Genomic DNA, 54,242 nt, shown 5'->3' with positions numbered 1-54,242 from the left:
ACTAACAAACCCCTAACGTCCGCGAACATCCCTTTGTAATCAAAGCGGAATCCGGAAATGTCCACCGTGGACACCTCTCACCAGTGAGGCGGGCGGACGTTCGCTTCGGGGGCCTCCCCCCGCAGGGCCTCCTCCTCCGCGGCCCGCTCCATCAGCAGCCGGACACGCCGCTCCAGCCCCGCGATCTCGGTTGCCTGCCGGGCCACCACGTCCGACAGGTCTTCCACCGCCCGGATCAGGTGGGCCACCTTCTCTTCCAGATCGACCGAGCCCATCATACCCCCCGCTTGCCGCCTCTCCCCCCATCCGATACACGGACGGCGATCGAAAGCGAAGGTCCCGCCATGGCCGACAAGCCCCCCCGCCGCCCCCGCGCCGAGACCCCGAAGGGATTCCGCGACTACTTCGGGGCCGAGGTCACCGAACGGAAAGCCATGCTCGACCGCATCGCCGGGGTCTACCACCGCTACGGGTTCGACCCGCTGGAGACCTCTGCCGTGGAGACGGTCGAAGCCCTCGGCAAGTTCCTCCCCGACGTCGACCGCCCCAACGAGGGCGTCTTCGCCTGGCAGGACGAGGATCAGGACTGGCTGGCCCTGAGGTACGACCTCACCGCCCCCCTCGCGCGCGTCGCCGCCCAGTACCGCAACGACCTCCCCAGCCCCTACCGCAGGTACGCGATGGGCCCCGTCTGGCGGAACGAGAAACCCGGCCCGGGCCGCTTCCGTCAGTTCTACCAGTGCGACGCGGATACGGTGGGGTCAGCGTCGGTGGCGGCGGATGCCGAGATCTGCGCCATGCTGGCCGACGCGCTGGAGACGGTCGGCATCCCCCGCGGCGACTATGTGGTGAAGGTGAACAACCGGAAGGTCCTGAACGGGGTGATGGAGGTCGCGGGACTCGCGGGCGAGGACAAGCACGACGAACGCGGCATCGTGTTGCGGGCCATCGACAAGATTGACCGTCTGGGACCAGAGGGCGTGCGGGCGCTCCTGGGGGAGGGGCGGAAGGACGAGAGCGGGGACTTCACGAAGGGCGCCGGCCTGACTGCCGAACAGGCCGAGGTGGTGATGGGATTCACCACCGCCCGGCGCGACACGGGGCCGGAAACGCTGGCCCGGTTGCGAGAACTTGTTGGTGGCTCGGCGGTCGGGGCCGAGGGTGTGGCGGAGCTTGAGGCAATCGCTGCGCTCCTCGCAGCGCAGGGTTACGGTCCCGAGCGGATCGTGATCGATCCCGGTGTGGTGCGGGGGCTGGGCTACTACACCGGCCCGGTGTTCGAGGCCGAACTGACGTTCCAGATCACCGACGAGAAGGGCAGGCCACGCAACTTTGGCTCCGTAGCAGGCGGGGGAAGGTATGACGGGCTGGTAAGGCGGTTCACCGGGCAGGACGTGCCGGCGACGGGTGTGTCGATCGGGGTGGATCGCCTCCTCGCGGCGCTTCGCGCCAAGGGGCGCGTCGCTGGCTCCTCGGAGGGGCCGGTCGTCGTCACCGTGATGGATCGCGACCGGATGGCCGACTACATGGCCATGGTCGGCGAGCTGCGCCAGGCGGGCATCCGAGCCGAGGCCTATCTGGGCAATCCGAAGAACTTCGGCAACCAGTTGAAATACGCAGACAAGCGCGGCGCACCGGTGGCGGTGATCCAGGGCGGGGACGAGGCGGCGGCGGGCATGGTCATCCTCAAGGACCTGATCCTCGGCGCGAAGATCGCCCAGAGCGCAACGCTGGAGGAATGGAAGGACCGCCCCGCCCAGGTCGAGGTGCCGCGGGGAGAGCTGGTCGCCGCGGTCAAGCGGATGCTGGGCGCATGAGCCGCGGCTTTCCGCTTTGCGGGGCGACTGCGGTCCCCCCACCCCCATCCCCTCCCCACGGAGGGGGAGGGGAGGCGCGGTGCATCTGCCGTGGGCGCTGGGCGGAGGGTGGGGCATGACCCCCAAGGCTGCGATCCGGGCCGAGGGCAAACGGCTGCTGGCCGCCTTCCTGGAGGCCGGGGCCGTGGCGGTGGAGGCCGACATCCTGCAACCGGCGGGCACTCTGCTGGACCTTTACGGCGAGGACATCCGGGCGCGGGCCTATGTCACCGATGACCCGCTGCGCGGCGAGATGATGCTGCGCCCGGATTTCACCGTGCCGGTGGTGCAGGCGCACATGGCGCATGGGGCCGAGCCGGCGCGCTATGCCTATCTGGGCGAGGTCTTTCGCAAGCAGACGCGCGGGGCGCAGGAGGCGTGCGAGTATCTTCAGGTCGGCTATGAGGTCTTCGACCGTTCCGCGCCCGAGGCGGCGGATGCCGAGGTCTTTGCCCTGTTCGGCGACCTGCTGGGGGGCCTTGGCTTGCGCCCGGTGACCGGCGACATCGGCATCCTGATGGCGGCCGTCCGCGGGCTGGAGACGGCCGAGCGGCGCAAGGCGGCGCTGCTGCGCCACATCTGGCGGCCGGCGCGGTTCAAGGCGCTGCTCGACCGCTTTTCGGGCCGCGCGCCGGTGCCGGTGGGGCGGCTGCGGCTTCTGGAGCGGCTGCGGGCCGGCTCTCCGCTGGCGCTGATCGAGGAGGCCGGGACCTTCGTCGGGTTGCGCAGCGCCGAAGAGATCGTCGAGCGCGCCGAGGCCCTGCTGGCCGACGCAGAGACCCCGCCAATCCGGGCGACGGAGGCGGCGCTTCTTTACGACCTGCTGACGCTGGAGGCCCCGGCCGCCCATGCTTTGGCCCATCTGCGCGGCATCGCTCCGATGCTGCCGGCCATCGTCCCGGCGGTGGACCGCTTTGCCGCGCGGCTGGAGGCGCTGGCGGCGAAGGGCGTGGCGGTCGAGACGCTGGCCTTCGAGGCAAGTCACGGCCGGACCGCGCTGGAATATTACGACGGCTTCGTGTTCAGCTTTGTCGCCGAGGGGATGCCGCCGGTCGCCAGCGGCGGGCGCTATGACGCGCTGACGGCGGTGCTGGGGGCGGGCGCCTTCATCCCGGCGGTGGGCGGCGTGATCCAGCCCGGCCTGGTGGCGCGGCTGCGGGGGGCGCTGGCATGATCCGGCTTGGCGTTCCGTCCAAGGGGCGGCTGATGCAGGACTGTTTCGACTGGTTCGCCGCGCGCGGTGTGGTGCTGCGCCGCATGGGTTCGGACCGGGAATATGCCGGCGCGGTCGAGGGGGTTGAGGGCGTGACCCCGGTGCTCTTGTCGGCGGGGGAGATCCCGCGCGAGTTGGCGTCGGGGCGGATCCACCTGGGCGTCACCGGATCCGATCTGGTGCGCGAACAACTGGATGCGGACGAGGTGGCCGAGGTCGCCCGCCTGGGCTTTGGCCGGGCCGATCTGGTGATCGCGGTGCCGAATGTCTGGATCGATGTCGAGACGGTGGACGATCTGGACGCCGCCGCCGCCGCTTTCCGCAAGGTGCACGGCCACCGGCTGCGGATCGCGACCAAATATCACCGGCTGGTGCGCGATTTCCTGACTGCGCAGGGCGTGGCGGATTATCAGCTGGTGGACAGCCAGGGCGCGACCGAGGGCACGGTGAAGAACGGCACCGCCGAGGCGATCGCCGACATCACCAGTTCCGGCGAGACGCTGCGGGCCAACCACCTGCGGATCCTGCCGGACGGGCTGATCCATTCCAGCGAGGCGGTGCTTTGGGCCAGCCGGGCTGCGGCGTGGACGGCAGAGGACCGTGCGGCCCTGGCGCGGCTGTCGCAGATGCTGGGCGTGCCGGGCGTTTCCGTCTGAGGGCGGCACCTGGCCTTGCGGGCGCAGCGAGGGGTTTCACACCCCTCGCGCTCCCCGTGGAGTATTTGGAAAAGGGCAAGCAGCAGGTCAGTGCAGGCCGAGTTCGGCCAGGGCCTGCGCCAGTTTCGGGGGCAGGGGGTCATCCTTGGCACGGCCTTTGGGAAGGTCGCGTGGGCTGTCTTTCGGTTCGAGGTAGCGCCAGCCCTGGAAGGGGCGGCGCGGGGCGGCTTCGGTGCGGATGACCTCCTGGTCGAGGACGAGGGTGCAGCGCGGGATCCCGTCGCCGAGGTTCACCTCCTGCAGGTCGAGGATGCGCTGCCGGCACAGGATGACGCCCTTGATCACCCAGTAGAGCGAGCCGCCGTCCAGCACCTCGGCCTCGCGTTTCGGCCACATGCGGGTGACATGGATCGCCCGGCCCTCGGGCCAGTGCGGGCGCTGGCTGCGTTGCCAGTCAAGGAGGTCCTCGACCGAGTCGGCGCCGACGCAGAGTTTCAGGAGGTTGATCATGCGCCTGATCATAGGGCCTGCGGCGGGCGCTTCAAGTTGACCCCCGGGGGGCAGGGGCGTATCTTGGGCCTTCCGCCGGACTTATCCACAACAGACAGGAAGATTCGCCCGATGTCGCGATTCCATGCCCCCATCGCCGAAGCCATCTGGGACATGAAGTATCGCTTCAAGGAGGCGGATGGCACACCGATCGACCGCACGGTCGAGGACACTTGGCGGCGGATCGCGCGCGCTCTGGCTGAGGTGGAGGCCGAGCCTGCGATATGGGAGGCCGAATTCTATTCCGCGCTGGAGGACTTCCGCTTCCTGCCGGCCGGCCGCATCACCGCCGGGGCGGGGACGGGGCGGTCGGTGACCCTGTTCAACTGCTTTGTCATGGGCACGATCCCGGACACCATGGCCGGCATCTTCGACAGTCTGAAGGAGGCCGCGCTGACCATGCAGCAGGGCGGCGGGATCGGATACGATTTCTCGACCATCCGGCCGCGCGGGGCGCCGGTGGCGGGGGTGGCGGCGGATGCCTCGGGGCCCTTGTCGTTCATGGATGTCTGGGACGCGATGTGCCGGACGATCATGAGCGCCGGCAGCCGCCGGGGGGCGATGATGGCGACGATGCGCTGCGACCACCCGGACATCGAGGCCTTCATCGAGGCCAAGCGCGATCCCGCGCGGCTGCGGATGTTCAACCTTTCGGTGCTGGTGACCGATGCCTTTATGGCCGCGGTAAAGGCCGATGCGGCATGGGAGCTGGTCTTCGGCGGCAAGGTCTACAAGACGGTCGAGGCGCGCGATCTTTGGAACAAGATCATGCGGTCCACCTTCGACTATGCGGAACCGGGAGTGATCTTCATTGACCGGATCAACGCGATGAACAACCTGGGCTATTGCGAGACGATCGCGGCGACCAATCCCTGCGGTGAACAGCCCTTGCCGCCTTATGGCGCCTGCCTTCTGGGCAGTATCAACCTGCCGACGCTGGTGAAGGATGCCTTCGAGGCGCATGCCTCGCTGGACATGAAGGGGCTGGACCGCCTGGTGCGTGTCGCGGTGCGGGCTATGGACAATGTGGTCGATGCCTCGCGCTTTCCGCTGCCGGCGCAGCAGGCCGAGGCAAAGGCCAAGCGGCGCATCGGGCTGGGGGTCACGGGACTGGCGGATGCGCTGTTGATGGTCGGCCTGCGTTACGGGTCCGAGGAGGCGGCGCGCGTCATCGAGATCTGGATGCATGCCATCGCGCGGGCGGCCTATCTGGCCAGTGTCGATCTGGCGAAGGAGAAGGGGGCGTTTCCGCTGTTCGACGCAGAGGGCTTCCTTGCTTCGGGCAACATGCGGCAGATGGATGCCGACGTCCGCGAGGCAATTGCTAAGCACGGCATCCGCAATGCGCTGCTGACTTCGGTCGCGCCGACCGGGACGATCTCGCTTTATGCGGGCAACGTCAGTTCGGGGATCGAGCCGGTCTTTGCCTATGCCTACACCCGCAAGGTCTTGCAGAAGGACGGGTCGCGGACCGAGGAGGAGGTGGTCGATTACGCCGTCCGCCTCTGGCGCGAGAAGTTCGGCGACAAACCCTTGCCCGACCATTTCGTCAACGCCCAGACCCTGCCGCCCCTGGACCATGTCCGGATGCAGGCCGCGGCGCAGAAATGGGTGGATTCGTCGATCTCGAAAACGATCAACTGCCCCGAGGACATCAGCTTTGACGCTTTCAAGGAGGTCTACATGGCCGCCTGGGATCGGGGCTGCAAGGGCTGCACGACCTATCGACCGAACGACGTGACCGGGTCGGTCCTGACCGTCAGCGAGAAGGAAACCGCGCCAGTTGCCGCGCAGCCGGTGACGGGGGGCGAGGTGGTCTATCTGTCCGAACCCCTGGAGCGCCCCGCCGCGCTGGAAGGCCAGACCTACAAGGTGAAATGGCCGGGAACGGAACACGCCCTCTACATCACGATCAACGACATCGTGACGGCAGGCCACCGCCGACCGTTCGAGGTCTTCATCAACTCCAAGAACATGGAGCATTTCGCCTGGACCGTGGCGCTGACCCGGATGATCAGTGCAGTGTTCCGGCGCGGCGGGGATATCTCCTTTGTCGTGGAAGAGCTGAAAGCCGTCTTCGACCCCCGCGGCGGGGCCTGGATGGAGGGGCGCTACATCCCCTCGATTCTCGCCGCCATCGGCGGAGTGATCGAGCGCCACCTGATCGACATCGGCTTCATCGCGGGGGAGGGGCTGGGGCTGAAATCAGACCCGAAGGCCGAAATGATGCGGATCGGTGAGGCTCCGAGGCGGGCTTGCCCGGCCTGTGGCAGCTACGATCTGCGGATGGTGGAGGGCTGCCTGACCTGCGGGACCTGCGGGCATTCGAAGTGCGGGTGAGGGGCGTCTGTTGAAATGAGCGCCTTGCGGCGCGCGCCTTATGTCTCGCGTCCTTGCGTGAAGGACGCAAGGACACTCGGGCGTCGGGGGCACTTCGCCCCCCGAACCCCCAGAGGATATTTGCGGACAGGCGAAAGGCCGTGGGTCAGGTCGGTTTGACCCCGTTTGCCCGCGCAACGAAATCCACAAGGTGGGGCACATAGTCCTCTGGCCCCGATCCGCCCTGCGCCATCGCGGCGGCAAAGCTGTTCTTCGCCGCGCTGGCCATCGTGGTGGCGACGGTCGCGGCGTTGGCCATCGACTCGAGGTAGCGCAGGTCCTTGTAGGCGTTCGAGAGGGTAAAGCGGTGGGCCTCGCGGTTCCCTTCCAGCGCGTAGCCCATGAAGGTCTGGTAGAAGCCGCAGTCCATCCGGCCGCCGCGGATCACGCTGTCGAAGGTGGCGGTGGAGATGCCGACCTTGGCAGCCAGCGCCAGCGCCTCCGCATAGAGCGCCGCATAGCCGAGCGAGAGGAAGTTGTTCAGAAGCTTCATCCGGTGGCCATCTCCGACCCGGCCGATGTGGACGATCTTGCCGGCCCAGGTGGCGATGACGGGCCGGATTCGGGCAAAGACCTCGGGGTCCGCGCCCACCATGCAGTCGAGCGTGCCGGCCCAGGCCTCCTTCGGGGTGCGGCCCAGGGGCGCATCGGCAAAGTGGATGCCCTTGGCAAGCAGGTCGGCCGCGAGGCGTTCGGTCACGGTGGGGTCGGACGTGGAGCAGTCCACGATCACCGCGCCGGGTTTCAGGTGCGGGGTCATCCTTGCCACGGCCTCGGCCACCTGCGGCGAGCCGGGAAGGGTGAGGAAGACGATGGTCGCGCGGGCGGCGAGCTCCTCGATGCCGGCCTCGGTGGCACCCCGCCCGATCAGATCGTCCACCGGGGCGCGGTTGCGGTGGGCGGTGACGGTCAGGGGGTAGCCCTTCTCGACGATGTTCTTCGCCATGCCGTGGCCCATGAGGCCCGCGCCGATGAAGCCGATGTGTTCCTGGGTCATTTGGGAATCTCCTTTCGGCGGAGAGTGCGGCAGGGCGGCCGGGTTGACAATCCCGGCCGGGCAGGGCGGACTGCGGGCGGATCAAAGGGAGGATGCGATGTTCCGTGCGCTGGTGCTGGAGAAGGAAGGCGATGCCGCCGTGGCCCATGTCCGCGAGATGGAGGACAGCGCACTGCCTGCGGGCGATGTGACGGTCGCGGTGGAATATTCCACCCTGAACTACAAGGACGGCCTTGCGCTGTCGCCCAACGGGGGCGGTATCGTGCGGACTTGGCCGCATGTGGCGGGGATCGATTTCGCCGGGACGGTCGAGGTCTCGGAGGATGCGCGTTACAAGCCCGGAGACAAGGTGATCCTGACCGGCTGGCGGGTCGGTGAAACCCATTGGGGCGGCTATGCCCAGAAAGCGCGGGTCAAGGCGGATTGGCTGGTGCCGCTGCCCAAGGGCCTGACAACGAAGCAGGCCATGGCGGTGGGGACGGCCGGTTTCACGGCCATGCTGGCGGTGATGGCGCTGGAAGAGCACGGCCTGACGCCCGAGAAGGGCGAGGTGCTGGTCACCGGGGCCGCAGGCGGCGTGGGCTCGGTGGCGGTGGCGATCCTGGGGCGGCTGGGGTATCAGGTCGCCGCGGTGACTGGGCGGCCCGAGACGGAGGGCTATCTGCGCGACCTGGGCGCTGCGCGGATCGTGCCGCGGGCAGAGCTGGCCGAGACGGTGAAGCGTCCCCTGGAAAGCGAGACCTGGGCGGGCTGCATCGACGCCGTGGGGGGCGCGATGCTGGCGCGGGTGCTGGGGCAGATGAAGCATGGCGCCTCGGTCGCCGCCGTGGGACTAGCGGGAGGCGCGGCGCTGCCGGCCAGCGTGATCCCCTTCCTCTTGCGGGGTGTGAACCTGCTGGGTATCGACTCGGTGACGGTGCCCTACGACCGCCGGGTGCGGGCCTGGGGGCGGGTGGTTTCGGACCTGCCGATGGAGAAGCTGGAGGGAATGATCCGCCCTGCCCGGCTGGCCGATCTGCCCGAATTGGGGGCGGCGATTCTGAAGGGGGGCGTGCAGGGCCGGGTTGTGGTGGATGTGAACGCCTGAGACCTGTCCACGCAGGACAGGATTCTCAGGCCTTTGGTTTCAAGGGCTTGGACGTGGTCGTTAGGACTCTGGCAAGGTTTGCTCGCCCAGCCGGAGCGATGAACCTGACCGGAGAGGCGGGCTGAAGCGCGACCTGCGGGGGTGCGGCAGGGGCGGTCAGGCCGCCGCCATGCCGGAGCGGATCGTGGCGGCGGTGCGCAGGTAGTGGTCGCGCAGAAGCTGTTCGGCCAGCGCCGCGTCGCGGGCGAGTACGGCGTCGGCAATGGCCCCGTGCTCGGCGTCGATGTCGCGCTTCTGCGGGCCGGCGGCGGTCAGCGCCGGGATGCGGTAGCGTTCGGTCGCGGCATAGAGGCGCTCGAAGAAATCCATCAGCCAGTCCGACCCGCAGGCCGCCAGCAGCGCGCGGTGAAAGGCGTGGTGGCGGGTCTTCAGCTCGTCCACGTCGCCGTCCTCGCGCCGGGCCTGCCGGCGCAGCGCGTAAAGCGCGGCCACGACCGAGGCTTCCCAGGCATCGTCACCCCGGGCGATCGACAGGCGCAGCGCCTCGGTCTCGATCAGCAGGCGGGCGTTGAGGGCATCCTCGAACTCGGCCAGCGAGCGGGACGAGACGCGGAAGCCGCGCAGCGACTCGGCGGTGACCAGACGTTCGGCCTGCAGCCGGTTCAGGGCCTCGCGCAGGGGGGAAAAGCCCATGCCGTAGCGTTCCGACAGATCGGCCAGGCGCAGCGGGCTTTCGGGGGCGAAGCTGCCCTCGACGATGTCCTTGCGCAGGGAAACATAGGCTTTTTCGGCCAGCGTCATGATCGCACCCTTGTCCGGGGCAGCTTATCCAGCGCGCCCGAAACGTGCAATTCGATAATTTTCGAAAATCTTACTTGGCATCGAAAATGATTCCGGCATAGTTGGGCAAGCGCCACCAAGGGGAGGGGAGAGCATGGCCACCACGCGCGAGAACCACCGTGAGGATGTGATCGGCCGCGCCAATGTCGAGGATACGCCCGAGCTTCTGGCCTATTACGACCAGCTGGAGGGGTTCCATGCCGGCGCGCTTTGGACCGTGGCGAACAAGATCGAGCCCTGGCAGCCGAAGTCGCAGTCGGTGCCGGTGGTCTGGCGGTACAAGGACCTGCGCGACCATGTGATCCGCTCGGTCGATCTGGTGACGCCGGAAAAGGCGGGGCGGCGGGTGATCTACCTCAACAACCCCGGCCGGCAGGACGTGGCGGCGGCGGTGGGCTGGATCTATGCCGGCCTTCAGGTGATGAACCCCGGCGAGGTCGCCAGCGCGCATCGCCATTCGGCCTCGGCGATCCGTTTCATCATGGAGGGGTGCGGGGCCTACACGGTGGTTGACGGCCACAAGATGACGCTCGGCGCGAACGACTTCGTGCTGACCCCGAACGGGACCTGGCACGAACACGGGGTCAGCGCGGACGGCTCGCTCTGCCTGTGGCAGGACGGGCTGGACATCCCCTTCGTCAACGCGATGGAGGCGAATTTCTACGAGGTCCACCCGGACCTGAACCAGGCGGTTGGGTATGCCGTCGATGACATGACGAAGACCTGGGGCAATCCGGGGCTGACGCCCTATGGCGAAAGCTGGCGCAAGGGCTACAGCCCGATGTTCAAGTATGAATGGGCGCCGACCTACGAGGCCCTGACGAAATACGCAGGCTGCACGGATGGCAGTCCGTTCGACGGGGTGATGATGGAGTATGTGAACCCGGTGACGAACGGCCCGGTGATGCAGACGCTGGGCGCCAGCATGCAGATGCTGCGGCCCGGCGAGGCGACGAAGGCGCACCGACACACGGGCAGCTACCTCTACCATGTCGCCAAGGGGCGCGGCCATTCGATCATCAACGGCAAGCGCTTCGACTGGGCCGAGCGAGACATCTTCTGCGTGCCCTCCTGGGCCTGGCACGAACATGTCAACGGCTCGGACCGCGAGGATGCCTGCCTCTTCTGCCTGAACGACCTGCCGGTGATGCGGGCGCTGGGGCTCTATCGCGAAGAGGCCTTCGGGGACAACGGCGGCAGGCAGCCGCTTCTTTAGGGACAGACCATGAAACTTGTGACCTATCGCGCCTCGGTCGAGGGCGCGGCCCGACTTGGGGTGATCGAGGGCGACAGCGTGATCGACGCGGGCCGGCTTGGCCTGCCCGACAGCATGCTGGGCCTGATCGAGGCCGGACCGGCCGCGGTGCAGGCGCTGCGGGCCGCGCTGCCCTCGGCCCCCTGGGGCGCGCGCCTGCCGCTGGTCAACGTGCGGCTCCTGGCGCCGATCCCGCGGCCACGGAAGAACATCTTCGGCATCGGGCTGAACTATGTCGAACATGTCGCGGAAAGCGCGGCCTCGCTCGACACCGCCAAGGACCTGCCGAAGCAGCCGGTGGTCTTCTCCAAGCCGCCGACCACAGTGATCGGGCCGGGGGACGCGATCGGGCACGACGCCAGCATGACGAAACAGCTCGACTGGGAGGTGGAGCTTGCGGTCATCATCGGCACCACGGCCCGCCGCGTCCCGCGGACCGAGGCGCTGGCCCATGTCTTCGGCTATTCGGTGCTGATCGACGTGTCCGCCCGCGACAACCGGCGCGCGGGACAGTGGATCTTCTCCAAGGGCATGGACAGCTATGCCCCCTTCGGCCCCTGCATCGTCACGGCGGACGAGATCCCCGATCCGCAGGGGCTGGACCTGTGGCTGACGGTGAACGGGGTGGAAAAGCAGCGCTCGAACACCCGCCACATGCTGTTCAAGGTGGACGAGCTGATCGCCGACATCTCGACCGGGATCACGCTCGAACCCGGCGACATCATCGCCACCGGCACGCCGGAAGGCGTGGGCGCGGGGCGCAACCCGCAGGAATGGCTGAAGCCGGGCGACGTGGTCGTGGGCCAGGTCCAGGGCATCGGCACCTTGCGCAACCCGGTGGTGAATTCCACCCCCGAGGCTTGACCCGCCGCTTTCATCTGTCTGCAAATATCCTCTGGGGGTCCGGGGGGCGAAGCGCCCCCGGGGCCTCCCACCCCAAGAGGAGGCATCCCATGTCCACCCCCTTCACCGCCGCCGTGGTCCAGATGGCCTCGGTCCCGACCGACCCGATGGCCACCGCCGAACAGGCGGCCGCACGTCTGCGCGAGGCGGCGGGCAAGGGCGCCCGGCTGGTCGTCTTCCCCGAGGCGCTGATCGGCGGCTATCCCAAGGGCGCGAGCTTCGGCGCGCCAGTGGGCATGCGCAAACCCGAGGGGCGCGTGGCCTTCGCCCGCTATCACGCCGCGGCCATCGACCTTGACGGGCCCGAGGTCGCCTGCCTGGCCGAGGCCTGCGCCGAAACCGGGGCCTTCGCCGTGGTGGGCGTGATCGAACGCGACGGGGCGACGCTTTACTGCACCGTCCTCTACCTCGACGGCGACAAGGGGCTGGTCGGCAAGCACCGCAAGCTGATGCCCACGGCGGGCGAGCGGCTGATCTGGGGTTTCGGCGACGGGTCCACCCTGCCGGTGTTCAAGACCGATCTCGGCACCATCGGCGCGGTGATCTGCTGGGAGAACTACATGCCTGCCCTGCGCATGCACATGTATCACCAGGGCGTCACGCTCTACTGTGCGCCGACGGCGGACGACCGCGACACCTGGCTACCCTCGATGCAGCACATCGCGCTGGAGGGGCGCTGCTTCGTCCTGACCGCCTGCCAGCACATCACCCGCGCGGCCTACGGGCCGGACCACGAAAGCGCGCTGGGCGACGATCCGACCCAGGTGATGATGCGCGGCGGGTCGGCCATCGTCTCTCCCCTCGGCCGGGTGCTGGCCGGGCCGGATTTCACCGGCGAGACGATCCTTTACGCCCAGATCGACCCGGCCGAGGTGATGCGCGCCAAGTTCGATTTCGACGCGACCGGCCATTACGCGCGGCCCGACGTGTTCCAGCTGGTGGTGGATACCCGGGCCAAGCCGGCGGTGCGGGAGGTCTGATGCGCTACGACCTCGACCAGGTTCCCGAGCCGATTGCCTACAAGCTTCTGGCCGCGACCGTGATCCCGCGACCCATCGCCTGGGTGGTGACAAGGGGGGCGCAGGGCGTGAACGCCGCGCCCTATTCCTTTTTCAACGTCATGGGCTCGGCCCCCCCGACCATCGCCCTGGGCCTGATGGCCGCGCCCGACCGGGGCTTCAAGGACACCGCGCTGAACATCCTGGAGACCGGCGAATTCGTGGTGAACCTGGTGCCCGAGCGGCTGGTGCAGGCGATGAACCTGACCTCGGCCGACGCCCCGCGCGGGGTGGACGAACTCGCGCTCGCCGGGCTGGAGACGCTGCCCAGCCAGCACATCGCCCCGCCCCGGATCGCCGAAAGCCCCGTCGCCTTCGAGTGCCGCGCGCTGTCTTCGGTCGTGACCGGGCCGTGCCAGACGGTGGTGATCGGCCGCGTCCTCGCCGTGCATATTCAGGATCGCTACCTGAAGAACCCCGAGCGCGCCCACATTGACACCGACGCGCTGGACCTCGTAGCCCGCAGCTTCGGGTCGGACTACATCCGCACCCACGACCGGTTCGACCTGCCGCGCCCGACCTGGGCGGGCTTGCAGGCGGCGGGAAAGGTTTGATCCGGCACGCCTTTGTCGAAAGTCGGAGGATTTTCGAAAATCCTGTTGACAGGCCCGCACCCCGCCAACAAGCTTTACTCACAAGTTAAGAAATTCGCAAAGCCGCGAATCGTCAACGGGAAAGTCGGGATGCTTCAGGAACGCATCGAGGGCAAATGGCTGGCCGCCTTCCGCCGGGTGCTGGCCTTGAACGGGATCGGCAAGGGCACGCCCATCGCCATCCTGTCGGAAACCCAGTCGCGGCCCGTCCTTGTCCATCTGTGCGAACTGGCGGCCTATGACCTGGGCGCAGAGTTCTGCATGATCCAGATGCCCACCCCGCCGCAGACCGCCCCCGTCCCGGTGAAGTCCACCGGCACCAGCTGGGCGATCCAGGGCAACCGTGCGGTGATCGAGGCGTTGAAGCGCGTGGATGTCATCGTCGACTGCACGGTGGAGGGGCTTATCCACGCCCCCGAATGGCCCGAGATCGAGGAAGCGGGCCGCACGCGCCTCTTGGTCATCACCAACGAGCACCCGGAAATCCTGGAGCGGACCGAGCCCAAGGCTGAACACGGGCCGAAGGTTGAACTTGGTATCCAGATGCTGCGCGAGGCGTCCGAGATGCGGGTGACCTCGGCTATCGGCACCGACCTCGTGGTGGACCTGCGCGGCGCGCCCTGCGGCGGGACGGCGGGGTTCGGGACCACGCCGGGATCGGTCGCGCATTGGCCGGGCGGGCTGTGCCTGGCCTTCCCGGGAAAGAACGCGGTGAACGGACGGATCGTCATGGGGGTGGGAGACATGAACCTGACCTTCAAGACGTACCTGACCAGCCAGATCGATATCACCATCGAGAACGACTTCGTCACCGACATCAAGGGCGACGGCATCGATGCGCTGCACTTCCGCGAATACATGGAGGCCTGGGGCGACCGGAACGCCTACGGGATGTCCCATGTCGGCTGGGGCATGAACCCCGGCGCGCGCTGGGTCAGCGCGGCGATGTACGACAAGCGCGACACGCAGGCGGTGGAGTTCCGGGCGCTGGCGGGGTCGTTCCTGTGGTCCACCGGGGCCAACCAGTATGCCGGACGCTACACGCTCGGCCATTTCGACCTTCCGATGCGCAACTGCACCATCGCCCTCGACGGGCGCGTCGTCGTGAAGGACGGCGTTCTGCAAGGAGAACTTGCCCCATGACCTGCCGTCCTGCCTTCGTCGGATTTGCCCAAAGCAAATCCGACCGCGCCCGACCCGCCCCCGGGGGCGGGCGCGGCAGTGCCGCTCCCACCCCCGCGGGCCGGCCGCGGCAAGATTCGCCCGCTGCCCTTGCTGCGCCGAAGTTTGAACAGGACCACGCCATGACCATTCAGACCCCCGTTGCCGCGATGCCGATGAGCAGCCCTGCGGATTACTACGACATGTCCCGCGTCCGCCCCGAGGTCGCCGCCGCGATGGCGAAGATCAACGAGATGGGGCCGGTCTTCGCCGCGCGCGCCAAGGCGGTGGATGACGAGGCGTCCTTCCCGACGGTGAACTACCGGGACCTTGCGGATGCGGGGTTCCTGGGCCTGTCGATCCCGCAGGAGTACGGCGGCTGGGGCTTCTCCATGGGCGAATACGCCATGGTCGGCGCCGAGATCGGCAAGTATTGCGGGGCCACCGCGCTCACCTTCAACATGCACAATTCCTCGATGGCCTGGTCGCGGTTCATGTACGACATGCCGAACCTGACCGAGGCCGAGCGGGCCGAGTTCGCGCCGCTGCGTGAAAGGCAGTTTCGCCGGGCGATGCAGGAGCGGGCGATCTATTCCCAGCCGATTTCCGAAGGCGGGCAGAACTGGACCTCGAAGCCGAACCAGACCCAGTGCCGCGCGGTCGAGGGCGGCTGGAAAATCAACGGGTTCAAGAAGTTCGCCTCGCTGGCGGGGTATTGCGACTACTACACCATCGTCTGCACCGAGGTGTTCGATGGGCAGGAGCCGCGCCACGAGGACACGATGCTGTTCGTCGTGCAAAAGGACACGCCGGGCCTGACGGTGAAGGGCGACTGGGACCCCCTGGGGATGCGGGGGACGAACAGCCGCGACCTGATCCTGAAAGACGTTTTCGTCACCAAGGATGACCTTCTCATGCCGCGCGGCATCTTCGGCAAGACGCTGCCGAACTGGCCGCACATGATGGCCACCCTGTCGCCGACCTACATGGGGGTGGCTCAGGGTGCTTACGACTTCACCATCGCCTATCTCAAGGGCCAGGTCCCCGGCCAGCCGCCGATCGACCGGCGGATGTATGCGACCAAGCGGGTGGCGGTGTCGAAGATGTATGCGCGCCTTGCCAACATGCGCGCCCTGTGGTGGCAGGCGTTTTCCGAGGCGAAGGGGATGCCCTCCAAGGCCGAGGTGATGCGGATGTATGCCGCGCAGTACAACGTGATGGAGGGCGCGCAGGAGATGACGGCGCTGGCGATCCGCACCTGTGGCGGGCAGTCGATGCTGCGCGCGCTGCCCCTCGAACGGATGTATCGCGACAGCCGCTGCGGCGCGCTGATGCTGCCCTATACCTCGGAAATCATGGAGGATTACATCGGTGTCCTCGCGCTTTACGAGATGGACGAGCTGGACAGCGCCCCCGGCGACGACGGGGGCGCGCGCAACTCGCTCTGGCGGGGCGACGCCGGGTCGCTGAAGGGCCTGCGCTGATGGGGCGCGAGGTCGTGCAGGTCCAGGGCCATGTGGCCCGGGCGCCGGACGACGTCTGGCGGATCCTGCGCGACTTCTGCCGGGCATGGCATCCCTGGGTGGCGACGATCCGCGAGGAGCGCGGGCCGCAGGGCGCGCGGGTGCGGGCCTTCACAGTTGCGGGCGAGGAGACGGTCTATCACGAACAGCAGACCTATTTCTCGGACAGCGACCGGGTGCTGGGCTACACGCACCTGGAGGGCATCCGGGACTGCGAGGCCTATGACGCGCGCGTTACCGTGACACCGGCCGGGGACGGCGGTGCCCATGTCGCCTGGACCGCGACGATCCGCGCCCCGGCCGGGCGGCTGATGGCGATTGCCGAGGGGACGAAGGCGGTTTTCGAGGCCGGGATCGCGGCCCTGGCAGGGGCGAGGGTACCCGCCGCGCCGGACCTGCCGACTCCCTCGCTGGCGACGGTCGAGACGCTGATCTTCGACGACCTGCCCCGTCTGGCGCTGACCGTCACCCCCCCACCCCCTCCCTCCCCCACGCGGGGGGAGGGAGGCTCCCGGCTTCCCGGCACGGGCCCTGCGGCCGCGCCTTCGCACCTCCCCTCCCCCGGGTGGGGAGGGGATGGGGGAGGGGGGCGGCTGGACGACACGCTCTGCCTGTTCCTGCACGGGATCGGCGGCGGGCGGACGAACTGGGACGCTCAACTGAGGGCCGTCGGCGGGCTGGTGCGGGCGGCGGCGCTGGACCTGCGCGGGTATGGGGACAGCACGCTTGGACCCCGCCAATCGACGGTGGACGACTATTGCGACGACATCCTGCGTGTGGCCGAACGGCTGGGGGCAAGGCGGCTGGTGCTGGTGGGCCTGTCCTACGGGTCCTGGATCGCCACCTCCTTCGCCATGCGCCACCCCGAGATGCTGGCAGGCCTGGTCCTGTCCGGCGGCTGCACCGGCATGTCCGAGGCGGGACCGGATGAGCGCGAAGCCTTCCGGGTCAGCCGCGAGGTGCCGCTGAACGCCGGCCAGACCCCGGCCGATTTCGCGCCCGCCGTGGTGAAGGTGCTGGCCAGCCCCGACGCCCCCGAAGCCGTGCGGCAGCGCCTGTTCGACAGCATGGCGGCGATCCCGGCCGCCACCTACCGCGACGCGCTGACCTGTTTCACCAACCCGCTGGAACGCTTCGACTTTTCCCGGCTGACCATGCCGGTCCTCATGATGACGGGCGAGCACGACCGGCTGGCCCCCCCGGCCGAGATCCGCGGCGTCGCCGGGCGGATCTGGGATGCGGCCCCCTGCCCGGACGTGCGCTTCGAGGTGATCGCGGGCGCGGGCCATGTCTGCAACCTCGAACAGCCCGCGGCCTACAACCGCCCGCTGCTCGACCTGCTGGCGCGGCTGGCATGACCGCCTCGCGCCGCCTGCAGAACCGGCTGAACCGCGAACGCGCGATCCTCGACGCGGCGCTGAAGGTCTTCGCGGCCCAGGGCTATACCGGCGCCTCGATGGACGCGGTCGCGGCCGAGGCGGGGGTGACGAAACCCACGCTCTATTCCTACTTCCCCTCGAAGGACTCGCTGTTCCAGGCGATGATGCTGGGCAAGCGCGACCTGATGCTGGACGTGTTCGAGCACCCGTCCGAGCAGGGCATGATCGCCGACCTTCTGGTCTTCGCCTGGGCCTATGCCGACACGGTGATGCGGCCCGAGATGCTGTCGCTGGCGCGTCTCATCATCGGCGAGGTGCAGCGGTTCCCCGAGATCGGCCGGGCCTACCAGGCCTCGGGCCCCGACCACCTTCTGCGCGGGATCATGCGCTATCTCGAGGGCCAGCGCCGGGCCGGGCGGCTGGCGTTCGAGGACGCGGAACTGGCGGCGCAGGACCTCTGGGGCCTGATCCTGTCGGCCCCGCGGACCCAGGCGCTCTACATGCCCGACGCGCTGCCCGACCGGGAGACGCTCGCGCGCTACATCCACAACGGCTTGCGGGTGTTCCTGAAGGCCTATTCCACCGCCCCCGAGGCGGACCTGCAACAACTGAAGGCGCTTGAAGACGCCCCATCCCGACAGGTGACCCATGACGCTTGACGACTTCCTCGCCGATCCCGCCAGCCGCTTTGCCACGGTGGCGATGACCGATACCAACGGCCTCCTGCGCGGGCAGATGGTGTCGGCCGGCAGTCTGAAGGGCATCGCGAAGGCCGGGATGGGCATGGCGCCGGCGCAGCTGGCGCTGGACCCGACCGACGTGCATCTGAACCTGCCGGGCGTGAACGACGATGCGGGCGATTTCCACGACGACCCGCTGGTCGTGGACCCCGCCAGCGCCCGGCGGATGCCCTGGGCGAAGCCGGGGCATGACCTTCTGGTGCTGTCGAACTTCTCGGGCACCTCGGCCGAACTGTGCCCGCGCGCGATCCTGTCGAAGGTGCTGGCACGGGCGGGTGAGGCGGGGTTCTTCCCGAAATACGGGATGGAGCTGGAATACACCCTGTTCGACGAGACCCCGGAAACTGCGGCGGCCAAGGGCTACCGCAACCTCAAGCCCGCGACGCAGCACGCCAGCCACGACCTGATCGTCTATCAGGCGGTGCAGACCGAATGGTACGAGGCTCTGGCCGCGATCTGCGAGCCGCTGCGGATCGACCTGGCCAAGATGCACGAGGAGATCGGCGCGGGATTCATGGAGGCCTGCATCGGTGCGGGCGGCGGGCTGGAACCGGCCGACCAGCTGGTGCTGCTGAAGAACTTCCTGCGGGCGCTGGCGCTGCGGCAGGGCAAGTCCGTCACCTTCATGCCGCGCTGGAACGAGGCGGCGGACAGCCAGTCGATCCACCTGCACATGAGCCTGAAGGACAAGGCGGGCAGGCCGCTCTTCTGGGACGCGGGCCAGAAGAACGGGGTCAGCCAGCTGTTCCGCTGGTTCCTGGGCGGGCTTCAGGCGCATATCGGCGACATGACGCTGATCTTCCAGCCGACGGTGAACAGCTACCGCCGCTTTGCCCCCGGCACCTTCGCGCCGCCGGGTCTGACCTGGGGCTACGAGAACCGCACCACCTGTTTCCGGCTCGTGGGCCACGATGCCGGGTCCTTGCGCGTGGAAAACCGCCTGCCGGGCGCCGACACCAACCCGTATCTGACCACCGCCGCGACGCTCGCCGCCGGGGTGGCCGGGATCCTGGGCCAGATCGAGCCCGACTCCGAGGTCGTCGGTTCCGGCTATGCGCAGACGCCGTCGCGCGACTTCGCCCGCTCGATGCCCGAGGCGATCGAACGGCTGCGCGGCTCGGCCTTCGCGCGCGACTGGCTGGGCGACCGTTTCGTGGATGGCTTCACCGCCACGCGCGAGGCACAACATGACGAGTTCCGCCGGAAGGTTCCGGACGTGGAACTGCAACGCTTCTTCGATCTTGGGTGACCCGATGCCGGATACCGCCGACCTGCGCGCCGCCTTCCTGGAAGGGATGAGCCGCGCGGCCACCTTCGTCGCCGTCGCCACCACCGACGGCGAGGGCGGCCGGGCGGGGGTGACCGTGTCCTCGCTGACCTCGGTCTCGGCCGATGGCGAGATGCCGTCGCTTCTGGTCTGCATCAACCGGCAGTCGGCGGCAGCGGCGGCGATCCTGCAGAATCGCGCCTTCTGCGCCAACCTTCTGGCCGAGACGCAGCAGGACCTGGCCAACCTCTTCGCCGGGCGCAGCGCGACCGACCGGGCGGAACGCTTCGACCGGGTGACCTGGGAAGCGGGCGCGCTGGGCCAGCCGCTGCTGGCCGGTGCCACGGCGACCTTCGAGTGCCAGCTGGCGACCGCGCTCTTGTGGGAGACGCATCACATCATCGTCGGACGGGTGGTCGCGGTGCAGCTTTCGGACAACGCCTCGGCGCTGCTTTACGGCCAGCGGGCCTATCGCAGGGCTATACATCTGGGGGAAGATAGTTAATCTGTTAAGTAACTGCGGCGCGTCAATGACCGCAGGACCAACACGACCCCGACCCGGCGGAAGTCCGGGCGGCTGTTCAACACGGAGGGACCATGACTGAATTCACCGAAATCGGGCCGAACCGGCTGCGACGCAATTCGCTGGGGCTTCTGGCCGTCACCTTCATGGTGATCTCGGCGGCGGCACCGCTGACCGGGGTGGCGGGGGCCATGCCGCTGGCCTTTCTTCTGGGCAACGGCACCGGGGTGCCGCTGACCTTCCTGCTGCTGACGCTGGTGATGCTGGCCTTCGCCGCGGGCTATGTGGCGATGAGCCGCCACGTCATCAACGCCGGCGCCTTCTATGCCTATGCCGCGCGCGGCCTGGGCGGCGGCTGGGGCGGCGCGGTCTCGGTCATCGCGCTGGTGGCCTACAACACGATGCAGTTCGGGCTGATCGGCCTTCTGGGAGGCATCGCGGCCGGGGTGTTCGGGCAGTTCGGGCTGACGCTGGAATGGTGGGTCTATAGCCTGATCGCCATCGTCCTGGTCGGCATCCTGGGCTACCGGCAGGTGGACCTGTCGGCCAAGGTGCTGATCGTGCTGGTGGCGCTGGAATACCTGATCGTGCTGATCGTGGACTTCGCCATCCTCGGCGCGGGCGGGGCCGAGGGCAGCGGACTTGCGGTGAACATCCTGAACTTCTCGGCGCTGACCTCGGGCTCGCTGACGGCGGCGATCCTGTTCTGCCTGGGGTCCTTCATCGGGATCGAGGCGACCACGATCTACGGCGAGGAGGCGCGCGACCCCGAACGCACCATCCCGCGCGCGACCTACCTCTCGATCCTGATGATCGGGCTGTTCTTCGTCTTCACCACCTGGCTGATGATCGCGGGCACCGGGGCAGACAAGCTGGTCGAGACGCTGGGCGGGCTGGAAGACCCGACCGCGTATTTCTTCATCCTGGCCGAGACCTACACCAACCCGACGATCTCGATGCTGGCGGGCCTGCTGCTGGTGTCGAGCCTTTTTGCCGCGCTGTCGGCCTTCCACAACTACATCGCCCGCTATTCTTATGTGGCCGGGCGCGACGGTCTCTTGCCGGCCGCCTTCGGCACGACCCACGGCAGGCACCAGAGCCCGCATGTCGGGTCGGTGGTGCAGACCGTGGGCGCGCTGATCGTGCTGGCGATCTTTGCCGGGCTGGGGCTGGACCCGATCCTGAACATGTTCACCTGGATCAGCCAGATCGGCACGCTGGGGGTGATCGGGATGATGGCGATCACCTCGCTGTCGGTGATCGCCTTCTTCCGCAAGCAGGGCGGCGGCTCGGCGCTGTCCACGCTGATCCTGCCCGTGATCGCGGGCCTGATCATGGCGGCGCTCTTCGTTTACATCTTCCTGAACTACGGCGACCTGACCGGGACCACAGGCGGCTCTCTCAGCTGGATCCTGCCGTCGCTGATCCCGCTGGGGGGAATCGTCGGCTATCTCCTGGCGATGCGGCTGAAATCGGCGGACCCGGACCGGTTCCTGCGGATGGGACAGAGCCAGGGCTGAGGCCCCTTGCGCCGGGGCGGGCGACTGCCCCAGCGTTCAGAACCCCAGAAGCAACGCCACCAGCGCGGCGCTGCCGATGAGGATGCGCCACCAGCCGAACAGCGCATAGCCGTGGCGGCCGATGTAGTCGAGCACCCAGCGCACCACGATCACGGCGGTCACGAAGGCAACGGCGAAGCCGACCGCGATCTCCCAGACCGCGCCGAAATCCAGCACGTCGCGGTTCTTGAACAGGTCGTAGGCCACGGCCGCCCCCATGGTGGGCAGCGACAAGAGGAAAGAGAACTCGGCCGCCGCGCGCTTTTCCACGCCCAGAGCCAGGGCGCCGACGATGGTCGCACCCGACCGCGACACGCCCGGCACCATGGCCAGACACTGGCAGAAGCCGATGGCCAGCGACTTGCCGAAGGGCAGGGCCAGCGCGTCCTGATGCACAGGGACAGGTGCAATACGGTCGATGACCAGGAGGACCACGCCGCCCAGGATCAGCATGACCGCGATCAGCATCGGCGTTTCGAACAGCACCGTCTTGATGAAGTCATGCGCCAGCGCGCCGACCACCACCGCCGGCAGGAAGGCCAGCAACAGCGACACCAGCGCCCGCCGCGCCGCATCCTCGTGCCGGGCGCGCAAGAGGAGCCGGGCGATCAGCGTGGCATAGACCGAGAACAGGGCGAGGATCGCGCCCAGCTGGATCACCACCTCGAAGGTGCGGCCCTTCGATTCGAAGCCGAGGAAATGGCCGGCGAGCAGCAGATGCCCGGTCGAAGAGACGGGCAGGAACTCGGTCAGCCCTTCCAGAAGCCCCAGAAGGGCGGCGGTGATCGTGGTGTCCATGCTGTCCTACCTGTCGCGGAACCGTTCGGCGCGGACGGTGCCGTCGGCCTGCACCACGCCCCGCATCTCTGCCTGATCGCCGATCCGGGTGCGGTCGTCCACCCGCGTTCCGCCATCGATCACGAAGGCGGCACCGTCGATCTCGGCCGCGCCGGTCAGCACTCCGCGCAGGCGGATGCGGGCGCCTTCGGGGATCGGGGCGGGCCTGCCCGCGTCGTCCGGCGCGCCCTGGGCGATCCAGTCGCGGATCAGGCGGATGTCGTCTTCCGGCAGCCAGGGCGGGCCGTCGAAGGGCATGCGCGGCGTGGCAAGGCCGGTGATCCGGCGCCAGAGTTCCGACATCTCGGGGTTGCCCGGCAGGACGGCCAGACGGTCGCCGCCGGCCAGCACATGCGCCAGGCTGTCCAGCCGCAGCCCCTCGGGCGGGGCGCCGAGCTTGGAGTTGTCGGAATGGCACTTGATGCAGGCCTTGAGCAGGATCGGCTGCACGTCCGGCCAGAGCACCGGCTCGCCCGGCGCGGGGCGGCGGCGTTCGGCCGCCGGGGCCGGGGCGAGGCTGCCCGCCGGCATCCCCGCCATGACCCAGCCTTCCACCAGCGCGATCTGTTCGGGGTCGAGGAAGGGCGGGCCGTCGAGCGGCATCTGCGGTTCGGCCTCGCCGCGCAGGCGTTGCAGGAGCGGGCTGGCCGCATCGCCGGCACGGACGACGGGGCCGTTCTCGCTCCCGGCCAGCACGCCGTCCAGCGTGTCGAGCCGCAGGCCCAGGGGCGCATCCTCGCCCGAATGGCAGATCACGCAGCGTTCGGCGAACAGCGCGCCGACCGCATCGAAGTCCTGCGCCGCCCCCGGCCCGGCCATGACGGCCGCCGCAAGGGCCGCCGCGCGCATCAGGCCTTCCGCAGGTTCTTGGCCGAGTCCTTGATGGCGGCGAACTGGCCCGCCGGGCGATAGCGCCAGAGGTATTCGGGCAGCACCGCCTCCATCGCCGTCGGCGTGATGCCGAGATCGGCCAGACCCTTCGCCCCCGGCGCGACGACATTGTCGCGCGCAAGATTGCGCACCTGGTCCCGGGTGAGCACCTTGTTCTCGATCAGGCCCAGCGTCAGCGCCTGCACCATGTCGAAACCGAATGCCATGATCCGGGCCACGAAGAACGGGATCCCCACCACCGCCCGGCGACGCTGAATCACCTTCAGCATCCGCTGCATCAGGCCGCGGAAGGTGTCCACCTCGGGCCCGCCGAGTTCGTAGATGCCGGGGGCAGCCTGGCCGAGGACGCCCGCGACCGCCGCCTTGGCGACATCGTCCACATGGACCGGCTGGAATTTCGTCGAGGCACCCACCACGGGCAGGACCGGGCCAAGGCGGGCCATGCCGGCAAAGCGGTTGAAGAACTGGTCCTCGGTGCCGAAGATGATCGAGGGGCGCAGGATCACCGCGTTCGGGAAGGCTGCCAGCACGGCGGCCTCACCCCGTGCCTTGGTGCGGGCATAGTCGCTGTCCGACCCGGCATCGGCGCCGATGGCCGAGACGTGGACCAGATGACCCACCCCTTCCTCGGCACTGATGCGGGCGATGCGTCCCGGGCCTTCGGCCTGTACCGCGTCAAAGGTGTTGCGACCGAGGCTGTTCAGGATCCCGACGCAGTTCACCACCGCGTCCGCCCCGCGGATCATCGCCCGCACGCTGGCATCGTCGCGGATGTTGCAGGCGAGCGGTTCGACCTGGCCGGGCACGCCGTAGGGCTTGACGAACAGGGCCTCGTTCGGGCGGCGGACGGCGACGCGCACCCGCCAGCCTTCCTTGGCCATGCGCCGGGCGATGTAGCGTCCGACAAAGCCCGAACCGCCGAAGATGGTGACCAGCCTGCTCATCCGCGCAACCCTCCAACGGCGCCGGAAAGGCGCCGGAATCCTGCCGGATCAATAGCGGCGGCATCCGGTCCGGGCAAGGCCAAAGCGCCCTTGCGAAAATTCGCGGAGGGGCCGTTGACTCTGCCAGATGGCGCCGTTACATCGACCATCAGTGCCCAGATGGCGGAATTGGTAGACGCACTGGTTTCAGGTACCAGCGCCGCAAGGCGTGGAGGTTCGAGTCCTCTTCTGGGCACCATTAAAAAAGCCCGCAACCCTCACCGGTTGCGGGCTTTCTGCTTTTCGGGCGCTGCGGCGCATCGGGTTGCAATGAAAAACCCGGCCGGTGGCGGCGGCCGGGCTGGCGATCCGTGCAGGGGCGGCCCTCAGCGGCGGCGGTCTTCGTCCTCGTCGTCGTCGTGGTCGCCGCCGGGCAGGTTGAAGAAGCTGTCCGCGTCCGAGAAATCCGAGGCGGGGCTGTCGTCCTTTTCCTCGTCGCCGAAGACCTCCAGCCCCGAGAGGCCGGACGGCATCCGCGCGTCGGGCGCCATGCCCAGGGACTGTTCGGTGGACACCAGCTTGCGCCGTTCGTCATCCGACATCACAGTGCCTTCGGCGGCCTTCTTGCGGGCGGCGGCCTGTACGGCGGCGTCGAGTTCCGACTGCTTGCAGAGGCCCAGCGCAACCGGGTCGATCGGCTGGATCTGGCCGATGTTCCAGTGCGTGCGCTCGCGGATCGACTGGATCGTGGGCTTGGTGGTGCCGACCAGCTTGCCGATGGCGCCATCCGACAGTTCCGGGTGGAACTTCACCAGCCAGAGGATCGCAGCGGGGCGGTCCTGACGCTTGGACAGGGGGGTGTAGCGCGGACCGCGGCGCTTTTCCTCGCCCTGGGCGGCTGGGTTGAACTTCAGCTTCATCCGGTAGAGCGGATCGGCCTGGGCGCGCTCGATCTCGATCGGGTCAAGCTGGTTGTTGGCGACCGGGTCGAAGCCCTTGACCCCGGTGGCCACGTCGCCATCGGCGATGCCCTGCACCTCAAGCTCGTGCAGGCCGCAGAAATCGGCGATCTGGGCGAAGCTGAGCGTCGTGTTGTCCACCAGCCAGACGGCGGTCGCCTTGGCCATGAGCGGTTTCGACATCGGATCTCTCCTTTACAAACCTGTCCCGTGCCGGGAAAACGGCTGCGGGCTTGGCCCGCGAGTTCCACGATTTCGGGGAATTCAGGCGCCCATATAGGCCCGGATTGCGAAAAGGGAAAGCGAAAATGCGCCTGCTGCCGTTGCTTTTCGCGGTCTTTTGCTGGGCTGGCGCGGCACGGGCCGAGGGCGACCGGGCGGGGGAGTTCGACTATTACGTAATGTCGCTGTCGTGGTCCGCTGCCTGGTGCGCGCTCGAGGGCGATGCACGGCGCGATCCACAATGTGATCCTGGGCGGGGGCTGACCTTCGTGCTCCATGGTCTGTGGCCGCAATACGAAACCGGCTGGCCGTCATACTGCCGCACAGTCGAGAGGGATCCGACCCGGGCCGAAACGGCGGCGATGGCCGATGTGATGGGCGGGGCGGGGGCGGCGTTCTACCAGTGGAAGAAGCACGGGCGCTGTTCGGGCCTGTCGCCTTCCGACTATTACCGGACGGCGCGCGACGCCTTCGGCCGCGTGGCGGTTCCCGACCTGTTCAAGGGCGTCTCGCGCCCCCTGACCCTGCCGGCCAGCGTGATCGAGGACGCCTTCCTTGATGCCAACCCCGGTCTTTCCCGCGACCAGGTCACCATCACCTGCAAGGACGGCCTGATCCAGGAGGCGCGGATCTGCCTGACCCGCGACCTGGAGTTCCGGCGCTGCGGGGCGGATGTGATCCGCGACTGCCGCCTGAAGGACGCCTTGCTGGAGCCGGTGCGATAGGGTGGTTGGGTGGCGGGATCGGCAATCTGAAAAGCAACAGTTGAGGGGAAGTCTGGGGAAAACTGCTTTCTCAAATCGTCGGTGCCCTGGGCGTCTGGGGAAAGCGCCTTCGGGCTGATTCATGGATCGAACATCCGATCCCGCCTGAGATCGTTTTACCAAACGTCAACTGCGCCTGCGCGTGAAGAAACCGTCAATCCGCCACCCGGCGCCCTCGGGTAGGGAAATCCCTACGTCTCGACCCGAAGGGCGATCTTGCCGACATGCCCACCCGATTCCAGCCGCCAGTGGGCGGCCGGGGCCTGATCCAGGGGATAGTCGCTGTCCATCACCACGCGAACCGCCCCGCGTTCGATCATCGGCCAGACATGGGTTTCCACCTCGCGCGCGATGCGGGCCTTGGCGAGGTCGGACTGCGGGCGCAGGGTCGAGCCGGTCAGCGTCAGGCGCCGGGTCATCAGCTCGGCCAGGTTCAGCGTCACCCTGGCGCCTTGCAGGAAGGCGATCTGCACCAGCCGCCCGCCATCGGCCAGCGCCTTCAGGTTCCGCTCGATATAGGGGCCGCCCACCATGTCGAGGATCAGGTTCGCCCCGCCCACGGCCTTCATCTCGGCGACGAAATCGCCGGTCCGGTGGTTGATCGCCAGCTCGGCGCCGAGCGCGCGGCAGACCTCGCATTTCTCCTCGGTCCCGGCGGTGGCGAAGACCCGGGCGCCAAGCGCACGGGCGATCTGGATCGCAGTCGTGCCGATGCCGCTCGTGCCGCCGTGGACCAGAAACCGCTCGCCCCCTCGCAGCCCGCCGCGCATCACCACATTCGACCAGACGGTGAAGCATGTCTCCGGCAGGCAGGCGGCTTCCTTCAGCGACAGGCCCTTGGGGATCGGCAGGGCGTGGGCTTCGTGCGTGACGGCATATTCGGCGTAGCCGCCCCCGGGCAGAAGCGCGCAGACCTGATCGCCGATCCGCCAGCGGGTGACGCCCGGCCCAAGCTCGACCACCGTGCCGGAGCATTCCAGCCCCGGCAGAGGCGAGGCCGAGGGCGGCGGCGCATAGGCCCCGGCGCGTTGCAGCGCGTCGGGCCGGTTCACTCCGGCCCAGGCCACGCGGATCACGATCTGCCCGTGACCCGGCACCGGCACCGGCACCGAGGCGGGCGTCAGGACATCCGGCCCGCCGGGGGTGGAAATCTCGATGGCGAGCATGCTGTGCGAAAGGGTCATACTGTGGTCTCACCCCTGATGGTGGCCCGGAAGGTCGTCACGTCTTGATGGCGAACGAATGCTTGCGAAAATCTTTCCGGGTCCGGCCATCATCGCCTTGCCCAGCGGATTTTCCCGGAAGCTCGCCTTCAGCTTCTCGACCTGCATCACCTGGTCGATGCGGCGGTCGAGGAAATCCCAGGTCGCCTGATGCCCGGTCGAATCATCGCCCAGCCAGTAGAGCACCGTCGCGCCATAGACGGCCGAGAGCGTCGCGCGCTTGGTGTACCAGTTCAGGTCGCCCGACGTGTCGCCGAGCGCGGTCCAGATCGCATCCGCCGTCCCCCAGATCGCCCGCGCTCCGTCGGCGGCATGGTGGGGCAGCGAGAACAGCGTCGTGCCGCGGCGCACCAGTTCGCGGTCGGCCAGTTCCAGACGGATGCGGACGGCCCGCGCGATCCGGTCGCGGAAGCGCAGCGCCGACAGGTCGGTCGCGGCCAGCCGCGCCCGCATCTCGGAATCGCCCCGGGCGTGATAGGCCAGCGCCAGATCGACCCCTCCGCGCGGGAAGAGAGACCGCGCCAGACCCGGCGCGATCCCGGCATCGGCGGCGGCGGCCGTCAGCGTCCGGTCGGACCAGCCGTCGAAGGGCACATGCGGCAGCGCCGCGTCCAGCAGCTGTGCCTTTATCGGGTCTTCCGTCATCGTCATCCCTCCTGCCGGCATGGTGGACAAGCCACCCGAGCTTTGTTATAGGCCGCGGGCCTGCACAAGTCAGTGCAACTCTAGCTTAGGAAGGTGGTGACAACCACATGCAGGTCAGCGTCCGCGACAACAACGTCGAACAGGCTCTCCGTGCCCTGAAGAAGAAACTTCAGCGCGAAGGGGTGTTTCGGGAAATGAAGCTCAAGCAGCATTTCGAGAAGCCCTCCGTCAAGAAGGCACGCGAACAGGCCGAGGCGGTCCGCCGCGCAAGGAAACTTGCCCGGAAGAAGCTTCAGCGCGAAGGCGGTCTGTAAGACACCGCGACCCTGGGGAAGCGATTCCCGCCCGATCAACCCCCGCGCCCCTGGCCGGGGGTTTTTCATTTGCCGAATGGGGTCGGGTGCTGCCGCCTCGGTCCCGACCCGCAGGCCGGCGCTAACCAGGGATTGTGTGGCGAAATCATGGCGGCGGCGTGTTGCAACTTTGGCGAGCATCTACAGTCCGTTTCCAGTTTACGCCACATTTAACAGTATTCCGCCGCAATTCGCCGCCTTACCCTTCAAGCATGATCGAGCTTCGCAAACACCCCCGCCAGGACCGGTCCCGCGCCAAGGTGCACGGGATCCTCGCAGCCGCCGCCGATCTCTGCTCGGGAAGGGGGCTGGAAGGGCTAACGACGAACGCCGTAGCTGCCAGGGCGGGTGTCTCGATCGGCTCGCTCTACCAGTATTTCCCGGGCAAGCATGCGCTTCTGGCCGCCTTGATCCGGGCCGAGCGGGCGAATCTTCTGGAGGCTGTGGAACGGATCGTCTCCTCGGATGCGGCCAATGACCTGACCAAGCTGGTCGATGAGCTGATCGAGGCGACCGTGGCGCATTACCTGGCGCGTCCGAGCCTGTCGCGCACGCTGAACCTTGCCCGCAGCCAACTGCCGCCCGATCCGGAAGCCGCCGAGTTTTCGGCCCGCGTCACCGTGCTGATTGCGGCGCGGCTGGACGAGTTGAAGATCTCGCGCCCGGAAACCACGGCCCAGGACATCCTGGCCATCCTGCGCGGGATGATCGACGCTGCCAGCGAGGCGCAAGAGGCAGACCGCAGCGCGCTGGCCGACCGCACCCGACGCGCGGTGTTCGGCTATCTGCACGCCGCCGCCTAGACCGCCAGCGCCGTCGTCTTGACCACCGTCCGCAGCGCGAAGCTGGACTGCATCTGCCGCACGCCTGGCAGGCGCGACAGGAACTGCCGGTGGATGCGGGCGAAATCCTCGGTGTCCTCGGCCATGAGCTTCAAGAGATAGTCCGCCGTCCCCGCCATCAGGTGACATTCCAGAAGGTCCGGCACCTTGGCCACCTCGCGCTCGAAGGCATCCAGCAGGTCCTCGGCCTGGCTTTGCAGGGTGATCTCGACGAAGACCGTGGTCATCCGCCCCATGCGCCGGGCATCCAGCAGCGCGACGTAGCCCGCGATGTAGCCCTCATCCTCCAGCCGCTGCACGCGGCGGTGACAGGCCGAGGGCGAGAGGTTCACCGCCTCGGACAGTTCGGCATTGGTGATGCGGCCGTTCTTCTGCAACACGGTGAGGATGCGGCGGTCGGTGGCGTCAAGATCAAGGGCCATGCAAGATTCTTCGGCTTTTGGATCGGATCAGGCAAGAAGCTACGCAGAAGCCGGTCCTCTGCCAATCAGAATTCAAAGCATCGTCTGGAAATCGGATCAGGATTGTCCCCACAGGGACAAGGTCCCGAAAGGGAGGAAATGATGAAGATCGGATGTCCGAAAGAGATCAAGCCGCAGGAATTCCGCGTGGGCATGACCCCGGATGCCGTGCGCGAGGCAGTTAACCACGGCCATCAGGTCGTGGTGGAAAAGGGAGCGGGCCTCGGGGCCGGCTTTGCCGATGCCGACTATGTGGCGGCCGGCGCCAGGATGCTGGACACGGCGGAAGAGGTCTTTGCCGCGGCCGACATGATCGTCAAGGTCAAGGAGCCGCAGGCGGTGGAACGCAAGCGCCTGCGCGAGGGGCAGGTTCTGTTCACCTATCTCCACCTCGCCCCCGACCCGGAGCAGACGAAGGACCTGCTCGCCAGCGGTGCGACCTGCATCGCCTATGAAACCGTGACCGACGACCGGGGCGGGTTGCCGCTTCTGGCGCCGATGTCCGAGGTGGCGGGGCGGCTCGCGCCGCAGGTCGGGGCCTGGACGTTGCAGAAGGCGAATGGAGGGCGTGGCGTGCTGCTGGGCGGGGTGCCGGGCGTGTCTCCCGCGAAGGTGCTGGTGATCGGGGGCGGGGTGGTCGGCACCCATGCCGCGAAGGTCGCCGCAGGGATGGGGGCGGATGTCACGGTCCTGGACCGCTCGATCAACCGCCTGCGCTATCTGGACGACGTTTTCGGGCGCGATTTCAAGAACGCCTATGCCAGCGCCGGCAACACCATCGCGCTGGCACGCGAGGCCGACCTCATCATCGGCGCCGTCCTGATCCCGGGCGCCGCCGCGCCCAAGCTGATCTCGAAGGCGCAGCTGAAGGAGCTGAAGCCCGGCGCGGCGCTGGTGGACGTGGCCATCGACCAGGGCGGGTGCTTCGAGACCAGCCGCGCCACCACCCACCAGGACCCGATCTACGAGGTGGACGGGATCATGCATTACTGCGTGGCCAACATGCCGGGCGCCGTCGCGCGCACCTCGACACAGGCCCTGGGCAACGCGACGATGCCCTTCATGCTGGCGCTGGCCGACAAGGGCTGGAAGCAGGCCTGCGCCGATGACCGGCACCTCCTCAACGGCCTGAACGTCCATGCCGGCAAGCTGACCTACGAAGCCGTCGGCCTTGCGCTGAACCTGCCGGTGATTTCTGCCGCCGAGGCGCTGAAAATCTGATCTGGGTCACGCCGGAATCGCCAAAGGCGCGCGTATATGGGGCACCGGATGAAAGGTGCCCCATGACGTTCCTCGGCCAGAAACCCTCGACCCTTGTCCTGTGGGTCGTGCTTGCCCTTCCCGCCCTTCCCCTGATCGGTCCCCTGTTCGGGGACGACGCCCAGGCCTTCCACCGCCTTCTGCACCCGAGCGGGGAATGGGCGGCGCGTTTCATGATCATCGGCATGATGGCCTCGGGCCTGATGCTGCTGTTCAAGGGACGCCAATGGCCACGCTGGCTGGTGCATCACCGCCGCGACATCGAGGTTGCGGCCTTCGTCTATGCCGCGCTGCACACGCTGGTCTATGTCATCGACCGCGGCACGCTGGCCCGGATCGTCGAGGCCTTGCCCCATACCGAGATCTGGACCGGTTGGCTGGCGATGATCCTGTTCGTGCCGCTGGCCGTGACCTCGAACAACGCCGCGCAACGCTGGCTGCATGCCGGCTGGAAGAGCCTGCAGCGCCTGGCCTATCCGGCCGCCGTCCTGGTGCTGATCCACTGGGCCGCCCTGCACAACTGGGGCAGCTGGCCGCCCGCGGCCATCCACTTCGGGCCGCTGATCGGTCTCTGGGCCTATCGCCTGTGGTACTGGTACCTGCGCCCAAGGTCGCCACAGCCCGCCTGATGCGCAAACGGTCCGCGGGATCGCCTCCGCGGACCGTGCTGCAAAGCCTGCCGCCGCGTCAGATGCGCGGGCGCGCCTTCAGCTCGGCGACGATTTCCTTCAGCAGGTCGTTGTCCGACGGGCCGGCCGGTGCGGCAGGGGCCTCTTCCTTCTTCGGCATCAGCCGGTTCACGGCCTTCACGATCAGGAACACCACCCAGGCCACGATCAGGAACTTGATGACGGCGTTGATGAAGCTGCCGATGGCGAACTTGGCATCGCCGATGGCAAAGCCCCAGCCGGAGAAGTCGATCCCGCCCACGATCAGGCCAATCAGCGGGTTGATCAGGTCGTCCACCAGCGAGGTGACGATGGCGGTGAAGGCCGCGCCTATGACGACACCGACGGCCAGGTCAAGCACGTTGCCGCGCGCGATGAAGGTCTTGAATTCGTTAAACATTCCACGGTTCCCTTGTCAGCCCCGCCTTGACTGGCGGATTGGTCGGTTGTGCGGGCGCTCTGGCCCGCAGTGAATATCGCACAGGTTTTTCAAATGCTCGCGGGGAATTTCTGCGACTTCGCGCACATTCTGGAAATCTGTGGTGGGATTGTTGCCGTTGCGGCTCAGGCACCGCGCGGGGCGGCGGCCCGACGCAGGCGGTCGTTGATCGCGCGGCCAAGGCCGGTGTCCGGCACCGGAGCAAAGGCGATGCGACCGTCGGGGCCGGCCATCCGGTCGGCCTCGCGCAGGGTGGCGAAAAGCCGTGCCGCCGCCTCGACCAGGTCGCCGCTCTCGGACAGGGTCAGCGCCCCGCGCACCGGGCCGAAGCCCACCAGGATCTCGCCTTCCCGCGCCTCGGTCGCGTCGAGCCGCAGCGCCGCCTCGGGCGCGTAGTGCGAGGCGAGCTGGCCGGGCGACGTCGGCTTGCCTGCATCCCCGCCCAGAGACAGGGGTTCGCCAAGCGCGGCTTCCAGCGCCTCGACCGGCACACCGCCGGGGCGAAGCAGCACGGGCGAAGGGTCTGGCAGGACGATGGTCGATTCCAGACCCACCGCGCAGGGGCCTCCGTCCAGCACCGCCGCGATCCGGCCCGACAGGCCCTCGATCACATGCCCCGCCGTGGTGGGCGAGACCCGCCCCGAGGGATTGGCCGAGGGCGCGGCGAGCGGCCCGCCGAAGGCGCGCAGCAGCCGCTGGGCCAGGGGATGCGCCGGGACGCGGATGGCAACCGTCTCGAGCCCGGCCGTGACCAGGGGCGAAATCCCGGAATTGGGTCGCAGCGGCAGGACCAGCGTCAGCGGGCCGGGCCAGAAGGCGCCGGCCAGGCGCCGCGCTTTCGGTCCGACCTCGGCGAAGTCCTCGGCCGCGGCAAGGTCGGGCAGATGCACGATCAGCGGGTTGAAGCTGGGCCGCCCCTTGGCGGCGTAGATCCCTGCGACCGCACGGTCCGACCGCGCGTCGCCACCCAGGCCATAGACCGTCTCGGTCGGGAAGGCGACCAGCTCTCCGGCCCGCAGAAGCTCGGCGGCCCGGGCGATGCCGGCGTCGTCCGGGGAAAGCATCAGGGTCATGGCTATGACGCAGCGTCCGGCTTGAAGGGCGATCCGAAAGGGATAGCGTTCGGTGCGGCCCTGCTTACGGCAGGGTCCGGTATTTGCCAAGGGAGGTGGCCATGGCCTATCGCGCTCCGGTCCGGGACATCCGTTTCATCCTCGACCACGTCGTGGGCTTTGCCGAGGTCGCCGCGACCCCGCGGTTCCAGCACGCGACGCCCGACCTGGCCGAGGCGATCCTGGACGAGGCGGGGCGGCTTTGTTCCGACGAGCTGGCGCCCCTGAACCGGGTGGGCGACGTGACCCCGGCCCGGCTGGAGAACGGGGTGGTCCTGTCGCCGCCCGGCTTTGCCGAGGGCTACCGGGCGATCGCCGGGGGTGGCTGGGTCGGCATGGCGGCGCGGCCCGAACATGGCGGAATGGGTCTGCCGATCTCGCTGGCCCTGTCGGTGGACGAGATGATGTCCGGCGCCTGCCTGGCGCTGCATCTGAAGCCCCTGCTGAGCAAGGGTCAGATCGAGGCGCTGGAGCATCACGCCGGACCCGAGATCCAGGCGCTGTATCTGCCGAAGCTGACCTCGGGAGAATGGTCGGGGACGATGAACCTGACCGAGCCGCAGGCCGGCACCGATGTCGGCGCGCTGCGGACGAAGGCGGTGCCGAACGGGGACGGGACCTATGCGGTGACGGGGCAGAAGATCTTCATCACCTGGGGCGACAGCGATCTGACGGCCAATGTCTGCCACCTGGTGCTGGCGCGGCTGCCGGATGGGGCGGAGGGGACGAAGGGGATCAGCCTGTTCATGGTGCCGAAGTTCCTGCCCGATGCCGAAGGGCGACCGGGCGCGCGGAACGGCCTGCGGGTGGTGAGCCTGGAGCACAAGCTGGGCATCCATGGCAGCCCGACCTGCGTGATGCAGTTCGATGGCGCGACCGGCTGGCTGGTGGGAGAGCCGCACAAGGGGATGGCGGCGATGTTCACGATGATGAACAACGCCCGGCTGTCGGTCGCCGCGCAAGGCGTTGGGCTGGCCGAGGCCGCGCTTCAGCACGCGCTGGCCTATGCGGCGGATCGGCGGCAGGGGACGACGCCGCTTTCGGCGGAGGGGACGATCCTCGACCACGCCGATGTCCGCCGGATGCTGGCGACGATGCGGGCCGAGGTCTTCGCGGCGCGGGCCATCGCGCTGTCCTGCGCCAAGGCGATCGACATGGCGACGGCGACCGGGGCGGCGGAGTGGCAGGCGCGGGCGGCGCTGCTGACCCCGATCGCCAAGGCCCACTGCACCGACATCGCCTGCGAGGTGGCCCATCGGGGCGTGCAGGTGCATGGCGGCATGGGCTTCATCGAGGAGACGGGGGCGGCGCAGTTCCTGCGGGATGCGCGGATCCTGCCGATCTACGAGGGCACGAACGGGGTGCAGGCGATGGACCTGGTCGGCCGCAAGATGGCCGATGGCGGCGAGGCCGCGTTCCGGCTGATCGACGAGGTCCAGCGCGGCGCCGAGGCAGCCCGCGCCCGGCTCCCCGATCTGGCCGGCGAGGTCTGGGCCGCGGCCGAGGCGCTGCGCGAGGGGACCGAGGCGATGGTGGCCCTGCCCCTGAACGACCGCTTCGCCGGGGCGGTGCCCTATCTGCGGGCCTTCGCCCGGGTGCTGGGGGCCGGGGCGCATCTGAAGGCCGCGCTGGCCGAGGACGACCGCGAGGCGCTGGCCCGGGTCATGATCCGGCGGATCCTGCCCGAACATGCCGCGCTGCTGGCCGAGGCCCGGGAAGGGGCGGCGGGGCTGTATGCGGTGGGGCCCGACGACCTGGCTGCGTGAGTGTCCACGGTGGACATTTCCGGATAGCCTAGCGATTCCAGAGGGTTGTCCGCGGACGTTAGGGGTTTGTTAACCCGCCCTTCCGCCGGCCGTCCGGCTAGCGGATCAGCACCACCGGCACCTTGCAACTGCGGATCATCTCGGTCGTCGTGGAGCCGATGATCAGGCTGCGGATGCGCGAGTGGCCATAGGCCCCCATCACCAGCATGTCGAAGCCGTCGCTGTCCACCATCCGGCCAAGTGCGGTTTCCGGCTGGCCCTCGACCACGGCGGTCTCGACGGCAAGGCCGGCCCCGCGCAGACGGGCGGCGGCGTCCTCCAGCCCCTTCCTCACCTCGGGCGTCGCCGTGCCGACGGTCACGACCTGCACCGAGAGACCGGCGAAGAGCCGATCGCGCGCGACGTGATCGACAGCCTTGATCGCCGAGACCCCGCCGTCATAGGCGACCAGCACCTTCGCGATCGGCCGGAAAGCCCGCGAGGCGACGAAGACGGGCAGGTGGCTGGCCCGCACGATGCGCTCGAGATTGGACCCGAGATGCCCCTTGGCGAAATCCGCCGCTTCGCCGCGCTTGCCGATCAGGATCATCGCGGCATCGGCGCCAAGCTCGGCCACGGTTTCCACGAGGTCACCGTGGCGCAGCCGGGTGGTGATCTCGGCCACGCCGTCGCGGATCAGGATGGCATGGGCATCTTCCAGGATCGCCCGGCCGCGATGCGCGACCAGCTTGGCGCGTTGTTCGTCCAGCTCGGCCAGTTCCTCCATCAGCGCGGTGCGGGCGCCAAGCCGGATCGCGCCCGAAAGATCCTGCTTCTGCGGACCTTCGCGCCGACCGAGGACGTGCAGCAATTCCACCGGCGCCCCGGTGCGTCCCGCGACCCAGGCGGCGTGGTCGCAGACGCTGGCGGAGTAGATCGAGCCGTCCACGAGGGCGATGATCTTCTGTGTCATGTGGGCATCTCCCTTCAGTGGGCCATAAGCTTGTCCATCGCGCCGGGCTTGTCGTGCAGCGCCAGCTTGTCGACGATGGTTTCGGAGGCGGCGTTCATTCCGACGATTTCCACCTCGGCCCCGTCGCGGCGGAACTTGAGCACGGCGAGGTCCAGCGCCTGCACCGAGGAGATGTCCCAGATATGCGCATCGGTCACGTCGATGACGACGCGGTCAAGCGCCTCCTTGAAGTCGAAGGCGGCCATGAAATCCTCGACCGAGGCGTAGAACAACTGCCCCTCGACCCGGTAGGTGCGGGTGCGGCCGTCCGGGCTGGCCGTGCTGGTCACGCGGAAGAGCTGCGCGATCTTGCCGGCGAAGAAGATGCCGGACAGGAGGACGCCGAGCAGGACTCCGATGGCGAGGTTGTGGGTGTAGACCACGGCGGCGACCGTCGCCAGCATCACCACCGAGGAGGAGCGGGGATGGGTGGCGAGGTTCCGGATCGAGGACCATGAGAAGGTGCCGATCGAGACCATGATCATGATCGCCACCAGCGCGGACATCGGGATCTGGCTGACCCAGTCGCCGAGGCCTACCACCATCACCAGAAGGAACACGCCCGAGGCAAAGGACGACAGCCGCCCGCGCCCGCCTGATTTCACGTTGATGATGCTTTGTCCGATCATGGCGCAGCCCGCCATGCCGCCGATGAAACCGGTGGCGGTATTGGCGAGGCCCTGGCCGACGCATTCCTGATTGCGGTAGGATTTCGTGTCGGTCAGGTCATCGACCAGCGTCTGCGTCATCAGGCTTTCCAGAAGGCCCACCACAGCAACGGCCAGAGAGTAGGGGAAGACGATCTGGAGCGTCTCGAAGGTCAGCGGCACGTCGGGCAGAAGGAAGACCGGCAGCGTGTCGGGCAGCGCGCCCATGTCGCCCACGGTGCGCACGTCCCAGCCGAAGGTCATGGTCAGCGCGGTGAGTACGACAATGGTGACGAGGGGCGAGGGGATTGCCTTGGTCACATAGGGGAAGAGGTAGATGATGGCGAGGCCGGCCGCGACCAGCGCGTAGGTCAGCCAGGTGACCCGGGTCGGGTCAAGTTCGGGAAGCTGCGCCAGGAAGATCAGGATCGCCAATGCGTTGACGAAGCCGGTCATCACCGATTTCGAGACGTAGCGCATGACGAACCCCAGCCGGGCCAGTCCCATGGCGATCTGGAGGATGCCCGCAAGGACGGTGGCCGCCAGCAGGTATTGCAGCCCGTGGTCCCTGACGAGCGTGACCATCAGGACGGCCGTCGCCGCCGTGGCGGCCGAGATCATGCCGGGCCTGCCGCCCGCGATGGCGGTGATGACGGCGACGGAAAAGCTGGCGTAGAGGCCGACCTTGGGGTCCACCCCGGCGATGATCGAGAAGGCGATGGCCTCGGGGATGAGGGCCAGGGCCACGACCAGCCCCGACAAGAGGTCAGGCCGGATGTTGCCGAGCCATTGGCTGCGGTAGGCGTCGAGTGAAAACATGCGAATTCCGTTCGGGGCCAGCCGCGTCAGGGGCGGCTGGTCGGTTGCGTGGGTCTGTGTGACGGTTGTCCGGCGGATCGGCGGCCGGAAGAGCCAGCCGGGAGTTGCACCCGGCTCCATGTTCGTTGCCCGCGCTATAGACGGGTTTCAGGGCAAAGCCAAGGCGCGGGGCTAATCGAGTTGCCGCGCCTCGCTGACCAGCATGATCGGGATGCCGTCGCGGATCGGGAAGGCGAGGTGGGCCGCCTTGGAAATCAGTTCCTGCTTCTCGGCGTCGTAGGTCAGGACGGCGTTGGTCACGGGGCAGACGAGTGCTTCCAGCATGCGGCGGTCGGCGGGGTCGCTCATTGCAGGATCTCCTCTTCGCCGCTGCCGCGCAGGGCGAATTCGATCAGGGTCACGATGGTCTCGCGCCGGGTGACGAGGGTCGGGGCTTCGAGGAGGGCCTGCTTGTCCTCGGGCGAGAAGGGGCAGAGCATGGAGAGCGAGTTGATGAGAAGCTCGGTCTCGGCTTCCTTGAGGCTGTTCCAGTCGGTCGAAAGGTTCAGCTTGGTGAAGTAGCGGCCGAGGAGGCCCATGAAATCCTCGCGCCGGAAGCCGGGGTCGTCCTCGGCCGGGCCAAGGTCGCGGGCGAAGGGGGCCCAGTCCACCAGGCAGCGGCGGTAGGGGGTGAAGCCCTGGACTTCTTCGCGGACGCGGTAGCGCGAGATGCCCGATAGGGTGATCATGTAGCGCCCGTCCTCGGTTTCGGAAAAGCCGGTGAGACGGCCGGCGCAGCCGATGGCTTGGAGCCGTTTCTCGCCGCCCGGGGTTTCGCGCGGTTGGATCATGCCGATCAGCCGGTGCTTGGTCTTCATGCAATCCTCGATCATCGCCAGGTAGCGCGGCTCGAAGATGTGCAGGGGAAGCCGCGCCCGGGGGAGCATGAGCGCCCCGGGCAGGGGAAAGACCGGAATGGTGTCCGGCAGGTCGGCTGCGGTGATCATGGGCATCAGGTAGCCCGGGTCAGGGATCAGGCAAATATCATCGACGACAGCTTGCGGCGGCCGGCGAGGACGATCGGGTCCTGCGGCTTCAGCGCCTCGAAGATGGTGAGGAGCTGGGTCTTGGCGGCGCCGTCGTTCCACTCGCGGTCGCGGCGGAACAGTTCCAGAAGCTGGTCGACGGCTTCCTTGGGGTTCCCGGCGGCCAGAAGGGCGGCGGCGAGGTCGTAGCGGGCCTGGTGGTCGTTCGGGTTCGCCTCGACGGCGGCGCGCAGGTCGGCCTCGGGGCCGGCCTTGGCGGCCTGTTTCGCCAGTTCCAGCTGCGCGCGGACGGCGTCGAGTTCCTTGGACCTGGCGACCGGGCCGGGGGCAGCGGCGATGAAGGCCTCGGCCTGGTCGAGGTTGCCGAGCGCGATATGCGCGCGGACGAGACCCGCGTAGGCGGTGGCGTTCTCGGGGTCTTCGCCCAGGATCGCTGCGAAGGTTTCGGCGGCATCGACGGCGGCGCCCTCGGCCAGCATCTCCTCGGCCGCCTTGATCGCATCGGCGAGGCCACCGTCGCCCGCAAGGGCGGAGACGCGGTCGATGAAGGCCTTCAGTTCCGAGGCGGGCACCGCGCCCTGGAAGCCGTCAACGGGCTGGCCCTGCCAGAAGGCATAGACGGTGGGGATCGACTGGATGCGCAGTTGCGCGGCGATGCGCTGGTTCTGGTCCACATCGACCTTGACCATGCGCACCTTGCCCCTGGCCGCGGTGACGGCGGCTTCGAGCATCGGGCCGAGCGTCCGGCAGGGGCCGCACCAGGCGGCCCAGAAATCGACAATGATCGGCACCTCGCGGCTCGCCTCGATCACGTCGGCCATGAAGGTGGCTTCGGTCGCGTCCTTGATCAGGTTCGCGTCGGCTTGCGGTTTTTCGCCCAGACCCAGCATTTGGACCTCCGGAAGGATGTTTGGCCTTATATGGCGGCTGCGGCGCGAAAGGCCAAGGGGTCAGCCAAAGTCGCAGGTGGCGATGTGGTCGTTGACCATGCCCGAGGCCTGCATGAAGGCGTAGGTGATCGTCGGGCCGACGAAGACGAACCCCTCGGCCTTCAGCGCCCGGGACATGGCCTGCGACTGAACGGTCTGCGCCGGGACCTCGGCCATGCTTGCCGGTCTTGGGCCGGGCGGCGGGGCGAAGGACCACAGGAAGGGCGAGAATCCTTCGCGCGCCTCGATCCGCAGGAACGCCTGCGCCCCACGGATCGCGCCCTCGATCTTGCCGCGATGTCGGACGATGCCCGCGTCGGCCAGAAGGCGGGCGATGTCGGACTCGCCCCAGGTTGCGAGGGTGGCGGGAGCGAAGCCTGCGAAGGCCGCGCGGAAGGCCTCGCGCTTGCGCAGGATGGTGATCCAGGAAAGGCCGGCCTGAAAGCTTTCCAGAAGCAGGAGTTCGAAAAGCCGCACCGCGTCGCGTTCGGGCCGACCCCATTCGTGGTCATGATAGGCCTGGTAGAGCGGATCCGACCCGCACCAGGGGCAACGTGTCGAATTGACGGCATTTCCCATGGGCGGACCTGCGCAGACCAAGATCGGAAAATTGGAACAAAATACGAATATTGAGGGTTCGTTTACCCGTTCGACCCTAGCCTGTCGACAGGATTCGGACCGGGCGGGGGCATTGAATGAGCTTTATGAAGGAACCGAGGAAGTCGAAATACGATCGTGATCCTTCGACCGCCAGTCCGCTGGACGTGGCTGTATCGGCGCAAGAGCGCGAGACGCTGGCGATGGTCGCCTCGGCGCTGGAAGATCGCCGCATGCGGCTGGCCTTCCAGCCCGTGGTCTATGCGGCCGACCCCAAGCTGATCGGCTTCTTCGAGGGGTTCATCCGGCTTCTGAACCTGCGCGACCAGGTGATCCCGGCGCGCGATTTCATGCCCATGGCCGAAATGCGGCAGCTCGGCCGCGAGATCGACTGTGCCGCGCTGCAACTGGGGCTGATGGCGATGCAGCGCAATCCGCACATCCGGGTGTCGATCAACATGTCGGCGCGGTCCGTGGGCTATCGTCCCTGGCTCGACATCCTGTATCGCGCGCTTCAGGACACGCCGCGCCTGGGGTCGAGCCTGATCCTCGAGATCAACGAAGCCTCGGCCATGCAGGTCCCGGATGTGCTGAAACCCTTCATGGCCGAAATGCGCGAAAGGGGCATCGTCTTTGCGCTGGACGATTTCGGGGCCGGGATGACCTCGCTACGCCTGCTGGAAGAGATGGATTTCGAGATCGCCAAGATCGACGGCAGCATGGTGAAGAACGTCGACCGGACCGGAGGCGGCAAGTCGGCGGTGCGGGCGGCCATCGCGATGGCCCAGGAGCTCGGGATGTATGTCGTCGCCGAGGCGGTCGAGACCGAAGCCGAGGCGACCTGGCTGCGCGACGCGGGCGTGGGCTGTCTGCAGGGCTATCTCTTCGGGGCCCCCACGGTGACGCCGGATTTCCGCGCTTTCCGGCACGGGCGGCCCAACCTCGGCGCCTGACCTCGCCGGTCGGGTTCGGGACGGGCGGACGCGCCCGCCTGCGGGCATCGGCCAACCCCAGGCCGCACGGCGCGGATCGGGGAGAGCCTGGCGCGACGGCGCAATCCGTCCGGCGGGAGTCTGCGGGAGGCAGGTGGCGCCTCGACCGATTCGTCGCACCTCGGGACTCTCGTTGCCGCGATCAGCCAGCGGGGCCGTGCATGGTCAACGAGGGGCCCCCGCCCGCGGTATCTTGCCCCGGGCCGCGCTCTGTCTTGCAACGGCAGCAATATGCCCTTAGGGCAGGAAGGGTAGCGGCGCGCGCCCCTCGTGCCGCCGCGCAGGCGCAGGCGCTAGTGGGAGAGGAACCAGATGACCAACGTCGTAATCGTGTCGGCGGGCCGCACCGCCGTGGGCAGCTTCAACGGATCTTTCGCCAATACGCCGGCGCATGACCTTGGGGCCGCCGTGATCGAGGCTGTCGTCGCCCGGGCGGGCATCGACAAGGCCGAGGTGGAGGAAACGATCCTTGGGCAGGTGCTGACGGCAGGTCAGGGCCAGAACCCGGCCCGCCAGGCGCATATCAAGGCCGGCCTGCCGAAGGAATCCAGCGCCTGGTCGCTGAACCAGGTCTGCGGCTCGGGCCTGCGCGCCGTTGCGCTGGGTGCGCAGCATGTGCAGCTGGGCGACGCGCGGATCGTCGTCGCAGGCGGGCAGGAGAGCATGAGCCTGTCGCCCCATGTCGCGCATCTGCGCGCGGGTCAGAAGATGGGCGATCTGAACTTCATCGACTCGATGATCAAGGACGGGCTCTGGGACGCCTTCAACGGCTATCACATGGGCCAGACCGCCGAGAACGTCGCCAACCAGTGGCAGATCAGCCGCGACATGCAGGACGAATTCGCCCTTGCCAGCCAGAACAAGGCCGAGGCGGCGCAGAAGGCCGGCAAGTTCAAGGACGAGATCATCCCCTTCACCGTCAAGACCCGCAAGGGTGACACCGTGGTGGACCAGGACGAGTACATCCGCCACGGCGCCACGATCGACGCGATGCAGAAGCTGCGCCCGGCCTTCACCAAGGATGGCTCGGTGACCGCCGGCAATGCGAGCGGCATCAACGACGGTGCCGCGGCGGTGGTCCTGATGACCGAGGAAGAGGCCGCCAAGCGCGGGCTGAAGCCCCTCGCGCGGATCGCCTCCTACGCGACGGCCGGGCTGGACCCGTCGATCATGGGCGTGGGCCCGATCCATGCCAGCCGCAAGGCATTGCAGAAGGCGGGCTGGAAGGTCGGCGACCTGGACCTCGTCGAGGCGAACGAGGCCTTCGCCGCCCAGGCCTGCGCGGTGAACAAGGACATGGGCTGGGATCCGGCGATCGTGAACGTGAACGGCGGCGCCATTGCCATCGGCCACCCGATCGGCGCCTCGGGCGCTCGGATCCTGAACACGCTCCTGTTCGAGATGGGCCGGCGCGGTGCCAACAAAGGACTGGCAACGCTCTGCATCGGGGGCGGCATGGGTGTCGCCATGTGCCTGGAACGCGCCTGAGATGCGGGCTGGCCTGGCGGCCTGTCTGGTCCTGGCCGCCTGTCCCGCCGCCGCCGAGGAGCCGCCGCGCTGGGCCTATCTGGCCGAATGCAGCGCGGTGTTCCGCGCCGTGTCGCTGTCACGCGACTATGCCAGCGTGAGCGAGGCGCAGCGGGCTGCGGCGATCGAAGCCGCCGGACGGTTCCGGGACCGTGCGGTGGCGGTCGCTGGCGAAGCCGGTCAGACCAATCCGGAGGCGGACGTGGCCTCGATCATGGTCTACCTGGAGCCGCGCTGGGAGAACCGGATCGAACGGCTGCTGTCGGTCAGATCGAATCTGGACTGGATCGACTACTGCCGGCGCCTTGGCCGCGAAGAGGGCGTCATCACGCCGCTGGTCACGCCCTGAGGGAAGTCTTTCGCGCAATAATGTTGCGCCCCTGAATTCCTTTCGGTAACAGGATTTCAAGGACATACGGCAGCATACCCCCAGGAGGAGAATCACGATGGCACGGGTTGCACTGGTCACGGGCGGATCGCGCGGCATCGGCGCGGCGATTTCGGTCGCGCTGAAGGCGGCGGGCTACAAGGTCGCGGCGAACTACGCCGGCAACGACGAGGCGGCGGCGGCCTTCACCAGGGAGACCGGCATCCCGACCTACAAGTGGTCGGTCGCCGATTACGATGCCTGCGCGGCGGGGATCGCCAAGGTGGAGGCCGATCTCGGCCCGATCGAGGTGCTGGTGAATAACGCCGGCATCACCCGGGACGCGATGTTCCACAAGATGACGCCGCAGCAGTGGAAAGAGGTGATCGACACCAACCTCACCGGCCTGTTCAATATGACCCATCCCTTGTGGTCGGGCATGCGCGACCGCAAGTTCGGGCGCGTCATCAACATCTCGTCGATCAACGGGCAGAAGGGCCAGGCGGGTCAGGCGAACTATTCGGCGGCCAAGTCTGGCGACCTGGGGTTCACCAAGGCGCTGGCGCAGGAAGGCGCGCGGGCCGGGATCACGGTCAATGCGATCTGCCCGGGCTACATCGGCACGGAAATGGTGCGCGCCATCGACGAGAAGGTGCTGAACGAACGCATCATTCCGCAGATCCCGGTCGGTCGCCTGGGCGAGCCGGAAGAGATCGCCCGGATCGTGGTCTTCCTGGCCAGCGACGATGCCGGTTTCATCACCGGATCGACCGTCAGCGCGAACGGCGGGCAGTTCTTCGTCTGATGTCAGCCGGCGTGGCCTGACATACTGCCTGGGGCCATCCTGCAGGGTGGCCCTTTTCCTTGCCGGTCCGGGCCGGTAAGCAGGGCGCCGGCAATCGGAGGCGAAGGTGAGCAGGACAAGGGCAACGCTGATCGGCTTTTCCGCCGTCCTGATGTGGTCGCTTCTGGCGCTGTTCACCATCGGCAGCGCACCGGTGCCGCCCCTGATGCTGAATGCCATATGCTTTGCCATCGGCGGGCTGATCGGGCTGGCCTGGACGGCGCGGTCGGGCCTTGGCGTGCTGCGAGGCATCGACTGGAAGGTCTATGCCTTCGGCACGGCTGGCCTGTTCGGCTATCACCTGCTGTATTTCACCGCCTTCCGTCTGTCGCCCACAGCGGAGACCGGCCTGATCGCCTATCTGTGGCCCCTGTTCATCGTGCTGTTCTCGGGCCTCCTGCCGGGTGAGCGGTTGCGGCCGCTGCATGTGATCGGCGCGCTGATCGCCTTTGCCGGCGCGGCGCTGATCGTGCTGGCGCGCGGGGGAGAGGCGGGCGGCTCGGCGCTTGGCCTGCTGCTCGCCTTCGGCTGCGCGCTGACCTGGGCGGGCTATTCGGTGTTGTCGCGCCGGCTGGGAGCCGTGCCGACCGAAAGCGTGACCGTGTTCTGCCTTGCCACGGCGGCCTTGTCCCTGCTGGCCCATCTGGCGCTGGAACAGACGGTCTGGCCCTCGGGCGCGATGGGCTGGGCGGCGGTGCTGGCCTTGGGCATCGGCCCGGTGGGCGCTGCCTTCTTCACCTGGGACATCGGGATGAAGCGGGGCGACATACAGCTCCTGGGCGTGGCAAGCTATGCGGCGCCGCTGTTGTCAACCCTTGCTTTGATCCTTGCCGGCATTGCCCAACCGACATGGACCATCGCGCTTGCGGCGATCCTGATTGCCGGAGGTGCGGCGCTGGCCGCCCGGGCCAGCGCCGGAAGGGATTAGTGGCTCAGCCGCTCGATTTCCTCTTTCAGGCGCAGCTTCTGCTTCTTGAGATCCGCGATCTTCAGGGCATCCGTTGCGGGACTGCGCTGGGCTTGCTCGACCATTTCCGAGAGAGTTTCGTGCTTCCTGCGCAGTTCCACCAGATGCGATGCGATCGTCATGGTCGTCCTCCTGTCAAAGCTACTCACAGGGGCAAGTGGACCATGATTGTCGAGTCGTGTCATCCCTTGTTACGGGGATGTGACAGTTTGATGCGGAAAATTCAGCGGAAGGCGGCGCACAGATCGGCGCCATCGCGCAGCACGGCATTGGCGGCGGGCGTATAGCTTTCGCGGTCGCCGTCATGCGCGGGCCCTTCGTGAACGACGAAGGGCGCAAGCAAACGGAAGGGCGCGCGTCCCCCCTTGCGAGCCTGCACGATCACGCGCAGCGCCGCGCGGCCCTCGCGCGCTGCCAGCGGCAGGACGGCGGCCGAGCCGAGTTTCGGCGCGAGCGCCGACAGCACCTCGGGCAGGCCGTCGGTGCCGCAGATCAGCGTCAGCCAGCCGCCGGGCCGCAGCCGGCGGGTCGCGGCGGCCACCCAGGCCGCAAGCGGGGTTTCGACCTGCATCGCCCGGGCGCGGGCGGCGACGGGCGAGGGGCTGCCGCCCGCGGGGTAGTAGGGCGGATTGGCGATGACATGATCGAAGTCCTGGCGCAGCGGGGCGGGCATCCGGGTCAGGTCGCCCTCATGCACCGCGATCGCGATGCCGTTGCGGGCGGCGTTGCGCCGGGCGAGATCGGCATAGGCCGGTTGCAGCTCCAGCCCCGCAAGCGAAAGTCCCGGCACCCGTAGGCCGAGGCAGAGCGCCGCCGCCCCCGCGCCACAGCCGAGGTCAAGCACGCTTTGCCCCGGTTCGGCCGGACATGCGGCGGCGAGGAGCACGGGGTCTGTCGCGGCGCGGTAGCCCTTCAGCGGTTGCAGAAGCCGCAGGCGTCCACAGAGGAACTTGTCGTCGGAGAGATCCTCGTCGGCGAACATCAGGGGCTCGCCACGATGCCGTTGTCGCGCAGGATCGCCGTGGCGCGGAAATGGTCCTGGTCAGCCACCATAAGCCGGCGCGGCAATATGCCAAGGCTGCCGTCCAGGACGCTCATGTGGACGTCCAGGGGAAAGGCCGCTATACCCTCGCCTTCAAGAAGGACCGTGGCAAAGGCGATCACCGTAGGGTCGGTCGTGCGCAGAAGTTCCTTCATGGGATCGGGTTACTCTCGCCGGTCGGGCGGGGCAAGGGCGGCAAGGCATGGACGGGGCGGGCGACAGCGCGGTGCAAGCAAAGGTGACTCCGCAGGACAGGCTGGGCGCCCTGCTGGCCGAGGACATGGCGGCAGTGAACGCGCTGATCCGCGAGCGGATGGCCAGCGAGCATGCGCCGCGCATCCCCGAGGTGACGGCACATCTGGTCGAGGCCGGCGGCAAGCGGCTGCGGCCCCTGCTGACGCTGGCCGCGGCGCGGATGCTGGGCTATGCGGGCGCGGACCACGTCAAGCTGGCCGCGACGGTGGAGTTCATCCATACCGCCACGCTCTTGCACGACGATGTGGTGGACGAAAGCCAGCGCCGCCGCGGGCGGCCCACGGCGAACCTCTTGTGGGACAACAAGTCCAGCGTGCTGGTGGGCGACTACCTCTTTTCCCGCAGTTTCCAGCTGATGGTGGAAACCGGCAACCTGCGGGTGCTGGACATCCTGGCCAATGCCTCGGCCACGATCGCCGAGGGCGAGGTGCTGCAACTGACCGCCGCGCAGGATCTGCGGACGGACGAGGGCATCTATCTGAAGGTGGTGCGGGGCAAGACGGCGGCTCTGTTCGCGGCGGCGACCGAAGTGGGCGGGATCATCGCCGGGGCGCCGGAGGCAGTGGTCAGGGCGCTGCGCGATTATGGCGACGCGCTGGGCATCGCCTTCCAGATCGCCGACGACATCCTGGACTACGGCGGGTCGGACGCGGTGATCGGCAAGAACACCGGCGACGATTTCCGCGAACGCAAGCTGACCCTGCCGGTCATCAAGGCCGTGGCGAAGGCGGATGCCGAGGAACGCGCCTTCTGGGAGCGCGTGATCGAGAAGGGCGACCAGAAGGACGGAGACCTGGCGCGGGCGCTGGTGATTCTCCGCCGTCACGATTCGATTGCGGCCAGCCGCGACGCGGCCCTGGCCTGGTCCGCGCGGGCCAAGGCGGCGCTTGACAACCTGCCCGTGCACGCGCTGCGCGACACTCTGTCAGAGCTTGCAGATTTCGTGGTTCGTCGCCTATTCTGAGACAGAATGTAGAGTCTGATCCGCGAAATGACCGGAATCGGATCATCATTTGGACAAAGTCTTTGCCTATCCCAAAAGACTGACGAGGTGAAAACCGGCGTCGGTCTGCGTGGCGGGAGAGGCATGGTTGCGGCCGGGGCGGGGTCGCCTGATGCCGGTTGAGGTCTTGGTAACCGATGCTGGGCAAAGATGGATGAACCCGGGCAGCTTCCCGGAGTGGAGTGTGGAACATGAAACTGTTCGACTGGCTGTTTCGTCGGAAGTCCAAGGCATCGCGCGGGGCCCGGTTCCCTGGCAGCGAGGCCGAGCAGATCCAGGCCACGAAGGCCGCGATCGACGCGGTCGCCGCGGGCAGCGGGCCGGCGGCAGGCCGGTTCCCCAAGCTGGCCGGCGGTGTCACCGAAGTCCTGACCCAGACCCCGAACAGCGCCGTGGTGGCCAAGGAAGGCCCGACGCCTACGGTAAACATCTGGGAGATCGAGGAAGAGGCGCCCGAACCGACGCCGACGCCAACCCCCGCACGTGAGATCGCTGCGGATGCCGGGGCCCGTCGGCGGGCGACCCGCACGAAAACCCGTGTCCTCGGATTCGAGCCGCAGCCGGCCGCGGTGGTGCCGCTGTTCGACGAGGGCCGGATGGACGACCCGATCGAGCCGGGCGACAAGTCGGGCGTGGTGATGTATCCGACCGGCTGGCTGGTCATCAAGGCCGGCCCCGGGCGCGGCGCGGCCTTCCCGGTGATGCGGGGCGTGTCGCAGATCGGCCGCGGGTCGGATCAGACGATCGCGCTCGATTTCGGCGACATGGCGATCTCGCGCCAGCATCATGCGGCCATCGCCTATGATCCGATGACCCATCAGTTCCATCTTGGCCACGGGGGCAAGTCGAACCTGGTGCGGCTGAACGGCAAGCCCATGCTCTCGACCGCCGTCGTCGGCGACGGTGACGAGATCCAGATCGGTGAAACGACCTTGGTGCTGAAAGTGTTGTGTACAGCCGACTTCAATTGGTCGGCGGTCGACTCCGAAGGGGACACGGATGATATGGCGATCGCGTGAGCCACGCTATGACGTCGCCTCGGGGATCAGCCAGGGCGCGCGGGACTATCAGGAAGACGCGATAACGGCCGATTTCCCGGTCGGGGCCGAGGCAGGGTTTGTCGTGCTGGCCGACGGCATGGGCGGCCACGCGGCCGGCGACGTGGCGTCCAAGATCGTCCTGACCGAGGTCTTCAGCGAGCTGAAGTTCCATTTCGCGGATGTGCAGGCCTTCGAGGCGCGGGCCCCGGAAATCCTGCGCAGCGTTGCCGATCTGGCGAACGAGACCCTGCGCCAGCATACCCGCACCCACCCCGAGACCGAGGGCATGGGCGCGACGCTGGTGGTGCCGGCGCTGATCGAGAACCGGCTGTGGTGGATCTCGATCGGCGATTCGCCGCTGTTCCTGTTCCGGGGCGGCAAGTTGACCCAGTTGAACGAGGACCATTCGATGGCGCCGCAGATCGACTTCATGGTGAAGTCAGGTCTGATGGATCCGGTTGTCGGGGCAAACCATCCCGACCGGAATTGCCTGATCTCGGTGCTGATGGGCACGCGGATCCCCAAGATCGACTGCCCGACCCGGCCCTTCGAGTTGCAGGCCGGCGATATCGTCCTGTGTGCGTCAGACGGGGTGCAGTTCCTGAGCAATGCCCAGATCGAGAAGGTTCTGCACCGCTACCGCAAGGCGCGGTCCACAGAGATTGCGGAACATCTGCTGGAGGAGCTTGAGCGGCTCGACGATCCCGATCAGGACAATATCAGCTTCACCGTCATAAAGGTGAACGACGCCTCGGTCCGGCCGAGGCAGGAACGCCCGCATCGGCCTTCGGCAACGGTTGCGCGCCCACGGCGTCCGACGACGGTTGCGATCGAACCGGTCGCCGCGCAGATGCCGAAGGTGTCTCCCGGTCTTTCCCCTGCCGCTGGAGTGGCTCCCGGGCCAAGGACACAAGCAGCCACCCCGCTGCCCCTGCCCGAGCCGAAGCCGGCTCGCACGGTCATTGCGGCGGTGCAGGAAAGACACCCTGATCCGTCGGTTGAGGATTTGTCGCCTGTCCGGTTGCGGCCAAGGCGAGTCACCGTCATAAAGTAAGACATGGCAAACTCGGATGAGGAACTGACAGTCGCCCAGCGGCTTGGCCGCGCACTTGACCGCGGTCTCCTGCCCGCGGGCGGTCCGGCCGAGGCTGCCGAGCGCCTGATCAAGCGCCTGGAACGCCCCGCCCGCCTTGCGCTTCTGGGTCTGCCCGGGTCGGGCAAGTCCTCGATCCTGAATCTCCTTGTCGGGGCACCCGTGGTCCCCGAGACCTTGCGCTTGCCGACGATCATCGTCCAGCACGGCACCACGGCCCGGATGGTCTGCACCCTGACCGACGGCAGCACGAAGATACTGCCTGGCAGCAACCTGGCGGATGTCCTGCCTCTGGCCCCCGCCCTGGTGACGGTGGAGCTGGACCTTGCGGCGCTGAAGGTCATCAGCCTGCTCGAAGTCTCGGCCGGGCCGATGGAGGTCGAGCAGAAGCGCGCCGCGAACTGGGCCGCCAAACGCTCGGACATCGTGATCTGGTGCACGACCTCTTATCTGCCAAAGGAGCAGGCGGTCTGGGAGAGTCTTCCCGACGCGGTCAAGGACAACAGTTTCATGTTCCTGACCAAGATCGATCTTCTTGGCAGCAAGCAGTCGGCCGCGGCGATGCATGACCGGGTCGAACTGCGTGCAGGCGAGGAGTTCCGGCAGATCCTGTCGGTATCGGCGAAGGAGGCCCGTGCCGCGGTGCCGCCTGGCGGCCCGGTCAATCGCGAACTGTTCCGCGACAGTGGAGCGGCTGCCGTGATTGCGGCAATCAAGACCCGCGTACAGTCGGGGCGGCGCGCCGACATGGACACCGCCGAACTCCTGCTGGCACGCCATGTGGAGGCAAGCGAACTGGTCGCGCGCCGGTTCGCCGAGTCTGGAGATGAGGCGGAGTCCAAGGGCGCATGGGTTCCGCCGCCCGAGCCCGAGCTGGAAGCCACCGGGCACGCACCTGCGAGCGAGGCCACGCCTGCGGACGAGACGCCGGTTGAGGCGCCGGAGCGCGCGCCGCTCGAAGGGCCGGCAGATGGATCGGAACCGGAGGCCGGGTATGCGCCCGAGCCCGAACCGGAACTCGAATCCAAGCCCGAGCCCGAACCTACGCCCGAACCGGAACCGCTGGGATCGCAAGCCGCCGCGGTGGCTGAACCCGAAGACGGCTCGGCCACGCCGCGCAAGCGGTTTGCCGACCGGATAAAGCGCGTGGCCACCGCCGGCGAATCGGCCCCTTCGGCAAAGGTTCCGTTGCGCTCGACCTGGAAATCGAAGGCCGAACTCGAGGCACAGGCCGCCCCCGAGCCTGATCCCGCGCCTGCGGCGAAGTCGCAGCAGCCGTCACGCAGGCCGCGGGCCGGCGTCGCAGGCGCGGCAGAGGCGGGCAGTGGCGATGCGCCGCCGACAAGCCCGGTGCCACCCGTTGCGCCGGAAGCGGAGACCGCCGCCGGACTGCCGTCCGAACCCGAGCGCATCGTCGTTCCACGCGATCGTCCGCGGCGAGACCGCCCTCAGGCGGCGACACCGCGACCCGAGGCGGACGCGGAAAGTGGCGATGGCGACAGCCCGGCGGGAGAGCGCACCAAGGGCATTGGCGTCGGCCGCAAGCTGGAAGGCCTGGTCCGCGGCGCCCCTCTGCCTGACCTGTCCGCGCTGCGGGCGCGACCGGAAGAGATGGCGGCCTCCGCGGAGCCCGAAGGCGACGAGCCCCCGGACACCGAAACGGACGAGGCCGCGCCGGTGCTGCCTGGACGCGAATTCGACGAGGCGGACGCCGCTTCTGCCGAGGCAGGCTTTCCCAAGGCCGCACCGGTGGCTGAACCGGAACCTGCTTCGGCACGGGCGGTGGAGCGGCCTCGGCTGTTCGGGCGGGACGCGCGCCCGAGTCCCTCCGACCCGGCGCCGCCGCACACCCCCGTCACGCCGCCGCCGCGCACGGCCCCGGTCACGCGCCTGCCCGCCTCGGCCCGGACCCGCCCGACGGTTGCCACCCCGCAGCCAGCCGTGCCCCAGCCGAGCGACGCTGCGTTGCTGTCGCCGAGGGCGATCATGATGCGCGACCGGCCGTCCGAGGCTGAACAGCCAGCCCCGCGCCGCGAACGCCCGCGGATCGCTGCGCGGGCCGTGCCGGTCAGCGCGGCGCCCTCTGCCCCGGCGCCGGAGGTTGGTGCCGACGCGGGCCTGGCGGATCAGGCGATCGCCCTGATCGTGTCGCGCACGGCAGAGCTTGAGCGCGAGGTCGACCCCGAGGGCAAGGTGCCGGTGGACCTGATTCTGGACCACACCCGCGAGACGGGCGAGCAGTTGATGAACCTGGTGTCGCAGGGCCGGTCCGAAGCCATGCGCCGAATCAATGGCGACCTTGGTGAGGTGCTTGACCTCATCATGTTGATGCAGTTGGAGAAAGGTCACGCACCTGCCGACGACGCGCTGACCCTGCTCTTGCAACTTAGACGCGAACTGGAAACATTGCGCGCCGTGTGACGGCATTGTGAGCGTAGAATCGTCAAGAATGTGCCCAATTGGGACCACTTTCCAAACTTATGACATGATTGCGGGGACTTGTGTCGAATGGTGCTCGAACTAGGTGATTCAGGCCCGCAGGTATGAGGTGATCATGGCACTGGGTGCGGTTGCAGAGAACGAGGTCGAGCTTGACGGCATCGCCGTCGAGGAGCCCGAGGTTGCGCTGAAACGCAATTTCCCGGGCATGACGCGCATTGCCGACGCCATCAGGCAGTTCGAGGACGTGCTGCGCGATTTCGTGACCATGGCCGACCCGGACACGGCCAAGAAGGTCACCCGGATCATGAGCCAGGTGCGCGAGGTTGAGCCTTCGGTCACCGTGATCGGCCAGATCAAGGCCGGCAAGACCTCGCTTCTGAACGCGATGATCGGCGCGCCGGGGCTTCTGCCCACGGATGTGAACCCCTGGACCTCGGTCGTCACCTCGCTGCACATCAACACGCCCAGCCCCGAGCTGAACGTGAAGGCGAAGTTCAAGTTCTTCGACAACGCCGAATGGGAAAAGCTTGTCTCGAACGGCGGCCGGATCGGCCAGCTGGCGGCACGGGCGGGCGCGGACGACGAGCTGGAAAAGCTGCGCCTTCAGGTCGTGCAGATGCGCGAGAAGGCGCAGGCGCGGCTGGGCCGCAAGTTCGAGATGCTGCTGGGCACCGAACATCGCTACGGCACGATGGATGACGCGCTGTTGCGGCGCTATGTCTGCGTGGGCGACGAGGAATCGGGCGGTGCCGAGTCCGGTCGGTTCACCGACATCACCAAGTCGGCCGACCTGTATATCGAGCGCGAGGATTTCCCGATCCAGATGTGCGTGCGCGACACGCCCGGCGTGAACGACACGTTCATGATGCGCGAGCAGATCACGATCAATGCGGTCCGCGACAGCCGGTCCTGTATCGTGGTGCTGTCGGCGCATCAGGCTCTGACGACGATGGACATGGCGCTGATCCGCCTGATCGCGCACCGCCAGAGCCGCGAGATCATCATCTTCGTCAACCGGATCGACGAACTGCCCGATCCGGCCAACCAGGTGCCCGAGATCCACCGTTCGATCCTCGAGACGCTGGAAAAGAACAACGCCCCGCCGGACATCGACATCATCTATGGCTCGGCCCATTGGGCCAATGCGGTGCTGGAAGGCAAGATCGACGAGATGACCGACGACTCGACCGAGTCGGCGATCAACTGGACCCGCGCGGCCTTTGCCGACAAGATGTCGGAATGGACCGCCGAGCAGCTGGTCTGGCATGCCTCGGGCGTGCCGGCGCTTCTGGATGCGCTGGGGCAGCGGATGTACGAAGGCCCGGTGCGGGAGGCGTTGCAGAAATCGGCGCGCCAGGCGTTGAACCTGGCGCAGAGCCTGGATGTCGTCGATCAGGTGCGGATCCTCGAGTCAGAAGGCCAGCTGAACCGGACGATGACCCCGCAGCAGCTGGACGCCGAACTGCGCAAGATCGAGCAGGCGGCGGTGGAAAAGCTGACCCATCTGACCAACAACGTCTGCAAGGACTTCACCAACCGCATCGACCAGAGCTATGAACGCTTTCTCGACCGGGCGACCAACAGCCTGATCGAGCATCTGCAAACCCATGGCGAGGATGCGACCTGGCATTACAGCCCGCTGGGGCTGCGGATGCTTCTGTCCTCCAGCTATCAGGTCGTACTGAAGAAGATGCACGCCATCGCCGCCGAGGTGAACAACGAGACCGCCGTGCAGATCGCAGATCTTTACGGCAAGACCTTCTCGATCACCGTGGAAGGCTTCAAGATCGAGACGCCGGTCGTGTCCTACATCCCGCCGCCGATCAACCTGGGCCAGACCATCGCGCTGGACCTTCAGGTCGGCTGGTGGAAGGGCTGGTGGCAGCGCCGGCGCGGCTACAAGGCCTTTGCGCAGGACTTCAACAAGCTGATCCGCGCCGAGACCGACCCGATCATCAACGACCTCAAGACCATCCAGATCGGCCTGTTCCGCGAACGGACCCAATCCACGCTGCGTGACTTCCTGCAGGAACAGCGCGAGCTTCTGATGAGCGCGCTGGCCAGCTCGGAAATCTCGATGGAAGAGATGAAGGAGCTGTTCGGCGTGAATGCCTGGGAAGACCGGCAGGAATGTCTGGCCTCGATCATGGACGAACTGGCGATCTACGCCGACTAGGTGCGTAAAGGGTACGAAAGGACCTGAGGAATGCCGCTGACCCGCAAACCCCGCATCGCCATCATGGGCGAGTTCAGTTCGGGCAAAAGCACGCTCTGCAACGTGTTGATGGGGGCAAGGCCGCTGTTGGAAAAAGTCACGGCGACGCAGTTGCCGCCGGTCTGGCTGTCCTACGGTCCTGACGACGCCTACACGATGGGCCTCGATGGCCATGCCTATGATCTGGATCTGGCCGAACTGGAGGATGTCAGCCTCGAGACGACGGAGCATGTCCGCATCTTCATGAAGAGCGACATCCTGCGCTATTGCGACCTGATCGACATGCCGGGGATCTCGGACCCGTCGATGTCGTCGGAAGTGTGGGAGCGGATGGCGCACCTGGCCGATGGCGTCTTGTGGTGCACCCATGCCACCCAGGCCTGGCGGCAGTCGGAATCCGGCGTCTGGTCCACCTTCCCGAAAGAAATGCGCGACAACAGCCTGCTTCTGGTGACGCGCTTCGACAAGATCCTCGGCGACAAGGACCGCGCCAAGGTCATCAAGAGAGTCCGCCAGGAAACCGAGGGCCTGTTTGCCGACGTCT

General features: G+C 67.7%; 55 protein-coding genes, 1 tRNA gene and 1 other annotated feature. Of the genes, 34 read left to right on the top strand and 22 right to left on the bottom strand.

Annotated elements, in window-relative coordinates; translation table 11 throughout:
* Positions 1-77: 77 nt before the first annotated feature.
* Positions 78-278 carry a SlyX family protein gene (locus ACK4IU_RS12835; protein WP_409735766.1) on the bottom strand — a complete coding sequence of 67 codons (201 nt, stop codon included), beginning with the start codon at positions 276-278 and terminating at the stop codon, positions 78-80.
* 66 nt (positions 279-344) lie between these two features.
* On the opposite strand from ACK4IU_RS12835, the gene hisS reads away from it, so the two are divergent.
* The 3 genes from hisS to hisG all read left to right on the top strand — a co-directional run bounded on the left by hisS (position 345) and on the right by hisG (position 3,725).
* Positions 345-1,817, top strand: a complete 1,473-nt coding sequence (gene hisS / locus ACK4IU_RS12830) for a histidine--tRNA ligase (RefSeq protein WP_409735764.1) — start codon at positions 345-347, stop codon at positions 1,815-1,817.
* A 115-nt stretch (positions 1,818-1,932) separates the two neighbouring features.
* A complete protein-coding gene (locus tag ACK4IU_RS12825; protein WP_409735762.1) occupies positions 1,933-3,030 on the top strand; it encodes an ATP phosphoribosyltransferase regulatory subunit in 1,098 nt (365 codons plus the stop codon).
* Positions 3,027-3,725: an ATP phosphoribosyltransferase gene (gene hisG / locus ACK4IU_RS12820; RefSeq protein WP_409735760.1), complete on the top strand. Its 699-nt coding sequence runs from the start codon at positions 3,027-3,029 to the stop codon at positions 3,723-3,725. Before ACK4IU_RS12825 ends, hisG begins: the two co-directional genes overlap by 4 nt.
* 87 nt (positions 3,726-3,812) lie before the next feature.
* Here the strand turns inward: hisG and ACK4IU_RS12815 are convergent, their stop codons facing one another.
* Positions 3,813-4,235, bottom strand: a complete 423-nt coding sequence (locus ACK4IU_RS12815) for a DUF1489 family protein (RefSeq protein WP_409735758.1) — start codon at positions 4,233-4,235, stop codon at positions 3,813-3,815.
* A gap of 111 nt (positions 4,236-4,346) precedes the next feature.
* Here ACK4IU_RS12815 and ACK4IU_RS12810 point away from each other — a divergent pair, with 111 nt between their 5' ends.
* Positions 4,347-6,614: an adenosylcobalamin-dependent ribonucleoside-diphosphate reductase gene (locus ACK4IU_RS12810; RefSeq protein ID WP_409735755.1), complete on the top strand. Its 2,268-nt coding sequence runs from the start codon at positions 4,347-4,349 to the stop codon at positions 6,612-6,614.
* Positions 6,615-6,759: 145 nt separating this feature from the next.
* Here ACK4IU_RS12810 and ACK4IU_RS12805 read toward each other — a convergent pair whose 3' ends face one another.
* Entirely contained in the window at positions 6,760-7,650 is an 891-nt protein-coding gene (locus tag ACK4IU_RS12805) for an NAD(P)-dependent oxidoreductase (RefSeq protein ID WP_409735753.1), read from the bottom strand.
* A gap of 97 nt (positions 7,651-7,747) precedes the next feature.
* On the opposite strand from ACK4IU_RS12805, the gene ACK4IU_RS12800 reads away from it, so the two are divergent.
* Positions 7,748-8,737 carry an MDR family oxidoreductase gene (locus ACK4IU_RS12800; protein WP_409735751.1) on the top strand — a complete coding sequence of 330 codons (990 nt, stop codon included), beginning with the start codon at positions 7,748-7,750 and terminating at the stop codon, positions 8,735-8,737.
* 156 nt (positions 8,738-8,893) lie between these two features.
* Here ACK4IU_RS12800 and ACK4IU_RS12795 read toward each other — a convergent pair whose 3' ends face one another.
* A complete protein-coding gene (locus ACK4IU_RS12795; RefSeq protein ID WP_409735749.1) occupies positions 8,894-9,538 on the bottom strand; it encodes an FCD domain-containing protein in 645 nt (214 codons plus the stop codon).
* Positions 9,539-9,671: 133 nt separating this feature from the next.
* Here ACK4IU_RS12795 and ACK4IU_RS12790 point away from each other — a divergent pair, with 133 nt between their 5' ends.
* The 11 genes from ACK4IU_RS12790 (at position 9,672) to ACK4IU_RS12740 (ending at position 21,499) form a co-directional block, all read left to right on the top strand.
* Positions 9,672-10,793, top strand: coding sequence for a cupin domain-containing protein (locus ACK4IU_RS12790; RefSeq protein ID WP_409735747.1), 1,122 nt, complete (start codon positions 9,672-9,674; stop codon positions 10,791-10,793).
* 9 nt (positions 10,794-10,802) lie between these two features.
* Positions 10,803-11,696 carry a fumarylacetoacetate hydrolase family protein gene (locus ACK4IU_RS12785; protein WP_409735745.1) on the top strand — a complete coding sequence of 298 codons (894 nt, stop codon included), beginning with the start codon at positions 10,803-10,805 and terminating at the stop codon, positions 11,694-11,696.
* An 89-nt stretch (positions 11,697-11,785) separates the two neighbouring features.
* Positions 11,786-12,715, top strand: coding sequence for a carbon-nitrogen hydrolase family protein (locus tag ACK4IU_RS12780; RefSeq protein WP_409735742.1), 930 nt, complete (start codon positions 11,786-11,788; stop codon positions 12,713-12,715).
* Positions 12,715-13,347 carry a flavin reductase family protein gene (locus tag ACK4IU_RS12775; protein WP_409735740.1) on the top strand — a complete coding sequence of 211 codons (633 nt, stop codon included), beginning with the start codon at positions 12,715-12,717 and terminating at the stop codon, positions 13,345-13,347. The genes ACK4IU_RS12780 and ACK4IU_RS12775 overlap by 1 nt, the downstream gene beginning before the upstream one ends.
* Positions 13,348-13,476: 129 nt before the next feature.
* Positions 13,477-14,529, top strand: a complete 1,053-nt coding sequence (locus ACK4IU_RS12770; protein ID WP_409735738.1) for a peptidase M29 — start codon at positions 13,477-13,479, stop codon at positions 14,527-14,529.
* A gap of 161 nt (positions 14,530-14,690) precedes the next feature.
* On the top strand, positions 14,691-16,031 hold the full coding sequence (locus ACK4IU_RS12765; protein ID WP_409735736.1) for an acyl-CoA dehydrogenase family protein: 1,341 nt from the start codon (positions 14,691-14,693) through the stop codon (positions 16,029-16,031).
* Positions 16,031-17,428, top strand: a complete 1,398-nt coding sequence (locus tag ACK4IU_RS12760) for an alpha/beta fold hydrolase (protein ID WP_409735734.1) — start codon at positions 16,031-16,033, stop codon at positions 17,426-17,428. Before ACK4IU_RS12765 ends, ACK4IU_RS12760 begins: the two co-directional genes overlap by 1 nt.
* On the top strand, positions 17,425-18,108 hold the full coding sequence (locus ACK4IU_RS12755; protein WP_409735732.1) for a TetR/AcrR family transcriptional regulator: 684 nt from the start codon (positions 17,425-17,427) through the stop codon (positions 18,106-18,108). The genes ACK4IU_RS12760 and ACK4IU_RS12755 overlap by 4 nt, the downstream gene beginning before the upstream one ends.
* Positions 18,098-19,438, top strand: coding sequence for a glutamine synthetase family protein (locus ACK4IU_RS12750; protein WP_409735730.1), 1,341 nt, complete (start codon positions 18,098-18,100; stop codon positions 19,436-19,438). The genes ACK4IU_RS12755 and ACK4IU_RS12750 overlap by 11 nt, the downstream gene beginning before the upstream one ends.
* A 4-nt stretch (positions 19,439-19,442) precedes the next feature.
* Positions 19,443-19,961: a flavin reductase family protein gene (locus ACK4IU_RS12745; RefSeq protein WP_409735728.1), complete on the top strand. Its 519-nt coding sequence runs from the start codon at positions 19,443-19,445 to the stop codon at positions 19,959-19,961.
* A gap of 92 nt (positions 19,962-20,053) precedes the next feature.
* Entirely contained in the window at positions 20,054-21,499 is a 1,446-nt protein-coding gene (locus tag ACK4IU_RS12740) for an APC family permease (RefSeq protein WP_409735726.1), read from the top strand.
* A 36-nt stretch (positions 21,500-21,535) separates the two neighbouring features.
* Here ACK4IU_RS12740 and ACK4IU_RS12735 read toward each other — a convergent pair whose 3' ends face one another.
* Genes ACK4IU_RS12735 through ACK4IU_RS12725 form a run of 3 tightly spaced genes read right to left on the bottom strand, consistent with a single transcriptional unit; the run spans position 21,536 to position 24,210 of the window.
* The gene (locus tag ACK4IU_RS12735; protein WP_409735724.1) at positions 21,536-22,336 is read right to left on the bottom strand and encodes an undecaprenyl-diphosphate phosphatase; all 801 of its coding nucleotides are present in this window, start codon (positions 22,334-22,336) and stop codon (positions 21,536-21,538) included.
* Between the two features lie 6 nt (positions 22,337-22,342).
* A complete protein-coding gene (locus tag ACK4IU_RS12730) occupies positions 22,343-23,224 on the bottom strand; it encodes a c-type cytochrome domain-containing protein (protein WP_409735721.1) in 882 nt (293 codons plus the stop codon).
* Positions 23,224-24,210, bottom strand: a complete 987-nt coding sequence (locus ACK4IU_RS12725) for a complex I NDUFA9 subunit family protein (RefSeq protein ID WP_409735719.1) — start codon at positions 24,208-24,210, stop codon at positions 23,224-23,226. The genes ACK4IU_RS12730 and ACK4IU_RS12725 overlap by 1 nt, the downstream gene beginning before the upstream one ends.
* Before the next feature lie 153 nt (positions 24,211-24,363).
* On the opposite strand from ACK4IU_RS12725, the gene ACK4IU_RS12720 reads away from it, so the two are divergent.
* Positions 24,364-24,448: transfer RNA gene (locus tag ACK4IU_RS12720), tRNA-Leu, on the top strand.
* 127 nt (positions 24,449-24,575) lie between these two features.
* On the opposite strand, the gene ACK4IU_RS12715 is transcribed toward ACK4IU_RS12720, so the two are convergent.
* Positions 24,576-25,331 carry a DUF1013 domain-containing protein gene (locus ACK4IU_RS12715; RefSeq protein ID WP_409735717.1) on the bottom strand — a complete coding sequence of 252 codons (756 nt, stop codon included), beginning with the start codon at positions 25,329-25,331 and terminating at the stop codon, positions 24,576-24,578.
* Positions 25,332-25,456: 125 nt separating this feature from the next.
* On the opposite strand from ACK4IU_RS12715, the gene ACK4IU_RS12710 reads away from it, so the two are divergent.
* The gene (locus ACK4IU_RS12710; protein WP_409735715.1) at positions 25,457-26,095 is read left to right on the top strand and encodes a ribonuclease T2 family protein; all 639 of its coding nucleotides are present in this window, start codon (positions 25,457-25,459) and stop codon (positions 26,093-26,095) included.
* 230 nt (positions 26,096-26,325) lie between these two features.
* Here the strand turns inward: ACK4IU_RS12710 and ACK4IU_RS12705 are convergent, their stop codons facing one another.
* Complete coding sequence (locus ACK4IU_RS12705) at positions 26,326-27,318, bottom strand: NAD(P)H-quinone oxidoreductase (protein WP_409735713.1); 993 nt, start codon at positions 27,316-27,318, stop codon at positions 26,326-26,328.
* 9 nt (positions 27,319-27,327) lie between these two features.
* On the bottom strand, positions 27,328-28,002 hold the full coding sequence (locus ACK4IU_RS12700; RefSeq protein WP_409735711.1) for a COQ9 family protein: 675 nt from the start codon (positions 28,000-28,002) through the stop codon (positions 27,328-27,330).
* A 107-nt stretch (positions 28,003-28,109) separates the two neighbouring features.
* Here ACK4IU_RS12700 and rpsU point away from each other — a divergent pair, with 107 nt between their 5' ends.
* Together rpsU and ACK4IU_RS12690 are read left to right on the top strand one after the other, a co-directional pair.
* Positions 28,110-28,316 (top strand): 30S ribosomal protein S21, encoded by a 207-nt coding sequence (gene rpsU / locus ACK4IU_RS12695; RefSeq protein ID WP_008027119.1) that lies wholly within the window; start codon positions 28,110-28,112, stop codon positions 28,314-28,316.
* Between the two features lie 251 nt (positions 28,317-28,567).
* The gene (locus ACK4IU_RS12690) at positions 28,568-29,158 is read left to right on the top strand and encodes a TetR/AcrR family transcriptional regulator (RefSeq protein ID WP_409735708.1); all 591 of its coding nucleotides are present in this window, start codon (positions 28,568-28,570) and stop codon (positions 29,156-29,158) included.
* Here ACK4IU_RS12690 and ACK4IU_RS12685 read toward each other — a convergent pair.
* Entirely contained in the window at positions 29,155-29,619 is a 465-nt protein-coding gene (locus ACK4IU_RS12685; RefSeq protein ID WP_409735706.1) for an Lrp/AsnC family transcriptional regulator, read from the bottom strand. The genes ACK4IU_RS12690 and ACK4IU_RS12685 overlap by 4 nt on opposite strands.
* A 141-nt stretch (positions 29,620-29,760) precedes the next feature.
* On the opposite strand from ACK4IU_RS12685, the gene ald reads away from it, so the two are divergent.
* The gene (ald, locus tag ACK4IU_RS12680) at positions 29,761-30,879 is read left to right on the top strand and encodes an alanine dehydrogenase (protein ID WP_149587470.1); all 1,119 of its coding nucleotides are present in this window, start codon (positions 29,761-29,763) and stop codon (positions 30,877-30,879) included.
* 62 nt (positions 30,880-30,941) lie between these two features.
* A complete protein-coding gene (locus tag ACK4IU_RS12675; RefSeq protein WP_409735704.1) occupies positions 30,942-31,547 on the top strand; it encodes a sulfite oxidase heme-binding subunit YedZ in 606 nt (201 codons plus the stop codon).
* Between the two features lie 58 nt (positions 31,548-31,605).
* Here the strand turns inward: ACK4IU_RS12675 and mscL are convergent, their stop codons facing one another.
* Together mscL and ACK4IU_RS12665 are read right to left on the bottom strand one after the other, a co-directional pair.
* Positions 31,606-31,986 (bottom strand): large-conductance mechanosensitive channel protein MscL, encoded by a 381-nt coding sequence (gene mscL / locus ACK4IU_RS12670; protein WP_149587472.1) that lies wholly within the window; start codon positions 31,984-31,986, stop codon positions 31,606-31,608.
* A gap of 164 nt (positions 31,987-32,150) precedes the next feature.
* A complete protein-coding gene (locus ACK4IU_RS12665; RefSeq protein WP_409735702.1) occupies positions 32,151-33,098 on the bottom strand; it encodes an L-threonylcarbamoyladenylate synthase in 948 nt (315 codons plus the stop codon).
* A gap of 101 nt (positions 33,099-33,199) precedes the next feature.
* On the opposite strand from ACK4IU_RS12665, the gene ACK4IU_RS12660 reads away from it, so the two are divergent.
* Positions 33,200-34,903: an acyl-CoA dehydrogenase gene (locus ACK4IU_RS12660; protein WP_409735700.1), complete on the top strand. Its 1,704-nt coding sequence runs from the start codon at positions 33,200-33,202 to the stop codon at positions 34,901-34,903.
* A gap of 97 nt (positions 34,904-35,000) precedes the next feature.
* Here the strand turns inward: ACK4IU_RS12660 and ACK4IU_RS12655 are convergent, their stop codons facing one another.
* The 6 genes from ACK4IU_RS12655 to ACK4IU_RS12630 all read right to left on the bottom strand — a co-directional run bounded on the left by ACK4IU_RS12655 (position 35,001) and on the right by ACK4IU_RS12630 (position 39,893).
* A complete protein-coding gene (locus tag ACK4IU_RS12655) occupies positions 35,001-35,855 on the bottom strand; it encodes a universal stress protein (RefSeq protein WP_409735698.1) in 855 nt (284 codons plus the stop codon).
* Positions 35,856-35,869: 14 nt separating this feature from the next.
* Complete coding sequence (locus ACK4IU_RS12650; protein ID WP_409735696.1) at positions 35,870-37,360, bottom strand: SulP family inorganic anion transporter; 1,491 nt, start codon at positions 37,358-37,360, stop codon at positions 35,870-35,872.
* A gap of 63 nt (positions 37,361-37,423) precedes the next feature.
* Positions 37,424-37,481: a sequence feature (sul1 is cis-regulatory element that is thought to sense ions involved in sulfur or methionine metabolism; They are found in Alphaproteobacteria), on the bottom strand.
* A 50-nt stretch (positions 37,482-37,531) separates the two neighbouring features.
* Positions 37,532-37,708: a Trm112 family protein gene (locus ACK4IU_RS12645; RefSeq protein ID WP_409735694.1), complete on the bottom strand. Its 177-nt coding sequence runs from the start codon at positions 37,706-37,708 to the stop codon at positions 37,532-37,534.
* Positions 37,705-38,346 (bottom strand): LON peptidase substrate-binding domain-containing protein, encoded by a 642-nt coding sequence (locus tag ACK4IU_RS12640; protein WP_409735768.1) that lies wholly within the window; start codon positions 38,344-38,346, stop codon positions 37,705-37,707. The genes ACK4IU_RS12645 and ACK4IU_RS12640 overlap by 4 nt, the downstream gene beginning before the upstream one ends.
* A 26-nt stretch (positions 38,347-38,372) precedes the next feature.
* Positions 38,373-39,275 carry a thioredoxin gene (trxA, locus tag ACK4IU_RS12635; RefSeq protein ID WP_409735692.1) on the bottom strand — a complete coding sequence of 301 codons (903 nt, stop codon included), beginning with the start codon at positions 39,273-39,275 and terminating at the stop codon, positions 38,373-38,375.
* A gap of 60 nt (positions 39,276-39,335) precedes the next feature.
* Positions 39,336-39,893 carry a DNA-3-methyladenine glycosylase I gene (locus tag ACK4IU_RS12630; RefSeq protein ID WP_409735689.1) on the bottom strand — a complete coding sequence of 186 codons (558 nt, stop codon included), beginning with the start codon at positions 39,891-39,893 and terminating at the stop codon, positions 39,336-39,338.
* Between the two features lie 116 nt (positions 39,894-40,009).
* Here ACK4IU_RS12630 and ACK4IU_RS12625 point away from each other — a divergent pair, with 116 nt between their 5' ends.
* From ACK4IU_RS12625 to ACK4IU_RS12605, 5 genes are all read left to right on the top strand, one after another.
* Positions 40,010-40,864, top strand: a complete 855-nt coding sequence (locus ACK4IU_RS12625; RefSeq protein WP_235019314.1) for an EAL domain-containing protein — start codon at positions 40,010-40,012, stop codon at positions 40,862-40,864.
* 351 nt (positions 40,865-41,215) lie between these two features.
* Positions 41,216-42,391 (top strand): acetyl-CoA C-acetyltransferase, encoded by a 1,176-nt coding sequence (locus ACK4IU_RS12620; RefSeq protein ID WP_409735685.1) that lies wholly within the window; start codon positions 41,216-41,218, stop codon positions 42,389-42,391.
* Position 42,392: 1 nt separating this feature from the next.
* Positions 42,393-42,779, top strand: coding sequence for a hypothetical protein (locus tag ACK4IU_RS12615; RefSeq protein ID WP_409735683.1), 387 nt, complete (start codon positions 42,393-42,395; stop codon positions 42,777-42,779).
* A 97-nt stretch (positions 42,780-42,876) separates the two neighbouring features.
* The gene (locus ACK4IU_RS12610) at positions 42,877-43,602 is read left to right on the top strand and encodes a beta-ketoacyl-ACP reductase (protein WP_409735681.1); all 726 of its coding nucleotides are present in this window, start codon (positions 42,877-42,879) and stop codon (positions 43,600-43,602) included.
* Between the two features lie 106 nt (positions 43,603-43,708).
* Positions 43,709-44,569, top strand: a complete 861-nt coding sequence (locus ACK4IU_RS12605) for a DMT family transporter (RefSeq protein ID WP_409735678.1) — start codon at positions 43,709-43,711, stop codon at positions 44,567-44,569.
* Here the strand turns inward: ACK4IU_RS12605 and ACK4IU_RS12600 are convergent.
* From ACK4IU_RS12600 to ACK4IU_RS12590, 3 genes are all read right to left on the bottom strand, one after another.
* Entirely contained in the window at positions 44,566-44,730 is a 165-nt protein-coding gene (locus ACK4IU_RS12600; RefSeq protein ID WP_137109774.1) for a YdcH family protein, read from the bottom strand. The two genes, ACK4IU_RS12605 and ACK4IU_RS12600, sit on opposite strands and share 4 nt — an antisense overlap.
* A 101-nt stretch (positions 44,731-44,831) precedes the next feature.
* On the bottom strand, positions 44,832-45,590 hold the full coding sequence (locus tag ACK4IU_RS12595; RefSeq protein ID WP_409735675.1) for a tRNA1(Val) (adenine(37)-N6)-methyltransferase: 759 nt from the start codon (positions 45,588-45,590) through the stop codon (positions 44,832-44,834).
* Complete coding sequence (locus ACK4IU_RS12590; RefSeq protein WP_409735673.1) at positions 45,590-45,805, bottom strand: DUF2007 domain-containing protein; 216 nt, start codon at positions 45,803-45,805, stop codon at positions 45,590-45,592. The genes ACK4IU_RS12595 and ACK4IU_RS12590 overlap by 1 nt, the downstream gene beginning before the upstream one ends.
* A gap of 47 nt (positions 45,806-45,852) precedes the next feature.
* Between ACK4IU_RS12590 and ACK4IU_RS12585 the strand changes: the two genes are divergently transcribed.
* The 6 genes from ACK4IU_RS12585 to ACK4IU_RS12560 all read left to right on the top strand — a co-directional run.
* Positions 45,853-46,869 (top strand): polyprenyl synthetase family protein, encoded by a 1,017-nt coding sequence (locus tag ACK4IU_RS12585; protein WP_409735671.1) that lies wholly within the window; start codon positions 45,853-45,855, stop codon positions 46,867-46,869.
* 230 nt (positions 46,870-47,099) lie between these two features.
* A complete protein-coding gene (locus ACK4IU_RS12580) occupies positions 47,100-47,927 on the top strand; it encodes an FHA domain-containing protein (protein ID WP_409735669.1) in 828 nt (275 codons plus the stop codon).
* A complete protein-coding gene (locus ACK4IU_RS12575) occupies positions 47,908-49,002 on the top strand; it encodes a protein phosphatase 2C domain-containing protein (protein WP_409735666.1) in 1,095 nt (364 codons plus the stop codon). The genes ACK4IU_RS12580 and ACK4IU_RS12575 overlap by 20 nt, the downstream gene beginning before the upstream one ends.
* A gap of 222 nt (positions 49,003-49,224) precedes the next feature.
* Positions 49,225-51,462, top strand: a complete 2,238-nt coding sequence (locus tag ACK4IU_RS12570; protein ID WP_409735664.1) for a hypothetical protein — start codon at positions 49,225-49,227, stop codon at positions 51,460-51,462.
* A gap of 133 nt (positions 51,463-51,595) precedes the next feature.
* Positions 51,596-53,659, top strand: coding sequence for a dynamin family protein (locus ACK4IU_RS12565; RefSeq protein ID WP_409735662.1), 2,064 nt, complete (start codon positions 51,596-51,598; stop codon positions 53,657-53,659).
* Positions 53,660-53,689: 30 nt separating this feature from the next.
* On the top strand, positions 53,690-54,242 hold a 553-nt coding region (locus ACK4IU_RS12560), incomplete at its 3' end, for a dynamin family protein (protein WP_409735659.1).

This window comes from Tabrizicola flagellatus, assembly GCF_046295235.1.
Classification (GTDB): Bacteria; Pseudomonadota; Alphaproteobacteria; order Rhodobacterales; family Rhodobacteraceae; genus Tabrizicola; species Tabrizicola flagellata_A.
Note: the sequence above shows the minus strand (reverse complement) of the source record. Positions and strands in the feature narration are given on the sequence as shown.

What these genes read in the sequence shown, in the direction of transcription:
- ACK4IU_RS12725 (WP_409735719.1), bottom strand. Translation starts at nt 24,210, where the DNA reads ATGAGCAGGCTGGTCACCATCTTCGGCGGTTCGGGCTTTGTCGGACGC.
- ACK4IU_RS12810 (WP_409735755.1), top strand. Translation starts at nt 4,347, where the DNA reads ATGTCGCGATTCCATGCCCCCATCGCCGAAGCCATCTGGGACATGAAG.
- ACK4IU_RS12770 (WP_409735738.1), top strand. Translation starts at nt 13,477, where the DNA reads ATGCTTCAGGAACGCATCGAGGGCAAATGGCTGGCCGCCTTCCGCCGG.
- ACK4IU_RS12755 (WP_409735732.1), top strand. Translation starts at nt 17,425, where the DNA reads ATGACCGCCTCGCGCCGCCTGCAGAACCGGCTGAACCGCGAACGCGCG.
- ACK4IU_RS12715 (WP_409735717.1), bottom strand. Translation starts at nt 25,331, where the DNA reads ATGTCGAAACCGCTCATGGCCAAGGCGACCGCCGTCTGGCTGGTGGAC.
- ACK4IU_RS12685 (WP_409735706.1), bottom strand. Translation starts at nt 29,619, where the DNA reads ATGGCCCTTGATCTTGACGCCACCGACCGCCGCATCCTCACCGTGTTG.
- ACK4IU_RS12620 (WP_409735685.1), top strand. Translation starts at nt 41,216, where the DNA reads ATGACCAACGTCGTAATCGTGTCGGCGGGCCGCACCGCCGTGGGCAGC.
- ACK4IU_RS12815 (WP_409735758.1), bottom strand. Translation starts at nt 4,235, where the DNA reads ATGATCAACCTCCTGAAACTCTGCGTCGGCGCCGACTCGGTCGAGGAC.
- ACK4IU_RS12625 (WP_235019314.1), top strand. Translation starts at nt 40,010, where the DNA reads ATGAGCTTTATGAAGGAACCGAGGAAGTCGAAATACGATCGTGATCCT.
- ACK4IU_RS12700 (WP_409735711.1), bottom strand. Translation starts at nt 28,002, where the DNA reads ATGACGGAAGACCCGATAAAGGCACAGCTGCTGGACGCGGCGCTGCCG.
- ACK4IU_RS12645 (WP_409735694.1), bottom strand. Translation starts at nt 37,708, where the DNA reads ATGAGCGACCCCGCCGACCGCCGCATGCTGGAAGCACTCGTCTGCCCC.
- ACK4IU_RS12775 (WP_409735740.1), top strand. Translation starts at nt 12,715, where the DNA reads ATGCGCTACGACCTCGACCAGGTTCCCGAGCCGATTGCCTACAAGCTT.
- ald (WP_149587470.1), top strand. Translation starts at nt 29,761, where the DNA reads ATGAAGATCGGATGTCCGAAAGAGATCAAGCCGCAGGAATTCCGCGTG.
- ACK4IU_RS12765 (WP_409735736.1), top strand. Translation starts at nt 14,691, where the DNA reads ATGACCATTCAGACCCCCGTTGCCGCGATGCCGATGAGCAGCCCTGCG.
- ACK4IU_RS12675 (WP_409735704.1), top strand. Translation starts at nt 30,942, where the DNA reads ATGACGTTCCTCGGCCAGAAACCCTCGACCCTTGTCCTGTGGGTCGTG.
- ACK4IU_RS12795 (WP_409735749.1), bottom strand. Translation starts at nt 9,538, where the DNA reads ATGACGCTGGCCGAAAAAGCCTATGTTTCCCTGCGCAAGGACATCGTC.
- ACK4IU_RS12600 (WP_137109774.1), bottom strand. Translation starts at nt 44,730, where the DNA reads ATGACGATCGCATCGCATCTGGTGGAACTGCGCAGGAAGCACGAAACT.
- ACK4IU_RS12760 (WP_409735734.1), top strand. Translation starts at nt 16,031, where the DNA reads ATGGGGCGCGAGGTCGTGCAGGTCCAGGGCCATGTGGCCCGGGCGCCG.
- mscL (WP_149587472.1), bottom strand. Translation starts at nt 31,986, where the DNA reads ATGTTTAACGAATTCAAGACCTTCATCGCGCGCGGCAACGTGCTTGAC.
- ACK4IU_RS12575 (WP_409735666.1), top strand. Translation starts at nt 47,908, where the DNA reads ATGATATGGCGATCGCGTGAGCCACGCTATGACGTCGCCTCGGGGATC.
- ACK4IU_RS12565 (WP_409735662.1), top strand. Translation starts at nt 51,596, where the DNA reads ATGGCACTGGGTGCGGTTGCAGAGAACGAGGTCGAGCTTGACGGCATC.
- ACK4IU_RS12790 (WP_409735747.1), top strand. Translation starts at nt 9,672, where the DNA reads ATGGCCACCACGCGCGAGAACCACCGTGAGGATGTGATCGGCCGCGCC.
- ACK4IU_RS12735 (WP_409735724.1), bottom strand. Translation starts at nt 22,336, where the DNA reads ATGGACACCACGATCACCGCCGCCCTTCTGGGGCTTCTGGAAGGGCTG.
- ACK4IU_RS12690 (WP_409735708.1), top strand. Translation starts at nt 28,568, where the DNA reads ATGATCGAGCTTCGCAAACACCCCCGCCAGGACCGGTCCCGCGCCAAG.
- ACK4IU_RS12835 (WP_409735766.1), bottom strand. Translation starts at nt 278, where the DNA reads ATGATGGGCTCGGTCGATCTGGAAGAGAAGGTGGCCCACCTGATCCGG.
- ACK4IU_RS12740 (WP_409735726.1), top strand. Translation starts at nt 20,054, where the DNA reads ATGACTGAATTCACCGAAATCGGGCCGAACCGGCTGCGACGCAATTCG.
- ACK4IU_RS12655 (WP_409735698.1), bottom strand. Translation starts at nt 35,855, where the DNA reads ATGACACAGAAGATCATCGCCCTCGTGGACGGCTCGATCTACTCCGCC.
- ACK4IU_RS12615 (WP_409735683.1), top strand. Translation starts at nt 42,393, where the DNA reads ATGCGGGCTGGCCTGGCGGCCTGTCTGGTCCTGGCCGCCTGTCCCGCC.
- ACK4IU_RS12705 (WP_409735713.1), bottom strand. Translation starts at nt 27,318, where the DNA reads ATGACCCTTTCGCACAGCATGCTCGCCATCGAGATTTCCACCCCCGGC.
- ACK4IU_RS12805 (WP_409735753.1), bottom strand. Translation starts at nt 7,650, where the DNA reads ATGACCCAGGAACACATCGGCTTCATCGGCGCGGGCCTCATGGGCCAC.
- ACK4IU_RS12585 (WP_409735671.1), top strand. Translation starts at nt 45,853, where the DNA reads ATGGACGGGGCGGGCGACAGCGCGGTGCAAGCAAAGGTGACTCCGCAG.
- ACK4IU_RS12660 (WP_409735700.1), top strand. Translation starts at nt 33,200, where the DNA reads ATGGCCTATCGCGCTCCGGTCCGGGACATCCGTTTCATCCTCGACCAC.
- ACK4IU_RS12640 (WP_409735768.1), bottom strand. Translation starts at nt 38,346, where the DNA reads ATGATCACCGCAGCCGACCTGCCGGACACCATTCCGGTCTTTCCCCTG.
- ACK4IU_RS12745 (WP_409735728.1), top strand. Translation starts at nt 19,443, where the DNA reads ATGCCGGATACCGCCGACCTGCGCGCCGCCTTCCTGGAAGGGATGAGC.
- ACK4IU_RS12750 (WP_409735730.1), top strand. Translation starts at nt 18,098, where the DNA reads ATGACGCTTGACGACTTCCTCGCCGATCCCGCCAGCCGCTTTGCCACG.
- ACK4IU_RS12780 (WP_409735742.1), top strand. Translation starts at nt 11,786, where the DNA reads ATGTCCACCCCCTTCACCGCCGCCGTGGTCCAGATGGCCTCGGTCCCG.
- ACK4IU_RS12595 (WP_409735675.1), bottom strand. Translation starts at nt 45,590, where the DNA reads ATGTTCGCCGACGAGGATCTCTCCGACGACAAGTTCCTCTGTGGACGC.
- ACK4IU_RS12710 (WP_409735715.1), top strand. Translation starts at nt 25,457, where the DNA reads ATGCGCCTGCTGCCGTTGCTTTTCGCGGTCTTTTGCTGGGCTGGCGCG.
- trxA (WP_409735692.1), bottom strand. Translation starts at nt 39,275, where the DNA reads ATGCTGGGTCTGGGCGAAAAACCGCAAGCCGACGCGAACCTGATCAAG.
- ACK4IU_RS12665 (WP_409735702.1), bottom strand. Translation starts at nt 33,098, where the DNA reads ATGACCCTGATGCTTTCCCCGGACGACGCCGGCATCGCCCGGGCCGCC.
- ACK4IU_RS12730 (WP_409735721.1), bottom strand. Translation starts at nt 23,224, where the DNA reads ATGCGCGCGGCGGCCCTTGCGGCGGCCGTCATGGCCGGGCCGGGGGCG.
- ACK4IU_RS12590 (WP_409735673.1), bottom strand. Translation starts at nt 45,805, where the DNA reads ATGAAGGAACTTCTGCGCACGACCGACCCTACGGTGATCGCCTTTGCC.
- ACK4IU_RS12580 (WP_409735669.1), top strand. Translation starts at nt 47,100, where the DNA reads ATGAAACTGTTCGACTGGCTGTTTCGTCGGAAGTCCAAGGCATCGCGC.
- ACK4IU_RS12630 (WP_409735689.1), bottom strand. Translation starts at nt 39,893, where the DNA reads ATGGGAAATGCCGTCAATTCGACACGTTGCCCCTGGTGCGGGTCGGAT.
- ACK4IU_RS12800 (WP_409735751.1), top strand. Translation starts at nt 7,748, where the DNA reads ATGTTCCGTGCGCTGGTGCTGGAGAAGGAAGGCGATGCCGCCGTGGCC.
- ACK4IU_RS12825 (WP_409735762.1), top strand. Translation starts at nt 1,933, where the DNA reads ATGACCCCCAAGGCTGCGATCCGGGCCGAGGGCAAACGGCTGCTGGCC.
- rpsU (WP_008027119.1), top strand. Translation starts at nt 28,110, where the DNA reads ATGCAGGTCAGCGTCCGCGACAACAACGTCGAACAGGCTCTCCGTGCC.
- ACK4IU_RS12610 (WP_409735681.1), top strand. Translation starts at nt 42,877, where the DNA reads ATGGCACGGGTTGCACTGGTCACGGGCGGATCGCGCGGCATCGGCGCG.
- ACK4IU_RS12785 (WP_409735745.1), top strand. Translation starts at nt 10,803, where the DNA reads ATGAAACTTGTGACCTATCGCGCCTCGGTCGAGGGCGCGGCCCGACTT.
- hisG (WP_409735760.1), top strand. Translation starts at nt 3,027, where the DNA reads ATGATCCGGCTTGGCGTTCCGTCCAAGGGGCGGCTGATGCAGGACTGT.
- hisS (WP_409735764.1), top strand. Translation starts at nt 345, where the DNA reads ATGGCCGACAAGCCCCCCCGCCGCCCCCGCGCCGAGACCCCGAAGGGA.
- ACK4IU_RS12650 (WP_409735696.1), bottom strand. Translation starts at nt 37,360, where the DNA reads ATGTTTTCACTCGACGCCTACCGCAGCCAATGGCTCGGCAACATCCGG.